32 protein-coding genes (1 of these 32 running past the window's edge) are annotated in these 40540 nt (G+C 68.2%); 28 read left to right on the forward strand and 4 right to left on the reverse strand.

All coding sequences use genetic code 11. The features are described from left to right. A protein-coding gene (phhA, locus tag AC07NS_RS21555) for a phenylalanine 4-monooxygenase (protein ID WP_494606578.1) crosses the window boundary here: on the reverse strand, positions 1–701 show its 5' portion. It extends 175 nt beyond the left edge of the window; 701 of the gene's 876 nt are visible here — the first part of the coding sequence; the start codon lies at positions 699–701; its stop codon lies beyond the left edge, outside the window. 81 nt (positions 702–782) lie between these two features. Beyond that, positions 783–1112, reverse strand: a complete 330-nt coding sequence (gene hspQ, locus AC07NS_RS21560; protein ID WP_494606580.1) for a heat shock protein HspQ — start codon at positions 1110–1112, stop codon at positions 783–785. Between the two features lie 160 nt (positions 1113–1272). On the opposite strand from hspQ, the gene AC07NS_RS21565 reads away from it, so the two are divergent. From AC07NS_RS21565 to AC07NS_RS21620, 12 genes are all read left to right on the forward strand, one after another. After that, positions 1273–2394, forward strand: coding sequence for a Ppx/GppA phosphatase family protein (locus AC07NS_RS21565; RefSeq protein ID WP_494606582.1), 1122 nt, complete (start codon positions 1273–1275; stop codon positions 2392–2394). Then, positions 2391–3098, forward strand: a complete 708-nt coding sequence (locus AC07NS_RS21570; protein WP_494606584.1) for an RlmE family RNA methyltransferase — start codon at positions 2391–2393, stop codon at positions 3096–3098. The genes AC07NS_RS21565 and AC07NS_RS21570 overlap by 4 nt, the downstream gene beginning before the upstream one ends. 293 nt (positions 3099–3391) lie before the next feature. Continuing rightward, entirely contained in the window at positions 3392–3595 is a 204-nt protein-coding gene (locus tag AC07NS_RS21575) for a hypothetical protein (protein WP_487289482.1), read from the forward strand. Positions 3596–3727: 132 nt separating this feature from the next. Further along, on the forward strand, positions 3728–5191 hold the full coding sequence (gene guaB, locus AC07NS_RS21580) for an IMP dehydrogenase (protein WP_494606586.1): 1464 nt from the start codon (positions 3728–3730) through the stop codon (positions 5189–5191). A gap of 3 nt (positions 5192–5194) precedes the next feature. Continuing rightward, positions 5195–5590, forward strand: coding sequence for an MAPEG family protein (locus tag AC07NS_RS21585; protein WP_494606588.1), 396 nt, complete (start codon positions 5195–5197; stop codon positions 5588–5590). Positions 5591–5594: 4 nt separating this feature from the next. Further along, entirely contained in the window at positions 5595–6872 is a 1278-nt protein-coding gene (locus AC07NS_RS21590; RefSeq protein WP_494606590.1) for an RsmB/NOP family class I SAM-dependent RNA methyltransferase, read from the forward strand. Positions 6873–6903: 31 nt separating this feature from the next. Then, complete coding sequence (gene guaA / locus AC07NS_RS21595; protein ID WP_494606592.1) at positions 6904–8463, forward strand: glutamine-hydrolyzing GMP synthase; 1560 nt, start codon at positions 6904–6906, stop codon at positions 8461–8463. A 393-nt stretch (positions 8464–8856) separates the two neighbouring features. Then, positions 8857–9426, forward strand: a complete 570-nt coding sequence (locus AC07NS_RS21600; protein ID WP_494606594.1) for an RNA polymerase sigma factor — start codon at positions 8857–8859, stop codon at positions 9424–9426. Then, entirely contained in the window at positions 9399–10361 is a 963-nt protein-coding gene (locus tag AC07NS_RS21605) for a FecR family protein (protein WP_494606596.1), read from the forward strand. The genes AC07NS_RS21600 and AC07NS_RS21605 overlap by 28 nt, the downstream gene beginning before the upstream one ends. A 272-nt stretch (positions 10362–10633) precedes the next feature. Then, the gene (locus AC07NS_RS21610; RefSeq protein ID WP_494606598.1) at positions 10634–13594 is read left to right on the forward strand and encodes a TonB-dependent receptor domain-containing protein; all 2961 of its coding nucleotides are present in this window, start codon (positions 10634–10636) and stop codon (positions 13592–13594) included. Positions 13595–13655: 61 nt separating this feature from the next. Beyond that, positions 13656–14993 (forward strand): neutral/alkaline non-lysosomal ceramidase N-terminal domain-containing protein, encoded by a 1338-nt coding sequence (locus AC07NS_RS21615; protein ID WP_494606600.1) that lies wholly within the window; start codon positions 13656–13658, stop codon positions 14991–14993. Next, entirely contained in the window at positions 14983–16176 is a 1194-nt protein-coding gene (locus tag AC07NS_RS21620) for a PepSY domain-containing protein (RefSeq protein WP_494606602.1), read from the forward strand. Before AC07NS_RS21615 ends, AC07NS_RS21620 begins: the two co-directional genes overlap by 11 nt. A gap of 73 nt (positions 16177–16249) precedes the next feature. On the opposite strand, the gene AC07NS_RS21625 is transcribed toward AC07NS_RS21620, so the two are convergent. Both AC07NS_RS21625 and AC07NS_RS21630 read right to left on the reverse strand, forming a co-directional pair. Next, positions 16250–17236 (reverse strand): FecR family protein, encoded by a 987-nt coding sequence (locus AC07NS_RS21625; RefSeq protein WP_494606604.1) that lies wholly within the window; start codon positions 17234–17236, stop codon positions 16250–16252. Continuing rightward, on the reverse strand, positions 17125–17805 hold the full coding sequence (locus tag AC07NS_RS21630) for an RNA polymerase sigma factor (RefSeq protein ID WP_494606606.1): 681 nt from the start codon (positions 17803–17805) through the stop codon (positions 17125–17127). Before AC07NS_RS21630 ends, AC07NS_RS21625 begins: the two co-directional genes overlap by 112 nt. 286 nt (positions 17806–18091) lie before the next feature. Between AC07NS_RS21630 and AC07NS_RS21635 the strand changes: the two genes are divergently transcribed. The 16 genes from AC07NS_RS21635 to AC07NS_RS21710 all read left to right on the forward strand — a co-directional run. Then, positions 18092–20623 carry a TonB-dependent receptor gene (locus AC07NS_RS21635; RefSeq protein WP_494606608.1) on the forward strand — a complete coding sequence of 844 codons (2532 nt, stop codon included), beginning with the start codon at positions 18092–18094 and terminating at the stop codon, positions 20621–20623. Positions 20624–20751: 128 nt separating this feature from the next. Continuing rightward, positions 20752–23046, forward strand: a complete 2295-nt coding sequence (locus AC07NS_RS21640) for a TonB-dependent receptor (protein ID WP_494606610.1) — start codon at positions 20752–20754, stop codon at positions 23044–23046. Positions 23047–23145: 99 nt separating this feature from the next. After that, positions 23146–24342, forward strand: a complete 1197-nt coding sequence (locus AC07NS_RS21645) for a PepSY domain-containing protein (RefSeq protein ID WP_494606612.1) — start codon at positions 23146–23148, stop codon at positions 24340–24342. Positions 24343–24346: 4 nt separating this feature from the next. Beyond that, positions 24347–24886, forward strand: a complete 540-nt coding sequence (locus AC07NS_RS21650) for a GlcG/HbpS family heme-binding protein (protein ID WP_494606614.1) — start codon at positions 24347–24349, stop codon at positions 24884–24886. Between the two features lies 1 nt (position 24887). Further along, a complete protein-coding gene (locus AC07NS_RS21655; RefSeq protein WP_494606616.1) occupies positions 24888–25856 on the forward strand; it encodes an SMP-30/gluconolactonase/LRE family protein in 969 nt (322 codons plus the stop codon). An 85-nt stretch (positions 25857–25941) separates the two neighbouring features. After that, complete coding sequence (locus tag AC07NS_RS21660; RefSeq protein WP_494606618.1) at positions 25942–27159, forward strand: NAD(P)/FAD-dependent oxidoreductase; 1218 nt, start codon at positions 25942–25944, stop codon at positions 27157–27159. Positions 27160–27176: 17 nt separating this feature from the next. Next, positions 27177–27497 (forward strand): 2Fe-2S iron-sulfur cluster-binding protein, encoded by a 321-nt coding sequence (locus AC07NS_RS21665; protein ID WP_494606620.1) that lies wholly within the window; start codon positions 27177–27179, stop codon positions 27495–27497. 10 nt (positions 27498–27507) lie between these two features. Further along, entirely contained in the window at positions 27508–29067 is a 1560-nt protein-coding gene (locus tag AC07NS_RS21670) for a tannase/feruloyl esterase family alpha/beta hydrolase (protein ID WP_494606622.1), read from the forward strand. Between the two features lie 35 nt (positions 29068–29102). Beyond that, positions 29103–30239, forward strand: a complete 1137-nt coding sequence (locus AC07NS_RS21675) for a lactonase family protein (protein WP_494606624.1) — start codon at positions 29103–29105, stop codon at positions 30237–30239. A gap of 10 nt (positions 30240–30249) precedes the next feature. Continuing rightward, positions 30250–30984, forward strand: a complete 735-nt coding sequence (locus AC07NS_RS21680) for a class I SAM-dependent methyltransferase (RefSeq protein ID WP_494606626.1) — start codon at positions 30250–30252, stop codon at positions 30982–30984. 9 nt (positions 30985–30993) lie between these two features. Beyond that, positions 30994–32133, forward strand: coding sequence for an aldose epimerase family protein (locus AC07NS_RS21685; RefSeq protein ID WP_494606628.1), 1140 nt, complete (start codon positions 30994–30996; stop codon positions 32131–32133). Between the two features lie 117 nt (positions 32134–32250). Beyond that, positions 32251–33597 carry an alpha/beta hydrolase family protein gene (locus AC07NS_RS21690; RefSeq protein ID WP_494606630.1) on the forward strand — a complete coding sequence of 449 codons (1347 nt, stop codon included), beginning with the start codon at positions 32251–32253 and terminating at the stop codon, positions 33595–33597. Continuing rightward, positions 33594–34901, forward strand: a complete 1308-nt coding sequence (locus tag AC07NS_RS21695) for a neutral/alkaline non-lysosomal ceramidase N-terminal domain-containing protein (protein WP_494606632.1) — start codon at positions 33594–33596, stop codon at positions 34899–34901. Before AC07NS_RS21690 ends, AC07NS_RS21695 begins: the two co-directional genes overlap by 4 nt. Positions 34902–34963: 62 nt before the next feature. Then, on the forward strand, positions 34964–36112 hold the full coding sequence (locus AC07NS_RS21700; RefSeq protein WP_494606634.1) for an MFS transporter: 1149 nt from the start codon (positions 34964–34966) through the stop codon (positions 36110–36112). Positions 36113–36115: 3 nt separating this feature from the next. Beyond that, positions 36116–37570, forward strand: coding sequence for an aldehyde dehydrogenase family protein (locus AC07NS_RS21705; protein ID WP_494606636.1), 1455 nt, complete (start codon positions 36116–36118; stop codon positions 37568–37570). A gap of 442 nt (positions 37571–38012) precedes the next feature. Beyond that, positions 38013–40540 (forward strand): beta strand repeat-containing protein (locus tag AC07NS_RS21710; RefSeq protein WP_494606638.1); only part of this gene is annotated, 2528 nt, incomplete at its 3' end.

Raw genomic sequence — 40540 nt, forward strand, 5'->3', positions numbered from 1 at the left:
ACGAAATAGACCTGCTGGAAGTCGTCGATGCGGTAGGGGGTGCGCATCACCCGCTCCAGGTCGAAACCGATGCGGTTGGGGGAGGGGTCTTCCAGGGCGAAGATTGACTCCGTCCGCGACGAGACGATGCCCGCGCCATAGATCCGCAGACCCGCCGGCGTCGCCATCAGTCCGAACTCGACCGTGTACCAGTACAGCCGCGCCAGATTGGCCAGCCGCCCCAGGCCCAGCGCCCGCTGGCCGCCCTTGCCATAGGCCTGCATGTAGTCGGCGAAGACCGGATCGGTCAGCATCGGCACGTGGCCGAACACGTCGTGGAAGACGTCCGGCTCCTGCAGGTAGTCCAGCTCGTGCGGCTTGCGGATGAACTGGCCGGCCGGGAAGCGGCGATTGGCCAGATGGTCGAAGAACACGTCGTCGGGCACCAGGCCCGGCACGGCCACAACGCTCCAGCCGGTCAGGCGCTGGAGCTCCTCGTTGATGCGATTGAAGTCGGGAATCCCGGTGCGGTGCAGGTCCAGGGCGTCGAGGCCGCGCAGGAACTCGTCGCAGGCGCGGCCCTGCAGCACCTCGGCCTGGCGTTCGTAGAGGGTGATCCAGACGTCGTGTTCGGCCTGGCTATAGGCTTCCCAGCCCTGATCGATCGTCCAATCGGGCCGCCCCCCTGGGGGCAGCCCGCCGCTGAAACCGTCTGCGCTCATGAAACGACGTTACGCCCGCTCAGCGGCAAGTTCCGTTCGATTTTTGCGCGCAACCGCCATGTGGGCGGATAGGCATGCCTGTCAGTGCGAGATCCGGGGGCGAAGCTTGTAGGCGCCGTGATCGAAGGACTCGAAGATCAGCGCGGCTTGCGGATGGTGCACGGGCTCGCCGGTCTCGTCTGCCAGCAGGTTCTGCTCGGAGACATAGGCGACGTAGGTGTTGTCGTCGTTCTCGGCCAGCAGGTGGTAGAACGGCTGGTCCTTGGACGGCCGGATGTCCTCGGGGATCGACTCCCACCACTCGTCCGTATTGGCGAACACGGGGTCGACGTCGAACACCACACCCCGGAAAGGGAAGATGCGGTGCTTGACGATCTGGCCGATCGCGAATTTGGCGAGTCTCTCGTTCATGATGAAGAGATTACGACGAGTCTCCTGACTGAATCCTGAACGTAAACGACGCCCATTGTCGCGCAACGCCATGCTTCCGAGAGGCGAACTCGATTGCTATGGTCGGCGACGAAGTGAGGCGGTTCGTCACGAATCGCCTGCGAGACAAGGTGGAAAGACCATGTCGGAGGCGCCGAGAGCGCCCGGCGCATCCCAGGCCCAGGACGGCCGGGAACGACGCCGGCCTCCGGGCGAGCAGCCGTGTTACGCGGCGCTCGATCTCGGAACCAACAACTGCCGCCTGCTGGTGGCGACGCCTTCTCCGCGCGGTTTCCGCGTCGTCGAAGCCTATTCCCGCATCGTCCGGCTGGGCGAGGGGCTTTCCCAGACAGGCCAGCTGTCCGACGCGGCGATGGAGCGGTCGATGGCCGCCCTCAAGGTCTGCGCCGAGAAGATCCGCCGCCGCAAGGCGATCCGGGTCAAGGCCGTGGCCACCCAGGCCTGCCGCGGCGCCTCCAATGGAACCGAATTCGTCCGCCGCGTGGCCGAGGAGACCGGTCTGCGGCTCCAGATCATCACCCCGCGCGAAGAGGCGCAGCTGTCGGTCGCCGGCTGCATGAGCCTGTTCGACCGCCAGGCCGACGCGGCGCTGGTCGTCGATGTGGGCGGCGGCTCGACCGAGCTGTCCTGGGTCGATCTCAAGGCCGGCGGGCTCGACGCCAAGCCGCGTCAGTTCGAGGCCTGGAAGCTGCCGATCCGCGCCTGGCTTTCGATCCCGATCGGCGTCGTCACCCTGGCCGAGCGCTTCCCCGAGGGCGAGCGGGCCGACGACGGCTGGTTCCGGGCCATGGTCGAGGAAGTGAAGTCCAAGATCGCGGCCTTTCCGCACGCCGCCCCGATGCGCAAGACCTTCGACGCCGGCCGGGCCCACCTGGTCGGCACCTCCGGCGCGATCACCAGCCTGGCCGGGCTGCACCTCGGCTTGCCGCGCTACGACCGCAACGTCGTCGATGGGCTGTGGATGCAGCGAACCGACTGCGAGGCCGCCGCCGACCGCTTGCTGCAACTGACCGCCAAGGAGCGGGCGCTGGAACCCTGCATCGGGGCCGATCGCGCCGACCTGGTTCTGGCCGGCGCGGCCATTCTTCAAGCCGTTCAAGAGCTTTGGCCATGTTCGCGCGTGCGAGTCGCCGACCGAGGGCTTAGAGAGGGGCTCCTGATGTCTCTGATGTCGGATCGGCAGAAGCGCCCCCGCCGTCGGCGGCGCGGCGGAGCCGGTTCGGCCCGAACGGTGAACGCATGAACGACGAGCCCCCCAGACGCCGGATGGTCAAGCCGCCCACGGGCGGCAACGCCGACGGCCGCGCCAAGCCCGCGCGCCTGAAGACCGCCGACGGCCGCACGCCCAGCCAGCAGGCCTGGCTGGAGCGCCAGATCAACGATCCGTTCTCGGCCAAGGCCCGGGCGCTCGGCTATCGCAGCCGCGCCGCCTTCAAGATCAGCGAGATCGACGAGAAGTTCCGCTTCTTCAAGAAAGGCGCGCGGGTCATCGACCTCGGCTGCGCGCCCGGCGGCTGGCTGCAGATCGCGGTCGAGCGCGGCGTGACCCAGCTGGTCGGCGTCGACCTGCTGCACGTTGATCCGGTCGAGCCGGCTCACATCATCGAGATGGACTTCACCGACCCGGCCTGTCCGCCCAAGCTGATCGAGCTGCTGGGCGGCGCGCCGGACCTCGTCATGTCGGACATGGCTCCGAACACCGTCGGCCATCGCGAGACCGATCACCTGCGCATCGTCGGCCTGATCGAGATCGGCGCGGAATTCGCCATCGAGACCCTGCGTCCCGGCGGCGCCTTCGTCGCAAAGGCCTTCCAGGGCGGCGAGACCTCCGAGGTCATCGCCCGCCTGAAGAAGCACTTCGAGAAGGTCCAGCATTTCAAGCCCAAGGCCAGCCGCCAGGACAGCTCCGAGGTCTTCCTCGTGGCGACAGGCTTCAAGGGACGCTGATCAGCTGAGTCGTCGCGCCGCCTGACCGAGTGTCTGCTTCAATCGGCTCTCGTGCTGGGTTTGCGTCGATCGGTGAGAATGTTCCGGCGAGTGGACTCGAGTATTGCGCCGCCGCGATGTTTCCGACGCGTCTTTCGGGAATGTTTATAGAGACTTTCTTTTAGGTTGTGTTTTCGGGATTTGCTTCGAAAATACTGGAGCTTGCAGCCCTGGGTGATCTTGCTCTGGCTTTCGCGTGGGTGTGATCTCGGCGTGAGCGTATCCCCCGCGCTCGCCAGACTGGATATCTCCCCATGACCCGTTCGCTCGTCACCGCGCTCGCTGTCGCCTTCGCCGTTTCCGCTGCCGGCGGCGCCATGGCCGCTCCCTGCAAGGATGCGAAGGGCAAGTTCATCAAATGCCCGGCCGCCGCCGCGCCGGCCAAGCCGGTCAAGTGCAAGGACGCCAAGGGCAAGTTCGCCAAGTGCGGCACGCCGGGCGCCAAGCCGGTGAAGTGATCCGGCGGCCGGGGAGGGGCGAGCCGTTCCTTCCCGGCTTCTGTTCCAGAAAATCATCTCCATTTCCGGCTCCGGGCGGGTCGACAAACGCCCGCCTCGCGACTATACCCGCGCCGCAAAATGGAGAATCCGATGGAGATTCGCGAAGGGCTCACCTTCGACGACGTTTTGCTCGAACCTGGTCCGTCCGACGTCATGCCGACGCAAGTGACGACCGAGACCAAGTTCACGCGTGAAATCAGTCTGAACATCCCGCTCGTGTCCGCCGCCATGGACACGGTCACCGAAAGCCGCCTCGCCATCGCCATGGCGCAGGCCGGCGGTCTGGGCATCCTGCACCGCAACCTCTCCAACGAGGAGCAGGCCGACCACGTCCGCGAGGTGAAGCGGTACGAAAGCGGCATGGTCATCAACCCGCTGACCATCCACCCCGACACCACCCTGGCCGAGGTCCGCGAGATCACGGCCCGCCGCAAGATCTCGGGCTTCCCGGTGGTCGAGCGCGAGACGGGCAAGCTGGTCGGCATCCTGACCAACCGCGACATGCGCTTCGAGGGCGACGCCAGCGTCCCGGCCTCGGCGCTGATGACCCGCGAGAACCTGATCACGGTGGGCGAGGGCGTCGATAGCCGCGAAGCCCGTGAGCTGCTGCGCAAGCACAAGATCGAACGCCTGATCGTCGTCGATGACGCCTACCGCGCCGTCGGCCTGATCACGGTGAAGGACATCGAGAAGGCCCAGGCTCACCCCCTGGCCGCTAAGGACGACAAGGGCCGCCTGCTGGTCGGCGCGGCCTCGACAGTCGGCGACGCCGGCTTCGAACGTTCGATGGGCCTGGTGGACGCCGGCGTCGACGTCGTCGTCATCGACACCGCCCACGGCCACTCCAGCCAGGTCGCCGCGGCCGTCTCGCGCCTGAAGCGCGAAGCCAACCGCGTCCAGATCGTGGCCGGCAACATCGCCACCTACGACGCCGCCCGCGCTCTTATTGACGCCGGCGCCGACGCGGTGAAGGTGGGCATCGGCCCGGGCTCGATCTGCACCACCCGCATCGTCGCGGGCGTGGGCGTGCCGCAGCTGACCGCGATCATGGAAGCCGTCCGCGCCGGTCGCGAGAGCGGCGTGCCGGTGATCGCCGACGGCGGCATCAAGTTCTCGGGCGACCTGGCCAAGGCCATCGCCGCGGGCGCTTCGACCGCCATGATGGGCTCGATGTTCGCCGGCACCGAAGAGGCGCCGGGCGAGGTGTTCCTGTACCAGGGCCGCTCGTACAAGAGCTATCGCGGCATGGGCTCGGTGGGCGCCATGGCCCGCGGCTCGGCCGACCGCTACTTCCAGAAGGAAGTGACCGACAGCTTCAAGCTGGTGCCGGAAGGCATCGAGGGCCAGACCCCGTTCAAGGGTCCGATCGCCCCGGTGCTGCACCAGCTGGTCGGCGGCCTGCGGGCGGCCATGGGCTATGTCGGCGCTCCCACGATCGCGGAACTGCAGGAGCGCGCGCGCTTCGTGCGGATCACGGGCGCGGGCCTGCGTGAAAGCCACGTCCACGACGTGATGATCACGCGCGAAGCTCCGAACTATCCGAGCGCGGTCTAGGCCATGCAGATGGCCTTCGAGCTGAAGATGCTGGCGGCGGCGGTCGTCATCGGGCTGGTCCACCTTCTGTGGGCCAGCGCGGCGGCCCAGCCCCAGCGCGGCTTGAAGTGGAATGTCGGCTCGCGGGAGACGCCGGTCGTGCTGACCGGCATGGCCGGACGGCTCGAAAGGGCCTTCGCCAACTTCCGCGAGACCTTCGCGTTCTTCGTCGCCGCCGTGCTGGTCGCCTATCTGGGTGGCCGGCTCGGCGCGCTGACCGTCGCCGGAACCGCGCTCTATGTCGGCGCCCGGGCGGTCTACATCTTTCTCTATGCGTTCGGCGTGCCGGTCGTTCGCAGCCTGGTCTGGGTCGCCTCTATGGCGGGCTTGGGCTTGGTCCTTCTGGCGTTGGTGATTTAGCTCCATGCGTGACGGAGGACGGGTTTCCGCGGCGATCGAGGTTCTGACCGAGATCGAGACGCGGCATTTTCCGGTGAAGATGGCGCTCAAGCGCTGGGGCGAGGCCGCGCGCTACGCCGGCTCCAAGGACCGGGCCTTCGTTTCGGGCCTCGTGCTCGACGCCCTGCGTCGCAAGCGCTCGCTGGGTTGGGCGATGGGCGATCCCGCCGCGCGCGGCGTCGTGCTCGGCGTCCTGGCCTTCGTCTGGAAGTGGCCGGCCGAGCGCATCGCAGAAGCCGCTTCGGAAGAACACGGCTTCGGCGCGCTTTCCGAGACCGAGCAGGCCCGCCTGAAGGATCCCGTCTCGCTGGACGGCGCGCCCGCGCCGGTGGCCGGTGACTATCCCGACTGGCTCGAACCGCATCTGGCCCGCGCCCTGGGCGCCGACCAAGTCGCCGAGATGGCCGCTCTGTCTGAGCGCGCTCCGGTCGACCTGCGCATCAACACCCTGAAGACCGACGCCGAGCGCGGCGCCAAGGCCCTGGCGCCGATCAACGCCGCTCCGGCCGGCATCCTGCCCAACGCCTTCCGCATTCCCACGCCCGCCGCGGCCGATCGCACGCCTTCGGTCGAGGCCGTGCCGGCCTTCTCCAAGGGCTGGTTCGAGGTCCAGGACCTGGGCTCGCAGATCGCCGCCGCCGTGGCCGGCGAGGTCAAGGGCAAGCAGGTGCTCGACTTCTGCGCCGGCGGTGGGGGCAAGACGCTCGCCCTGGCAGCCGCCATGGGCAATAGCGGCCAGATCTTCGCCCATGACAGCGACGCCCGCCGCCTGGCCGACACCATCCGTCGCGGCCAGAGGGCAGGGGTCCGCAACCTGCAGATCCGTTCGCCGATCGAGGCTCAGCCGCTGAAGGGCCTGGAAGGCAAGATCGACGTCGTCTTCGTCGACGCCCCTTGCACCGGCGCCGGCACCTGGCGGCGTCACCCTGATGCGAAATGGCGTCTGTCGCCCGACCAATTGGCCAAGCGCCAGATCGAGCAGGACAGCGTCATGGAGGACGCCTCGACCTTCGTGAAGGCCGGCGGCCGCATGGTCTACGTCACCTGTTCGCTGCTGACCGAGGAGAACGAGGACCGCGTCGCGGCCTTCCTCGAGCGCCACCCCGAATTCACCGTCAAGCCGATCGCCCTCGACGGCGTCACCCATGTGACCCCGGAAGGCTATCTGCGCCTCACCCCGCACCGCGCCGGTACGGACGGCTTTTTCGCCGCCGTGCTGCAGCGCTCCACCTACGCCCCCTGATCGACGCATACGACCGCTGGAGACCCGCCCGATGACCACCGAACCCCACCACCAGCGCGTCCTGATCGTCGACTTCGGCAGCCAGGTGACCCAGCTGATCGCGCGCCGGGTGCGCGAGGCCGGCGTCTATTGCGAGATCCATCCGTTCGACAAGGCCGAAGAACTCGTCGACGACTACCAGCCTTCGGCCATCATCCTGTCGGGCGGCCCGGCCAGCGTGCTGGAGGCCGACAGCCCCCGCATCGGCCGCAAGCTGTTCGACCTGGGCCTGCCGCTTCTGGCCATCTGCTACGGCCAGCAACTGCTGTGCGACGTGCTGGGCGGCAAGGTCGAGGGCGGCCACGCCGGCGAGTTCGGCCGCGCCGAGCTGACCATCGGCAAAACCAGCCCGCTGTTCCAGGGCCTGGCTGGCGTCGGCGAGCTGGAAACCGTCTGGATGAGCCACGGCGACCGCGTCACCGCCATCCCCGAGGGCTTCGAGGTGGTGGGCACCTCGAACGGCGCGCCCTTCGCCGCCATCGCCAACGACGCCAAGAAGATCTACGCGCTGCAGTTCCACCCCGAGGTCTACCACACGGTCAACGGCCCCCAGATCTACAAGAACTTCCTGGCCCTGGCCGGCCTGAAGGGCGACTGGACCATGGCCGCCTTCCGCCAGGAGATGGTCCAGAAGATCCGTGACCAGGTCGGCGACGGCAAGGTGATCTGCGGCCTGTCGGGCGGCGTCGACAGCTCGGTGGCCGCCGTGCTGATCCACGAAGCCATCGGCGCCCAGCTGACCTGCGTCTTCGTCGACACCGGCCTTCTTCGCAAGAACGAGGCCGACCAGGTCGTCACCCTGTTCCGTGACCACTACAACATCCCGCTGGTCCATGTGGACGCCGGCGACCTGTTCCTGGGTGAACTGGCCGGCGTTTCCGACCCGGAGACCAAGCGCAAGACCATCGGCAAGCTGTTCATCGACGTCTTCGACAAGGAAGCCGCCAAGATCGACGGCGCGCAGTTCCTGGCCCAGGGCACGCTCTATCCCGACGTCGTTGAGAGCGTCTCGGCCCGCGGCGGCCCCTCGGCCGTCATCAAGAGCCACCACAACGTCGGCGGCCTGCCCGACTACATGAAGCTCAAGCTGGTCGAGCCCCTGCGCGAGCTCTTCAAGGACGAGGTCCGCGCCCTGGGCGTCGAGCTGGGCTTGGCCCCCGCCTTCGTCGGCCGCCACCCGTTCCCCGGCCCGGGTCTGGCCATCCGCATCCCGGGCGAGATCACGCCCGAGAAGGTCAAGGTCCTGCAGGACGCCGACGCCATCTACCTCGAAGAGATCCGCAACGCCGGCCTCTACGACAAGATCTGGCAGGCCTTCGCCGTGCTGCTGCCCGTCAAGACGGTCGGCGTTATGGGCGACGCCCGCACCTATGAGAACGTCCTGGCTTTGCGCGCGGTGACCTCGACCGACGGCATGACCGCCGACTTCTTCGAATTCCCCTGGGAAATCCTCGGCAAAACCGCCACCCGGATCATCAATGAAGTCCGAGGCGTCAACCGCGTCGTCTACGACGTGACCAGCAAGCCGCCCGGCACGATCGAGTGGGAATAGCGGTAAGAAAATACCGCATCCGCCGGATCTGAATCCGTCGTCCAGGGGGGCGCTTTGGTCATCCCTGCGAATGCCATTCTCGCGTCCAGGGGGCCTCGTGATCCGTAGGGAAGCTCGCTTGTAGCCCTTGCAAGCGGCTTCCCGGCGGTGTCGTGCTGTGGCGTGCAAAGGCAGGCAACCGGTCGAGATCCCCGGCTTTTCGAAGCTGATGGTCTGGCGCGAGCGGACGCACCTTGATCCGGGGCGTCGATGGGCGAGGGCGCCGTTGACCGAGATCATCGCCCCGTCCCCGAATTGATACCCGCGAACTGATTAGTGATCGCGCGCCCGGCTCGGGCGGGACGCAGCATGGCTCTTCATCCGACAAGGGCGTCGGCAAGGAAGACCAGAACGATGGGGGAGCGCCAGGATAAGGCGGCTTGGTTCAAGTCGACCATCTTGCCGCATGAGGCCGCGCTGAGGCGCCACCTGCGCCGGCTCATGTCGCCGTTCGACGTCGACGATACGATCTCCGAGGTCTTCACGCGGGCCTACACGGCCGCGGACTGGAACCGGATCACCTCCGGCAAGGCCTATCTCTTCGCCATCGCGCGCAACCTGATCCTCGATAACGCTCGCCGGCAGAAGGTCGTGGCCTTCGAGTCCTACGCCGATATCGATACGCTGCAGACGCCCGACGGCTATGCCTCGCCCGAGGCTCAGGTCTCCGCCAGGGACGAGCTGCGGGCGCTGCAGGCGGCCATCGACGACCTGCCGCCCAAGTGCCGAGAGGTCTTCCTTCTGCGGCGGGTCGAAGAACTTTCCGTCGCCCAAGTGGGGGACAGGCTGGGTTTGGCCGTTAAGACAGTAGAGCGGCATATGACCAGGGCCTTGGCTCAGCTAACGCGAACGCTCGCGCAGAGCGACACCTTGAGCCCAGCGGATTCTGGAACGAGATGGCGGACAGGAACGCGGAAACCCTGAACGAAGAGGCGGCGGCCTGGTTCGTCCGCCGGCAGCGTCCGCAGGTCTCGCCCGCCGACCAGAAGGCCTTCGACGCCTGGATGGAAACGCCGGCCCATGCGGTCGCCTACCACCGGGTGGAGGCGACCTGGGAGCGGACCGAGCGGTTGCGGGCGATCCCCGCCGTCGAAGCGGCCAAGTCCGCGCGGCGTCATGTTCCCGGCGTGATGACCCGGCGGGCGGCGGCGGCCGTTCTCCTGGCGGGCGCGGGCGTGGCGACGTCGCTGGCGCTCCGGCGGCGCACGCCCTACGCCACGGCGCTGGGCGAGCGTAGGACGGTGCAGCTCGCCGACGGCTCGCATGTGAACCTCAATACGGCCAGCCGCATCGAGGTCGATTTCCGAGGCGGCTCTCGCCGGATCCGTTTGTTGGCGGGCGAGGCCCTGTTCGACGTCGCCAAGGATCCCAAGCGCCCTTTCGTCGTCCAGGCCGAAGACGCGCGTGTCCAGGCGCTGGGCACGGTGTTCAATGTCCGCCTGCGGGACGCCAGTGTCGAGGTGACCGTGGCGGAGGGCGCGGTGGCTGTCGAGGCCACGGAGAAGAACGCCGCCCGGACGGGGCCGCCCAGCGCCAGCCGCCTCGTCGCGGGCTCGGCCGCCATGATCGGTTCCGGCGCGGTTGCTGAGCTCTCGCTGGACGCCAGTACGCTGCAGCGGCGCGTGGTCTGGACCGAAGGCGTCATCGACCTGCACGGCGAAACGCTGGAGCAGGCGGTGGCGGAGTTCAACCGCTACAGCGACGCCAAGCTGGTGGTCGGCGATCCGACCCTGGCCGCCGTGCGGGTGGGCGGCACGTTCGAAACCGACGGCGCCGACAGGTTCGTCGAGGCGCTGGAGGCCGGTTTCGGGGTGCGGACCGTGCGCGGGGAGGGCGTCACCTACCTGATGCCCAAATAATTTCAGGCCGGCGATGGGGGACTGAGCCAAGCCGTTCGTTTCTATTTCCAGATAACAAAAATATCTGGAGGAAGCGAATGTACACGAGGGGGCGTGCAAGTAGATCCGCGCGTATCGTTCTGTTGAGCGGCGTGGCTCTGACATTCATGACGGCTGGTGCTCAAGCTCAATCATCGAGTCACAATTACAATATTGCTTCCGGCAGCGTGGCTGATGCGCTCAACGATTTTGGGCATCAGGCGAACGTTCGGATTCTATTTCCCTATACGCCCGTGGCTGGCAAGCAGACGCCGGCGATCACGGGGCTGTTGAGCGACGCCGAGGTCCTGCAGAGGCTGGCCTCCGCGGGTGGCCTCAAGGTGGCGGTCAACGACGGCAAGACTATCGTCCTCACCCAACCCAAGCCCGATCAGGCAGCGCCTCCCGCACCTCAGCCCGAGCCCGCCGCGGAAACGAGCCAGGCCGTGACGGAAGTGGTGGTCACCGGCTCGCGCGTGATCAAGAACGGCGACAACAGCCCGACCCCGGTCACGGTTGTCAGCGCCGAGGACATCCTCAAGGCTAATCCCAGCACGATCGCCGACGCCCTGAGTTCGATCCCGGCCCTGATGGGCTCGCTGGGCCAGTCGACGAACCAGGGCACGAGCGCCGGCAACCTGGTCGGCAATACGCTGAACCTGCGCGGCGTCGGCCCGACGCGGGCCCTGATCCTGTTCGACGGCCATCGGGTCGCTCCGACGACTCAGGCCTCGGCCGTCAATGTCGATGTCATTCCTCAGATGCTGCTCAAGCGCGTCGACATCGTCACCGGCGGTGTCTCGGCGGTGTACGGCTCGGACGCCGTCAGCGGCGTGGTCAACTTCATCACCGACACCAAGTTCAACGGCCTAAAGGTTGAGGCGCGCACCGGCGTTTCCCAATACGGCGACGGCCAGCGCAGCCAGGTCGGTTTCGCGGCCGGCACGCGCCTGTTCGACGGGCGCGGCCACATCGAGTTCTCGTACGACTATTCCGACGACCCCGGCATCACCGACAAGCTGAGCCGGTCCTGGTTTCAGAAGGTCTGGAGCGAGCAGGGCGCGGTCGCGGGCGGCGGTACGGTGGGCAAGGCGGCAAACCCCTACAAGCTGACCCAGAACACCCGCCTGTCGACGACGAGCTTCGGCGGCCTGATCACCAGCTGCGCCCTGAACGGCCTGCGGTTCGAGCAGGGCGGGACGCTCACGCCCTTCGTCCACGGCGTCGCCACCGGCACGACCGGCGTCGAGAGCGGTGGCGACGGGGCCTACTACACGGCGACTTCGCTGGAGATGATGCGGGTCTCGCATCAGCTCTTCACGCGGTTCGACTACGATCTGAGCGATAACGTCCATGTCTACGCGCAGCTTGCGGGCTCGCAGATCCACAACCTCAACAACGACCGCAACGCCGAGGTGCGAGGCATCCAGGTCGGCTATAACAACGCCTTCCTGTCGTCGGTTCAGTCCGCCTACCAGCCGGCGATCGCCGCGGCCAAGGCCGCCAATCCGTTGGGCTCGTTCACGTTCAGCAAGATGTTCACCGACATCCCGGCCTACCAGGCCGACACCCACGAGCAGCAGTTCATGCTGCTGACGGGGCTGGAGGGGAAGTTCGACAAGTTCGACTGGTCGGTGGGTTACGGCCATTCGAACTCGATCCAGGACACCCGCAACAACCACAACATCAATCGGGGCCGCCTGCTGGCGGCGATCAACGCTGTGGTCGATCCGGCCAGCGGCGAGATCGTCTGCAACGCCTCGCTGACCAACGCGGCCTATAAGGACTGCGTGCCGCTGAACCTGTTCGGGACGAACTCGGCCAGCTCGGAAGCGATCAAGTACATCGAGCAGGTCACCAAGTACCGGGCCGAGTACACGATGGACGACCTGCACGGCAGCCTGTCAGGCGCGCCGTTCTCGACCTGGGCCGGTCCGGTCAACATGGCGGTGGCGGGCGAATGGCGCCGTCTGGCTTACAACCTGCAGAGCAACGCCCAGCCGTCCGACGTCGTCGACTGCAAGGGCATTCAGTTCAACTGCTCGGCCACGGTCACGCCTTACCTGTCCAACATCATCGCCGACCGTACGCCGGTCAGCCAGACGGTGAAGGAGCTCTCGTACGAAGCCGACGTTCCGCTGATCCGCGACGTGATCCTGGTCAAGTCGTTCAACCTGAACCTGGCCGCCCGTTACACCGACTACAACACCAGCGGCAGCGTCTGGACCTGGAAGGTTGGCGGCGACTGGAAGGTCAATGACGACCTGACCTTCCGGGGCACGCAGTCGCGCGATATCCGGGCGCCGACGATCAACGACCTCTATGCGCCGGCCTTGCTGACGCCGCGCAGCTATGTCGACGTCCACACCGGCGTGTCGGGGCAGGTCAATCAGTATACCCTGGGCAATCCGAACCTGACGCCCGAGATCGCGGCCACGACGACGCTGGGTCTGGTCTGGCGTCCGACGGCGATCCCGCGCCTCAGCGTCGCGATCGACGGCTATCGGATCAAGATCAAGAACGCCATCGTCACGGTCGACGCCTACAATTCGGCGATCGCCTCGCTGTGCGAGAGCAGCAACGGGACCTCGGCGGTCTGCGCCCTCTATGCGCGTCCGCTGCCGTTCAGTGATCGCTCCGCCGCCAACTATCCGACGGCCCTGTACGCCCAGGCCCTGAACGTGGCGTCGGTCGAGACCTACGGCATCGACGTGGAGGCCAACTACGCCACCAAACTGTTCGACCGGGATTTGACCCTCCGGGCCCTGACGACCTACCAACCGCACCTGATCTACGACCAGGGTCCCAGCGGTAAGGTCGACGCGGCCGGCGCGGCCGACACCCTGCCGGGCTTGCCGCCGATTCCGGCGGTGAAGGCGCAGTTCGTCGTCAACTATGACCTGACGCCGAACCTCTCGATCCTGGTGCAGGAACGCTGGCGCGCGGCCTTGCAGCAGAACGGCACGCCGGGCCTGGTCTTCGCCGATCCGAAGGTGCCCTCGGCGGCCTATACCGACGCGACCCTGACCTATGACCTAAAGGCCTGGGCCGGAAACACGTCGCTCTACGTGAACGTCAAGAACCTGTTCGACAAGGCGCCTGACCCGTTCGCCAGCACCGGCGCCTCGGCCATCCCCGGCGTCTTCGGAGGCTTCGCCCAGGGCGACGACATCATCGGTCGCTACTACACCGTGGGCTTCCGCTACCGACACTAGACCCCAAGCGCCCCGGGAGCGTGGGTCTCCCGGGGCGTCCCGGTCCCTTCGAGGAGAAGACATGTACAAGCGATCCGCGCTGGCCGCGGCCTTGCTTTGCGGCGCGATCTGCGGCGCGCCCGCGGCCGCCGGCGAACTACGCGTCGGGGCGGGGAGGGTGTCCGTGACGCCCGCGCCATCGGACTTCCCGTTCGCGCCGTCTACCGCGCCCAGCCTCAACACCGGCCCGGGCGAGCGCAGCTTTGTGGGCGTGCACGACGAGGTCTATGCCCGCGCTCTGGTCATCGACGACGGCGAGCGACGGGCGGTGCTGGTCGTGCTGGAGGTGACCGCCGTTCCGGCCGCCGCCGATATCGCGCGGGCGGTGGCCGAGGCCATCGGCGTTCCGCTCGACGCCGTCATGGTGGCCGCCACCCATACCCACAGTGTGCCGCTGTTCAGCTATGCCGGCGCGCAGCCCAGCGTGCGCGAACAGCGCGAGATCGATCGCCTCAAGCAGGGCGGGGTCCGGGCCGCCAAGACGGCGGTCGACCATCTGCGGTCGGCGCGCGTCGCCTTCGGGCGTGGGCAGGGCTTCGTCAACGTCAACAACGGTGAGCAGGCCGGGTTGAAGACCGGCCATGACCCGCTCGGCCCATCGGACAAGTCGCTGGACGTGGTGCGCTTCGACACGTTGGACGGACAGCCTGTAGCCGTGTTGGTGAACTACGCCTCCCACGCCGAGGTCATGTTCCGAAGCGTGACCAGGGACGGAGGCTACGAGGTCAGCGGCGACCTGCCGGGCGCGGTGTCGCATCTCCTCGAAACCCAGCTTCCGGCCCAGCCCGTGGTGCTGTTCACCGCCGGGGCCGAGGCCGATCAGCTGACCCTGTTCAAATCGTTGCAGAACAACGGTCCCTTGCCGCCGATCGATGCTGGCGCGGGCGGCTGGGCTCTGCTGGACGCCCAGGCCCGCCGGCTGGCCGGTTCAGTGCTGGACGTGATGGTCAGTACGCCGCTGGGAGTATCGACGGCGCGCCTGGGCTTCGCCACCGGCGCGGCGACCTGTCCGGGGCAACAGCTGAAGATCGATCGCGCGACGGGCGCGGTCAGCGTCGAGGCGCGGCCGCCTGTCTCCATTCCGCTTTCGGCGATCACCCTGGGCGACATCGCCCTGGCCGGCGTGGGCGGCGATGTCGCCACCGCGATCGGCCAGGGCTTCAAGGCCGCTTCGCCAGCGCGCAATAGCACCATGATCACCCTGGCCGGCGCCTCGGTCGGCTATGTCTTCGCGGACGCCAGCTATGCGCATCCGGGGCACGGCCTGACCAAGTCGCTGCTGGCCCCGCATTGCTCGGAGCCTGCGGTCGTCGAGGGGCTGGTCGGGCTGATCGGCGAGGCCTCGCGCCGTGGCCGCTAAGTCTCCGCTGCAGATGAAGACCGTCCACCGCATCGGCGCGGCTGTGGCCGCTCTGCTGATGCTGTATCTCGGCGTGACCGGGACGCTGATCCAGGTCCAGGACCTGCGCGCGCTGCTGAGCCGCGCGCCGGAGTCGGATCCGACCATGCTGTCGATCCACGAGGGCGAGAACGGCCGGGCCGACTATGCCGTGTTGGGCAAGCCGGATCTCGACGCGCCGCCGCTGCCGAAGGACCTGGACCTGAACCGGGCGATGGCGATGACCCTCGCGGCGGCGCACCGGGCCGCGCCCGCCGCCGCGCCGCGCTTCGCCGAGATTCGCATGGCCGAGGGCCGGCCGGTGGGGCAGGTCGAGCTGGGCAAGGACCTGAGAGCCTTCGACCTGACGGACCGCGCGATGGTGAAACCGGTGGTCGTCAAGACCGAGCGCCCGCCGCCCTCGCTACGCCAGTCGCTGAAGGAGTGGCACCGCTTCTGGAAGCGCCAGCACGTTCCCGGCGTCTGGTTCGAGCTGATCAGCGGGCTCATCCTGTGGGCCCTGATCATCACCGGCCTGACGCTCTATTTCCGCATGCTGGCCGCGCGCCTGAAGCTCGGGCGGAACAATCCGTTGTGGATGGCCGGCGGCTGGTTGCGCAGCCTGCACCGGATGATCTCGGTCGTGGCCGCCGTCTTCCTGATCGCCGTCGCCGCCAGCGGCACATGGCTGGGCTTCGAGAGCGTCTGGCACACTTTCGTCGCGGGCGGCCGGGTGGACGAGTTTCCGCCCCTGAGCGACGTGGAGGCGACCAGGATGGCGGCCTCGACCCTGACGGCCTTCCGCGCCCGCGAGCCGGAAACGCCGATCAAGGTGCTGCGCGTGCGGATCTACGGTCCGATGAAGCAGGGGATCGTGGTCACCGGCGGCGCGCAGACCCGTCAGCTGGTGTTCGACACCGAGACGGGCAAGACCGCCAGCCTGACCGAAGCCGGCTATCCGGTCAGCGGCTTTCCGCTGGGCATCCAGGTGCATGAAGACGTCAAGCACTTCCACTCGGGCCACATGTTCGGCCTGCCGGCGCGCGGCATGAACCTCCTGGCCGGCCTGTCGCTGATCTTCCTCTCGATCTCGGGCTTGTGGATGTACGTCGACCTGTGGCGCAAACGCGCCAGGCTGGGCCGCAAGGCTCTGTTCTGGATCTAGAACCTCCCTACTGATCGGCGCCGCCAAGCGCGGCGCCGATCACTTTTTCCTGGGAGAAGGATGCGTCGCGGCCTCAGGCCGAACGCGACAGCAGAACCGTTCCGTCGCCGCGACGACCGGCCTTGATCGGGAAGGTGCGGGTCACGGCGGTGACGAAGCCCTCGATGTCCGAGGCGTCGAAATAGCCGCCGACGCGCAGCGCGCCGGTCGGGCGGTCGGTCACCACGATCTTGCGCACGTTGTAGCGGTTGAACTCCTGCACGGCCTCGGACAGGGTCTCGCCGTCCAGGATGATCGCGCCGTGACGCCAGGCCAGGGCGCGCTCCAGATCCTCGGGCGACAGCAGCTTCACCGCCGACACCTTGGCGTCGATCAGCACTTCCGAGCCGGCGCCCAGGGTCGCCTGCGCGTTCGGCGCCTCGTCAGTCTCGGCCACGACGACACCCTCCTTGACTGTAACCTGAGTGGCGTGCTCGCGCAGGCGAACGACGACGTCGCCGCTCTGGGCGCGCAGGTGCGCGGTCCGCGCCCGTATGTCGACGGGCTTGCCGTTCTTGGCCACGTGCAGCATCGCTTCGCCACGGACCAGTTCGACCACGCGGCCGGCGCGCGCGCGGCGCAGCACGACCTTGGAGTCGGTGTTGAGCTCGACGGTCGAACCGTCAGGCAGGCGCACCAGGCGCCGCTCGCCGACGCCGGTCGCATAGGCCGGAGACGCTGAAACCGAGATGACGACGGCCGAGCCGCCGGCCACGGCCAGCACGAGACTGGCGGCCAGGGCCGCCCAACCGGATGTCCGCAGGCGACGACGACCGGCCGGCCGCAAGGTCGCGGTCGGCGCGTCGGTCAGCAGTTCGGGATCGGGAATGATGCGGGGCGCGCGAAGAGCCTTCAGGCGGTCGAGTTCTTCCCAGGCGGCGGCTTCGCGCTCGAAGGCGATCTCGTGGTCTAGGCTTTGCGCGCGCCAAGCTTCGAATTCCGCGCGCTCGCGGTCGCTGGGACCGTCGGCGAGACGCAGGACCCATCGCGCGGCTTCGTGGCGTGTCTGCTCTCGTCGCATTCGAACGTCTTGATCATCCCTGGCGCGGCGGCCGTCGCCCCGCGTCCCGATAGCCTTGCCAAACCCTCCGAGCAAATGCGCAGGGCCTTGATCGAGTGCTTCTCGACAGTAGAGATGCTCAGGCCTAGACGATCCGCTATCTCGATGTTCGACATTCCGTAGATTTTTCGCAGGGTGAAGACCCGCCGGCACTGCGGCGGCAGATCCTTCACGAGACCCATCAGGGCCCGCAGTTGGTCGCGCGCCTCCACGGTACGCTCGGCGTCGGCGCCCTCGTCGGCGATGTTCATGGCTTCCAAGTCGGCGATTTCCTGGAACGGCACGATCTTGGCGCGGCGCGCGGCCTGCAGGACCTGGTTGCGCATGACGCGCATGGCGAAGGCGCCGACGTGCTCGACGTCTCGCCAGTCCAGATAGGTGATCAGCTTGGCGAAGGTCTCGTGGACGAGGTCCTCGGCGTCCAGCCCGCCGGGGTGGCGGTAGCGCTGGGCATGGAGGCGCAACTGCGGCTCCAGGGGCAGCACCTCGCGCCGAAACCACAGGCGTCGCTGTTCGTCTTCCGAGGACATGTTCCTCCCCCAGGGAGCCCGACTCGCCTCGGGCTTTTCCCAGTCTTCAGGCTTCGCTTCGGGCGGCGCGGGCGCAAGAAAGAAAATGCGCGCGAGTGATAAGCTTGCGGTTTGCCGCCTGATGCGAATGTTTTTCCAGCCGCCATGAAGTCCGCGCGCGCGAGGTGGCGGACTTGCGAAGATTTTTCGCGGGCCGAGTAGAGGACCCTTCGCGCTCAGGGATCTAACCAAGCAGAAGGGCTCCGACGACGAGGGTCCTCGACACAAACAAGGGGAGGGGCGCTGCTTGCCTCGGTTCTGCGTCATGTACGCGGCGCGTATTTCGGCGATGCTGCTCGCGGGCGTCAGCCCGCTGGCGCTGGCCGGGAAGGCGGAAGCGCAAGGACGCCATCGGTTCGACATTCCGTCGCAGCCGGTCGGCGCGAGCTTGCGCGCCTTCGCCCGCCAGAGCGGACGGCAGGTCCTGTTCCCCTATGACGCTGTGGTTGGCAAGCAGGCGCCCCGCATCAACGGCGTTTTCGAGGACGAAGAGGTGATCCAGCGTCTGGCGCGCGCGGCCGGGCTGGTCATCAGTTCCAGCGACGGCCGCACCATCACTCTGGCCCTGCGCCCTCGGTCCGAGGCCGCTCCGCTGTTCCATGGGCTGGAGCCGGCTGCACCACCGGAACCGGCGCTCGTCGCCGAGGTGCTGGTCACCGCGCTGAAGCGCACCGAGCCGCTCTCCAGGGCGCCGGCCTCGATCAGTGTCCTGGACGGCGAGACGATGGCTGAACGGGGCGTGGTCAATCTCGCGGGCCTCGAGAACGTCGCGCCCGGCGTCAGCGTCAACCGCGTGGCCCACGGCCTCAGCCTCAGTATCCGCGGCGTGTCGACCACCGACAACACCAGCAAGGGCGAGCAGGGCGTCGCGCTGAATATCGACGGCGTCTTCATCGGTCGACCGATCGAGCAGGGCCTGTCTCTGTTCGACATCGAGCGCGTCGAGGTCGTCCGGGGGCCGCAGGGCACGCTGTACGGCAAGAGCAGCACCGGCGGAGCCATCAACGTCATCACCCGTAAGCCGGTCGACTGGTTCGAGGCCTACGCCCGGCTTGAGGCCGGCGACTTCAACGCTCGACGGGCGGAGGGGGCGATCAATGTCCCGCTGTCCGATCGGCTGGCGATCCGCCTGGCCGGCGACGTCAATCGCCGTGAAGGCGTCTACTGGCCGGACGACGGCGGCCAGCGCAAGGGCGACCAGAGCGACGAGGCCCTGCGGTTGACGGCGCTGGGACGGCCCGCGCCCGACGTCACCGTGCGCGCGACCCTGACGGCCGCGCATGTCGGCGGCGCGGGACCGGGCTACGCCAATCTCGACACCTTCATCGCGGCGGACGGCGCGGCGCGGCGTCGCGTGCTGGGCACGCCCTTCACGGCCGGCCTGGATCACCGGGTGTTCAATCTGGACGGCGAGATCGAGGCGCGGGCGGGCGATGTCCTGATGACCTATGTCGGCGCCCGCCATCGGTTCGACGCCGATGAGGCCACCGCGTCAAACAATGACCCCGTCGGCAACCATCACGGGCCGCCGCCGGTCGTGCCTGTCTACGACCATGCCCGCTACCGGGCCCATATCGGCGCCGAGCTGCATGAGCTGCGGATCGCCAACGCCTTTCCGGGCGCGATCGACTATGTCGCCGGGCTCAACGTCTACCGCGAGCGGGTGCGTGAGCGCGATCACGAGTGGGGCGCGCCGGTCGACGATCCGGTCCTGGCGGCCAGCCTCAACCAGCTCGACATCATCGGCGTCACTCGCCACGCTTCGTACGGCGCCTTCGGCCAGGCCACGGCCCACCTGAGCGACCGGTGGGGCGTCGTGGCGGGCCTGCGATACTCCAACGACCGGGTCGAGCGGCGAGGCACGATCGCCATCGGCCCCGCCGCGCCGGACGGAACGCCGTGGCGCGACGCCAACGGCGCGCCGTGCGTCGCCCCCGCCGACTGCATCGGCGTTCCCAACAACGGCCGGCAGAGCGCCGGCAAGCTGACCTACCGCCTGGGCCTCAACTATCAGGCCGGCGACACCGGATTCTTCTATGGTTCGGTGGCGACGGGCTACAAGGCGGGTGGGTTCAACGACGTCGATCTGGCCACCCGCGCCCCCGCGCCCTATGCACCCGAGGAGCTGACGGCCTACGAGTTGGGCTACAAGGGCCAGCCGCTGGCGGATCTGCGGCTGCAGGCTTCGCTGTTCTACTACGACTACGCCGGCGCCCAGATCTCCAGCGCCGTCCAGGTGCCCAACGCCAATCCCGTCATCTACACCCGCCTGGAGCCGGCCCGGATCGTCGGCTTCGAGGGCGAGGCGAACTGGCGCGTCTCGCCGGATCTGTCGCTGGAGCTGACCCTGGCGCTGGAGCGGTCGCGCTACGACAGGCTGCGAGCGGGCTTCCTTCAGGACGTCGATTGGTCTGGCCAGCCCATGGATCGCACCCCGCGCGCCGTGGCGACCACCGCGATCAACCGGCGCTGGGCGCTGGGCCAGGGCTGGACCGCCAAGCTGCGCGCCTCCAGCAAGTTCAGCGCCGCCTACTATGTCAGCGACTTTATCGGCCCATATCGCTTCCGCCAGAAGGCCTTCACGCGCAGCGACCTGACGCTGACGCTGCTGGCGCCGGAAAGCCGCTGGTACGCCCAAGTCTTCGCCCAGAACCTGGAGAACGATCTTCAGGCCGTCGGGGCCCCAGGAACCTACAACGCCGCCGTTCCGGCTGGCGTGACCATGAGTACCTCCGATCCAAGATTTGTAGGGATGAGGATCGGCATGAGTTTGAACTGACAAAAACCCAAACACCGTCGACCTGAACCAAAGGTGGTTCAGAGATCGGCCTGATAATCCTTGGGGAGGATATCTTGAAAACTCCAGTTCATTGGCTGGCAAGCGCCAGCGTGATGGCGCTCGCCTGTATGTCAGCTGGCGTGACCTCGGCGGCCGCTCAGGACAACGCTTCCGGCACGCAGTTGGAAGAGGTGGTCGTGACCGCCCAGAAGACCTCGGAAATAGCCAGCAAGGCGCCGATCGCGCTCAGCGTCTTCTCGGGCGAGACCCTGCAGAAGCAGGGCGTGGTCGATGTCACCGGCCTGCAGAACGCCGCGCCGTCGCTGAACGTCGGTAGCGCCTCGCACGGGGTCAACATCTCGATCCGCGGCGTGGCCTCGACCGACGTGACCAGCAAGGGCGAGCAGGGCGTCGTCTTCAACATCGACAACATTCCGATCGGCCGTCCGCAAATGATGGGCCTGGCCTTCTTCGACCTCGAGCGCGTGGAAGTGCTGCGCGGTCCGCAGGGCACCCTCTACGGCAAAAGCAGCACCGGCGGCGCGATCAACGTCATCACCGCCAAGCCGAAGAACGAGTTCGGCGCCTCGGCCGCCGTCGAGTTCGGCAACTTCAACACCCGCCGCGGCGAGGTGATGGTCAACATCCCGCTCACGGACAATTTCGCCATCCGCGCGGCCGGGACCTTCAACAAGCGCGACGGCTATCTCAATCCCGTCCTCGGCAACCCGCCGCCCAGCGGCGCCAAGCGCCCGGGCGACGAGGACAACATGACCGGCCGCCTCACCGCGCGCTGGGCCTATAGCGACGACGGCAGCCTGATCTTCACCGGCACGTTCGGCCACGTCGGCGGCGTCACCGGCACGACCAACGCGCTCTATTATCGTGTGTTGAACAAGGACGGCTCGGCCGCGCGCGACGTCTACTACAACCCGATGGCGGGCGAGGTGGACGACAACTTCAGCAACTTCAACGCCGAGCTGAACCAGACCTTCGGCGGCGTGCACCTCACCTACGACGGCGCGCGCGTGTCGTTCAAGGGACACGACAACTTCGATCCCTCGACCGGCGATCCGGCCGGCGCGCCGGGCGACGCCAACTACACCTGGCAGGACTATCGCGGGGACATCAAGACGACCTCGCACGAAGTGCGCCTGTCGAACGCCGAGCCCCAGCGCCTGGAGTGGGTGATCGGCGCCAACTACTGGAAGGAAACCATCGACGAAAAGGACATGAACTGGCTGACGCTGGCCTCGTGCGCCCCGTCGCTGGCCGCGTCCTGCAACAGCCCCAACCCGCACATCGTCGGCAAGACCCAGCACAAGAGCAAGGGCGCGTTCGGCCAGGCCAACTTCCATGTCAACGACGCCCTGAAGTTGACGGCCGGTCTGCGCTATTCCGACGACGCGATGTTCCGCAAGGGCTACATCGCCGGCGGCCCGGCCCCGGCGGGCGGCTGGCTGGACGCCTCGGGCAGGCCCTGCGCGCCCGGCGCGGCCTGCGTCGGCTTCCAGGACGACACCGGGACCCAGGCGGCCAGCAAGGTCACCTGGCGCCTGGGCGCGGACTATCAGATCAACGACGATCAGATGGTCTATGGCTCGGTGGCCACCGGCTACAAGGCCGGCAGCTTCAACGACGTGGATCCGACCAGCACCACGCACGGCGCCGGCTCCTACGGTCCCGAAAGCCTGACCGCCTACGAGGTGGGCTACAAGGGCCGCCTGCTGCCGAACCTGCAGTTCAACGCCGCCGCCTATTATTACGACTACGCCAAGTACCAGCTGACCGGGGCCACCTTCATGACGCCCAGCGTCACGGGCGGCTCGCCGGGTGTCGTCATCTACACGACCCTGGCGCCGGCCAAGCTGTACGGCCTGGAAAGCGACCTCGACTGGAAGATCACGCCGGACGACCGCCTGAACCTGGGCCTGACCCTGTCGGAAGGCAGCTTCAAGGGCGGCGCCGACCACGCCAGGGTGGGCTTCCTGTTCGTCAACCAGATCGACTGGTCGGGCAAGCGCCTGGACAACCTGCCCAAGGTCACGCTCAACGGCGCCTACGAGCACCGCTGGACGCTGGCGAACGGCGGGACCATCACCGGCCGCGTCTCCAGCAAGTACAACAGCGGCTACTTCGTCAGCGACCTGGCCGGCGACGGCAACCCGTTCTCGGGCGTCTATACGGTGATGCCGCAGCAGTACAAGCAGAAGGCCTTCACCAAGACCGACCTGAACCTGACCTACGCGTCGGAGGACGGGAAGTTCTCGCTGGGCGGCTTCGTGCGCAATCTCGAGGACGACCTGCAGCTGCGCGGCCCGCCGCAAGGGATCAACCCGGCCGGTGTCGGCACGCTGGACCGGACCGTGGTCCGTGTCTCCGAGCCCCGGACCTTCGGCGTCCGCCTGGGGGTCAAGTACTGACCGGATAAGCTGAAAAGCCTCGATCCAGGGCCGCTCCCGAGGGAGCGGCCCATCCTTCCCAAGATTTCGGGCGACCACGCCCAAGCACAGCGAACCCACATGTCTTCCAAGTCCCCGTTCCAGATGAAGACCGTCCACCGTGTCCTCGCGGTGCTTGCCGCGCTGCTCATGCTCTATCTCGGCGTCACCGGGACGGTGATGCAGTTGCTGGACCTGCGCGCGATCCTGAGCCACGCGCCGGAGACCGACGCGACGGTCATCTCGATCCACGAGGGCGAGAACGGCAATCCCGGCTTCGTGGTGCTGGGGCCGCACGACCTGTCGGCCGCGTCCCTGCCGGGTGACCTGGACTACGGACGGGCCGTGGCGACCGCCCTGGCCTCGACCCACCAGGCCGCGCCCGGCGTCGCGCCGCGCTTCGTCGAGCTGCGGATGATCGACGGCAAGCTGGTCGGCCAGGCGGATCTGGGGAACAAGCAGGCCAAGGCCTTCGACCTGGCCACCGGCGCCGCGATCACGCCGCTGGAATTCAAGTTCAACATGCCGCCGCCCTCCCTGCGCCAGACCTTGAAGGAGTGGCACCGGTTCTGGACGCGCAAGGACGTGCCAGGCGTCTGGTTCGAGCTGCTCAGCGGCATCGTGCTGTGGGTGCTGATCATCACCGGCCTGACCCTCTATTTCCGCATGCTGATCGCGCGGGCCAAGCTGGGGCGGACCAACCCGTTCTGGATGGCCGGCGACACATGGCGCAGCCTGCATCGGATCGTCTCCGTGGCCGCCGCCATCTTCCTGATCGCCATCGCCGGCAGCGGCACCTGGCTGGGCTTCGAGAGCGTCTGGCACACCTTTCAGCCGCGCATCCAACGCGACCTGTCCGCGCCGGTCAGCGACGCAGAGGCGGCGAAGATCGCGACCGCGACCCTGGCGGCTTTCCACGCCGTCGAACCGAACACCCCGATCAAGGTGCTGCGTGTGCGGAACTACGCCGCGATGAAGCAGGGCGTCGTGATCACCGGCGGCGCCCAGACCCGTCAGCTCGTCTTCAACACCGAGACCGGCAGGGAAATGTCCCTGACCGAGGCCGGCCATCCCGCCAGCGGCTTTCCGCTGGGCATCCAGGTGCACGAGGACGTCAAGCACTTCCACTCGGGCCACATGTTCGGCTTGCCGACCCGCGTGATGAACCTGCTGGCGGGTCTGTCGTTGGTCTTCCTGTCGATCTCGGGCCTGTGGATGTACGTCGACCTCTGGCGCAAGCGCGCCAAGCTGGGTCGCAAGGCCCTGTTCTGGGTCTAGGCCGATGCTGGGACCCGTCTTCGCCATGGCGCTTCAGGCCGCCGCCGATCCGACGCGGCTGCCGGGCGACGCGCCGCCGCCGTCGCTGGAGGTGATGTTGCGCCCGCCCAGCGGCCGCCCGCCGCCGCCAGCCGACGCCACGCCCGCGCCGCCGATGGCCCTGGCGCTGGAAGCGGCCCAGGCCGCGCTCGACGCCTGCAAGGCTCAGGACCTGCGGGTCGGGGTCGCCGTGACCGACGCGGCCGGCCAGCTGCGCGTGGCCCTGACGACCGACGGCGCCGGGCAGGGCGCCGTCTACGCGGCGGTTCGCAAGGATCTCGCGGCGATCGCCTTTCGCGCGCCGACCTCGGCGGTCCAGGCCCAGCTGCGGGTAGACCCGACGGACGCCCGGTTTCAGCCGGGCATGGCCGTCCGTCCCGGCGCCGCGCCGCTGACGGCCGGCGACCGCGTGATCGGCGCCATCGGCGTCAGCGGCGGGACCGCCCAGCAAGACGAGGCCTGCGCCGCCGCCGGCGCGGCGCGCATCAAGGACAGGTTGAACTGACGTGCCCAAGACCTTCATCCGCTTGGCCCTGGCGGGCTTCAGCCTGGCGGCCTTGGCCGTCGGCGCGGCCGCCGAGCCGCTTCCCCAGGGCCGCCTTGCCAAGATCGACCTGCCGGCGGCCGTCGCCTACCCCGAAGGCGTCGCCTATGACCGCGCTTCCGGAGCGCTCTATGCCGGCAGCGCCGTCGATGGCGCGCTCTACCGCATCGATGCGGCCTCGGGCGCGGAGCGCCTGGTCACGCCCGCTGGGCGGATCGCCCAGCCCGGCGCGCGCTTTCCGGCGATGTTGGGCATGAAGCTGGATCCGTCCGGCTACCTCTGGATCGCCGGCGGCTTCACCGGCCAGGTCACGGTGATCGACCCCAGCGACGGCCATCTCGTCCGGCAGCTCAAGGTTCCGACCACGCCCGTCAGCCTGCTCAACGACCTCGTGATCGTCGATGGCGCGGCCTATGTCACCGACACCTTCACGCCGATGCTGTGGCGCGTGACTGGCCAGGGCGATCTGGAGCCGTGGCTGGACCTGAAGGGGTCGCCGATCGCCTTCGCCGACGGGCCGAACCTCAACGGCATCGCGGTCGACGCCGCCGGCCAGACGCTGATCGTCGTCCAGATGAACAAGGGCGCGCTGTTCCGCATCGACCTGAAGACCAAGGCGGTGACGCCGATCGAGGTGGGCGGCGCGGACCTGACGGGTTCGGACGGCCTGGTTCTGATCGGCCGCACTCTGCTGGTCGTGCGCCAGTGGGCCGGCGAGGTGGTCACCGTGGCCCTAGACGAGGGACTGGCGCGGGGATCCGTCGTCTCGCGCTTCTCCAGCCCGGACCTGGCCTATCCGGCGACCGCCACCGTGGTCGGCGACGATCTGGTCCTGGTCAACGCCCAGTTCGACAAGCACGACGCCGACAGCGCCGCGCGGCCCTTCAGCCTGGCGCGCATTCCGCTCGCCCTTCTGGCGGTCAAGCCGTGATCGCCGGTCTCGCACAAGCTCCCTCCTGGGATCGGCGCCGCGCTCCGGCGGCGCCGATCTCCTTTTTTCGGGGGCGCGCGGTTCGATGACCCATGTGCTGATCCTGGGCGCGGGACATGCCGGCGGCTCGGTCGCGGCGTTTCTGCGCCAGTACGGCCATCAGGGGCCGATCACCCTGGCCGGAGAAGAGCCGCTGGCGCCGTACCAGCGCCCGCCGCTGTCCAAGGCCTGGCTGAAGGGCGAGGTCGACGCCGACAGCTTGGCCCTCAAGCCTCTCGAATTCTATGCCGAGCACGGCGTCGATTTCAGGCCTGATCTCCGGGCGACCCGTATCGATCGCACGGCGCGCGTCGTGGGTTTCGACGACGGCTCGGTCCTGGCCTACGACATCCTGGTCATCGCCACCGGCGCGCGGGCCATTCCGCTGCCGGTTCCCAACGCCGATCTCGAAGGCGTCCTGGCGCTGCGGAACGCCGCCGACGCGGACCGGCTGAAGGCCGCGCTCCGACCCGGCCGCCGGCTGGCCGTGATCGGCGGCGGCTATATCGGCCTGGAGGTCGCCGCGTCGGCGCGGTCGCTGGGCGTCCACGTCATGGTGCTGGAGCGCGAGCCCCGGCTGCTGGCGCGGGTGGCGTGCCCGGCGCTGTCGGACTTCTTCCAGGCCTATCACGAGCGCCATGGCGTCCGGTTCGAGCTGGGATGCGGGGTGGTGGGGCTGCGTGCAACCTCCGACCGTCTCTCCGGACTTGTCCTGGCCGATGGCCGCCGGCTCGAATGCGACTTGGTGGTGGTCGGGATCGGCGCGCGCCCCAATGACGAACTGGCGGCCGAGGCGGGGCTGGCCTGCCGTCGCGGGATCGTCGTCGACCTCGACGCGCGGACCTCCGATCCCGCCATCTTCGCCATCGGCGACGTGACCGTCCGGCCCATGCCGATCTATGGCGTCGACTTCCGGATGGAGAGCGTGCCCAACGCGCTGGAGCAGGCCAAGCAGGCGGCCTGCGCCATCACCGGCCGGCCACGTCCGCCGGGCGAGACGCCCTGGCAGTGGTCGGACCAGTACGACCTGAAGCTCCAGATCGCCGGTTATCCGTTCGAGGCCGACCGGACGATCGTGCGCGGCGACCCGGCCAGCGGCCGCTTCGCCGTCTTCCATCTCAAGGGCGACCAGGTCCAGGCGGTGGAGGCGATCAACTCGCCGCCGGACTTCATGGTCGGTCGCCAGCTCATCGGAAATCGCAAGGCGGTGGATGGCGACAAGCTCGCCGATCCGGCCGTCTCCCTGAAGGAGGTCGCCGCCTAGCGGCGCGAGGAAAGCCAGTGCCCAGGATTACGTTTATCGCCGCCGACGGACGCGAACGCACGGTCGAGGCCAAGGCGGGAGCTTCGGTGATGGAGGCCGCCGTTCGCAATGGCGTGCCGGGGATCGAGGCCGAGTGCGGTGGCGGCGCTTCGTGCGGCACCTGCCACGTCCATGTCGACGAGGCCTGGCGCGCGGCGACGGGCCGTCCCGAGGCGATGGAGCAGGCCATGCTCGACTTCGCTTCCGAGCCTGGTCCGGGCAGCCGGCTGTCCTGCCAGATCAAGGTCACCGACGCGCTGGACGGCCTGGTCGTGCGTATCCCCGAAACCCAGCCCTGAGGAGAAGGCGATGCGCGCGAGACATCTTCTTACGCTGGCGGGAGCGCTGGCCGGGCTGGTCTTCGGGGCGTCATCCGCTCGCGCGGCCACGCCCTGCGAGCAACTGGCCAAGCTTGTCCTGCCCAAGGCGACCATCACGCTGGCCCAGTCCGTCGGGGCCGAGCAGTACCAGCCGCCGATGAACCCGCATGCGCCCAACGGCCGCGACATCACCGGCCGCACCCAGCACAAGGCCAAGCCTGCCTTCTGCCGGATCGCCGCGACCCTGAAGCCGGCGGCGGGTTCGTCGACCCGGATGGAGGTCTGGATGCCGGTCGACTGGAACGGAAAGTTCCTGGGTATCGGCAACTTCGGCTGGGGCGGCGACCTGATGGAGTCGGCCATGATGGCCGGCGTGCAGGACGGCTACGCGACCGCCAGCAACGACACCGGCCACGACAGCAAGGTCGACGGAGAGGGCGGCCGTTTCAGCCTGGGTGCGCCCGACAAGCTGGTCGACTACGCCTATCGCGCCAATCACGAGATGACGGTCAAGGCCAAGGCGATTGTCGAGGCCTTCTATGGCGCAAAGGCCAAGCATTCCTACTGGATCGGCTGCTCGCTGGGCGGCCTGCAGGGGCTGATCGAGGTCAAGCGCTACCCGGCCGACTACGACGGCGTCGTGGTCGGGGCGCCGCCCAATCCGCTGGTGCGCTTCAACGCCGCGCAACTCTATCCTGGCTGGTTGGTCGCCCAGAACCCGGCGCGGCTGATCCCGCAGGACAAGTATCCGATGATCCACGCGGCGGTGCTCAAGGCTTGCGCCTCGCCGCTTGGCCAGCAGGACGGCGTGGTCGACGAGCCCGATCGATGCGGCTTCCAGCCCAGCCAACTGCTGTGCGCCGGCGCCGACGCTCCCGACTGCCTCACCGCGCCGCAGGTCGAGCTGCTTGAACTGATGTACGCGGGCGTGAAGAACCCGCGCACGGGCCAGCTGATCTTCCCAGGTCCGGCAAAGGGTTCGGAGCTGGAGATGTTCACCTTCGCCAGCGGCAAGCCGTTCGTGAACGCGCTGGACCTCTATCGCTACACGGCCTTCCAGGACCCGGACTTCGACCCGAAGGCGATGGACTGGGACAAGGACGTGGCGAAGGCGGAAGCGCGCCTGGGTCCGCTGCTGCATGTCGACAGCAAGCTGAAGCCCTTCTTCGATCGGGGCGGCCGGCTGCTGCTCTATGTCGGCTGGAACGACTACCACAATCCCGAGGAGCTGATCGGTTACTACAAGGCCGTGCTCCGGGACTCGACGACGGCCAAGACCCGCGACGCCGTGCGCCTGTTCACGATCCCGGGCATGAACCACTGCCGGGGCGGCGAGGGTTGCGACACCTTCAACAAGCTGGGGACGATCGACGCCTGGGTCGACCAGGGCCTGGCGCCCGACCGGATCGAAGCCAAGAAGGTCGAGGGCTTCAAGGTCGTCCGATCCCGCCCGCTCTGCGCCTGGCCGCAAGTCGCTCGATACAGCGGCGCGGGCGACACCAACGACGCGGCGAACTTCACCTGCGCGGCCCCAGAGGCCGCCCGATGAGCCGCCTCCCACACTCCATGAAAAGGCAGGGCGCCATGCTGCGACGGCATTTCTTGTTCTCGATCGGGCTGGCCATGCTGTCCGGTCCGGTGTTGGCCGCGCCGAAGCCGGCGGGAGATCTCGTCTATATCGGCACGCACGGGGACGCCGGCGTCCATGCCGCGCGCTTCGATCCCAGGACGGGCAAGCTGACCGGCTTGGGCCAGATCGCCGTGATCGACCGGGCCACCTGGCTGGTCGCCGATCCCAGGCGTCCGATCCTCTATTCGGTCAGCGAGCTGGGCAATGACGGCGACCAGGACGGGAAGGTCGTCAGCCTGGCGATCGATCCGAAGTCCGGGCGTCTGACCCCGACCAGTACGGTCACCGCGGGCGGCGGCGGCACCACCCATCTGGCGCTGGACGCCAAGCTGGGGGCGGTGTTCGCCGCCAACTACGGCGGGGGCGGCGTGGCGGCGATCCCGCTGGCGCCCGACGGAACCCTGCTGCCGGTCAGCTCGGTCCAGACCCACAGCGGCAGCGGGCCCTCGCCACGCCAGAAGAAGCCGCACGCCCATGGCGTCACGGTGGATCCCGCCCGCCGGTTCGTGCTGGCGCCCGACCTCGGGGCGGACAAGGTCTATGTCTATCGCTACGACCCGGCGACCAAGGCTCTGACGCCGGCCGAGCGGCCGTTCGAGGCCACGCCGGCGGGCTCGGGGCCGCGCCATCTGGTGTTCCTGCCGAACGGGAGCATGGCGATCCTGGCCACCGAACTGACGGCCGAGATCCGCACCTTCGAATGGGACGCCAAGGCCGGACGGCTCAGCCCCCTGCAGGCTTTCTCGGCCGACATCCCGGGACGCACGGGTCCGCGCAGCGTCGCCGAACTCCAGCCCTCGGCCGACAGCCGCTTCGTCTATGTGTCCAACCGCGGCGACGACAGCCTGATCGTCTACAGGGTCGATGCCGCCGCCGGGGCCTTGGTCGAGATCCAGCGGATTTCCTGCGGCGGCAAGACGCCGTGGAGCTTCGGCATCCACCCCAGCGGACGCTGGATGATCGTGGCCAACGAGGCGTCCAGCGCGCTGGCGGTGTTCCGCATCGACCGGGCCAGCGGGAAGCTCACGCCGACCAGCCAGACGCTGACCGTGCCCAAGCCCGTCGCCATCGCTTTCCACGACGCGCGCTAGGAGTCCGACCATGAGCCCGATGGCTTCCTTCGCCCTGGCCGCCGTCCTGGGACAGGCGACGCCGCCGCCGGCGGCGCCGGTCCAGCTGGTTCCGTATGAGGCGGTGAACCCCGCCGAGCCCGGCGGCGATCGGCTGAGCTCGGCACGCCGCCTGGCCGCCGCCATCGTCGCCCAGGAACAGCCCGCACCGCGCAAGATCGTCGATGTCGGCTCGTTCACCGGTGAGTTCCTGGAAGCCTTCCTGGAGCAGTTCCCTGCCGCGCACGGCCAGTGGACCGAGCCGGTCGAGAACAACCACGCCAACGCCGCCCGCCGCTTCGCGCGTTTCGGCGACCGGGTCGACTACGTGATCGGCTGTCCGGGCCGCGACATCAGCCAGGGCTGCGTACCCAAGGATGTCGACGTGCTGATAACCTCGTGGATCTCGATCCACCAGGACCTGGCGGGGATCCGGACGTTCTACAGGCTGGCGGGCGAGAAGCTCCCGGTCGGCGGCTGGGTGGTCAATCTGGATCACGTGGCGTCCGGCGATCCGGCCTGGGATCGCCGGCTGAGGGGCGCGCGCGCGGTCGCGGTGGGCGAGGGGCTGGCCGCGACCACCGAGGGACCGCCGGTCCATCATCCCGACTTCAAGACCCCGACCCTGGACGACCAGTTGGCGGCCCTGCGCGCGGCGGGCTTCACCGACGTCGCCGTCGTCTGGCGTCGCCTCGACACCGTCCTGATCATCGGCCGCAAGTCCTAGGAACCGATCATGAAAGCTCTCCACGCGGCGGCGCTCGCCGCGCTGCTGACGTCCGCCGCCGGGACGGCGCTGGCGGCCGAGGCCCGCCAGGAAACCTTCGGCCAAATCAATGGCAAGCCCGTTCCGGCCGTCGTCCTGACCAATGCGGCGGGGATCAAGGCCCGGGTGATCGCCTGGGGCGCGACGCTGCAGGCGCTGGACGCGCCCGACCGGCAAGGACGGCTGGCCGACGTCGTTCTCGGCTTCGACGACATGGCCGGCTACGCCAACAACGGCCCTTACTTCGGCGCGACGGTCGGGCGCTACGCCAACCGGATCGCCAAGGGCGCCTTCACGCTGGACGGAAAGGCCTACCAGCTGGCGCTGAATGACGGCGGCAACACCCTGCACGGCGGCAAGCGCGGCTTCGACAAGGTGCTGTGGACCTTGGCCGAGGTTAAGAGCGGTCCCGAGGCCAGCGCCACCTTCACCTATGTCAGTCCCGACGGCGAGGAGGGTTATCCGGGAACGCTGACGGTTAGCGTCACCTATGCGCTGAACGAGAAGAACGAGCTGACGGTCCGGTTCGGGGCCACGACCGACAGGTCCACGATCGTCAATCTCAGCAACCATGCCTATTTCAACCTGGCGGGGGCCAGTTCCGGCCGCGACATCCTGGGTCATCGCCTGACCATCGCCGCCGCGCGCTACACGCCCGTCGACGCGGGCCTGATCCCGACGGGCGAGCTGCGATCGGTGGCGGGAAGCCCCTTCGACTTCCGGACGCCGCATGCGATCGGCGAGCGCCTTCACGACGGACGCGAGCCGCAGCTGATGCTGGGCAAGGGCTACGACCACAACTTCGTTCTGGACGGCGGCGCCACTGCCGAGCCGAAGCCGTCGATCCGCGTCGAGGATCCGGAGAGCGGCCGGGCGCTGGAAATCCTGACCACCGAGCCGGGCGTGCAGTTCTATTCGGGCAACTTCTTGGACGGAAAGGTCATCGGCAAGGGCGGCTACGTCTATCGCCAGTCCGCCGGCCTGGCGCTGGAGCCGCAGCACTATCCGGACACGCCCAACCAGCCGTCGTTCCCGAGCGTGCGGCTCGATCCCGGCCAGACCTACCGGCACGTGTCCGTCTACCGGTTCTCGGCCTTGGCCGCGCGCTGACGCTTTTTCGACCGGCGAATGGAGGGCCGCCTCCCGCCGAGCATCCTATCAGCCAAGGGCGCCGTGAGACGCCGTCGACAACAGGGGAGGGCGGGAGAGTTTCCCGCGACCAAGACCATGAAGCTCAAGCCCGCTCTCGTGACCATCGCGGCGATCCTGGCGACCAGCCTGACGCCGGCGGCGGCCCAGCAGATCAAGACCAGCTACATCAAGCTCGGCAACGGCGTGCCCGGCGTGCTGTACGAACCGGCCGCGCCCGGTCCGAAGAGCGCGATCGGCGTGTTCGTCATGCATGCCAGCGGGGACTACACGACCTTCTCGGCCTGCACGGAGCTGTCCAAGCGCGGCTATCGCGTGCTGTGCGCGAACAACAGCACCGACAAGTCCGAGACCTTCGACGACGGCATCATCGACAAGGTGCTGCTGGAGGCCAAGCTGGGCGTCTCGTACCTGAAGGCCTATCCGGGCGTGAAGAAGGTTGTGCTGTTCGGCCACAGCGGCGGCGCGACGATCATGACCGCCTACCAGGCCATCGCCGAGGGCGGGGTGAAGGTCTGCCAGGGCCCCGAGAAGATCCACAAGTGTCCGGACAACCTGGCGGGGCTGCCGGCCGCTGACGGCGTGGTCATGGCCGACGCCAACTGGGGTCAGGCCGAGATGACCCTGTTCAGCATGGACCCGGCGGTCATCGAGCAGGACAACGGCATGAAGCTGGATCCGGCGCTCGACATGTTCAACCCGGCCAACGGCTTCAAGCCCGAAGGCTCGACCTACGACCAGGCCTTCATCGCCAAGTTCCAGAAGGCCGAGGGCGCGCGCGGCAACGCGCTGATCAAGCTGGCCCAGGATCGCCTGGCGGCGATCGAGGCGGGCAAGGGCCGCTTCAGCGACGACGAGCCCTTCTACGTGGCCGGCGCCAGCTTCATGGGCGGCAACAACAAGCTCTATTCGCAGGACATCCGGTTGCTGTCGCACTCGCGCAAGCCCTGGACCCTGGTCCATCCGGACGGCTCGACGACCACCGAGATCATCCGCTCGGTGCGCGTGCCGCAGAACACCCGGAACCTGTCGCCGTCGATGATGGCCGGGGCGCTGAAGACGACGGTGCGCAATTTCCTGGGCAGCTACGCGATCCGAACGACCGAGGACTTCGGCTACGACGAAAGCACCATCCGGGGCGTGGAGTGGACCTCGACCTACGCCAGCCCGCCCGGGAACGTCGAGAGCGTCAGCGTCCCGCTGTTGGCCCTGGGCATGACCGGCAACTGGGAAGGCCTGGCCGCCGAGACGATCTACGACCACGCCAAGAGCGCCGACAAGTCGATCGCCTTCATCGAAGGCGCCAACCACATCTACCTGCCCTGCAAGAAATGCGAGAAGACCCCCGGTCAGTTCGGCGACACGCTGAAGACGACCTATGACTACATCGACGGCTGGCTCGGCAAGCCGGGGCGTTTCCAATGAAGGCCAAGGTCCTTCTGACCAGCGCCGTTTTGGCCTGCGCCGCCCTGACCTGCGCCGACGGCGCCCTGGCCGGCGAGCTGCGGGCCGGGGCCGGCAAGGTCTCGATCACTCCGACGCCCGACGTCTTTCCCTACCAGGCGCCGCGCGAGAAGCCGATCGTCGGCGTGCACGACGAGGTCTTCGCCCGCGCCCTGGCGCTGGACGACGGCGGCCAGCGGGTGGTGATCGTCAGCGTCGAGGCCACGGTCGTGCCCACGCCCGAGGCCCTGACCAAGGCGGTGGCCCAGGCGGCCGGCGTGGCCCCTGACCACGTGCTGCTGACGGCGACCCATACCCACTCGGTGCCGCTGACCTTCTTCCACAGCCCCCAGGCCTCGCCGGCCGAACAGCGCGAGTTGGACCGGGTCCGCGACGGCGCGATCCAGGCGACGAAGGACGCCGTCTCGCGTCTGGCGCCGGCCAGGATCGCGTTCGGGCGCGGCGAGGCCTTCGTCAATACCAACAACGGCGAAGAGGTCGAGGCCAAGGGCTGGTACGATCCCAAGGGATCGTCGGACAAGGCGCTGGACCTGCTGCGGGTCACCGACGCCTCCGGCGCGCCGCTGGCCCTGATGGTCAACTATGCCAACCACGCCGAGGTGATGTTCCGCAGCGTGACCAGGGACGGCGGCTACGAGGTGACCGGCGACCTGCCGGGCGCGGTGTCTCGTATCTTGGAGAACCAGGCCAAGGCCGCGCCGGTGGTGCTGTTCACCGCCGCCGCCGAGGGCGACCAGCTGCCGCTGTTCAAGTCGCTGCAACCCGACGCCGAACTGCCCGGAACCGACATCGGCGCGGCGGGCTGGGGGCTTCTGGACCTGCAGGCGCGCCGGCTTTCGGTCGCGGCGCTGGCGACGATCGAGGCCATGGGGCCGGGCGTCGCTCAGGCGCGGATCGGCGTGGCCAGCGGCGCGATCAGCTGTCCGGGCCAGCGGTATCAGCGCGATCCGCAGGGCGGGACCCCGACCAGGGCCGACACCGGACCGGTGGCAATCCCGCTGACGGTGGTGCGGATCAACGACCTGGCCTTGGCCGGGGTCGGGGCCGACATCGCCAGCGATATCGGCAAGACGATCAAGGCCGCCGCGCCGACACCGCGCACCACGGTGGTGACCATGACGGCCGGCTCGGTCGGCTACGTCCTCAACGATGCGGCCTACGCCAAGGCCAGCCACGGCGTCATGGGCTCGCCGGTCAAGCCGGGCTGCGCGGCCCCCGCCCTGGCCGAAGGCGTCGCCAGACTGTCGGCTGCCGCGTCGCGCTAGCCGACGTTGACGAGGTTCGAACACGAAATGGCGCGCCTCCTGGAGAGGCGCGAGGAGGGGCCATGCGCAAGCTCATCGCCGTCGGGGCGATCGTCATCTTCATCTACGGCATGCTGGCCTCGATGCTCGGGACCGTCGTGGCGGGTCTCGCCGCGACGCTGAGCCTCGACAGCCTGCAGCAGTCGTATCTCGCCTTGGCCCAAGGCGTGGGCCTGGCCGCGACCTCGGTCTGGGCCGGGGCCTTCATGGATCGCCGTGGCGCCAAGCCCGGTATCCTGGTGGGGCTTCTAGTCAGCGTCGTCGGCCTGGCGCTGCTGTCGCATCCAGTGAACCTGCCCCTGGCCATCGCCGCCATGGCGCTGCTCGGCGTGGGCGGCAGCCTGGTCATCGTCGGGGCCAATGCGCTGGTCAACGCGGTCGCCGGCGAGAACAAGGCGCCGGCGCTGAACATCCTGAACCTGTTCGTGGGGTTGGGCGGCATGGCCACCCCGCTGGTGGCTGGCAACCTGCTTTCGTCGAACGCCAGCCTGGTGGCCTATGCCGGCATGGGCATCGCCCTGGTCGCCCTGGCGGTGACCACGCTGGCGCCGATCCCGAAACCCTCGGTGTCCGAGATCGCCGCAGGCGACGGCGGCCGCGTGTTCGGCGAGCCTCTGCTCTACGCGCTGTCGGCGATCACCTTCCTGTACACCGCCTGCGAGTTCTCGATGTGGAACTGGCTGCCCAAGTTCCTGGTCGCCTCGGGCATGGACCAGGTGAAGGCGCTCAACATCCTGTCGCTGGGCTTCGCGCTCGGCATGCTGCTGGGCCGCCTGGGCGCGGCGACGGTGCTGGCGCGGCTTTCGCCGCTCACGGTCACGGCGGCCTGCGCGGTGGCGATGGCCCTGACCACCTACGCCACGCTGCGGACCGCCGGCGGTCCGCTCGCAGGCGGGCTGGTCTTCCTGGCGGGCCTGGCCATGGCCCCGGTGTTTCCCAACACGGTCGCGATCATCGGCCAGCTTTTCCCGCAGCGGGCCGGCGCGGCGATCGGCTTCGCCATCACCTGCGGCTTCACCGGCCTGGTCGCCAGCTCGCCCCTGATCGGTCTCTTGACCGGCGACCGCGCCGACGGCGTCGGCCGCGCCCTGCTGATCATGCCCGTCTTCTCGGCGGCGATCGCCGTGATCCTCGTCGCCCTGCGGCGGCGCCTCGAACCCGCGAAAGGTTGAACCATGGACATGCTGATCGGCGGCCAATGGGTCGCGGCCGCCGGCGGGGATCGCATCGAGATCCGCGATCCGGCCAGCGGCGACCTGATCGACACGGTTCCGCGCGCGGGCGCGGCCGATGTCGCGCGCGCGCTCGAGAGCGCCGTTCGGGGACGGGCGGTCATGCGCGCCCTGCCGGCCCATCAGCGCAGCGCCATCCTGGGCCGGGCCTCGGCGGCGATCGAGGCCCGGCATGAAGAGCTGAGCCGGCTGCTGGCGCGCGAGAACGGCAAGACGATCCGCCAGTGCCGGGGCGAGATGACCGCCACGGCCCGCCTGTTCCTCGGCTTCTCCGAGGAGGCCAAGCGCCAGGGCGGGCGGCAGATCCCGATGGACGCCGTCGCCGGGCTCGAACACATGATCGCCTATACCATCCGCCAGCCGCTGGGCGTGGTGACGGGCATCGTGCCGTTCAACTATCCGGCCGAACTCTTCGCCCACAAGATCCCCGGCGCCTTGGCCGCGGGCAATGCGTTGGTGGTCAAGCTGCCCGAGCAATGTCCCCTGACCGTGTTCACCCTGGGTGAGATTCTGCTGGAGGCGGGGTTGCCGGGCGAGGCCATGCAAATGCTGACCGGCTATCCCGGCGAGCTGGGCGACGCCCTGATCACCCATCCCGAGGTGGCCATGGTCAGCTTCACCGGCGGCCTGACCGCGGCGCGGACCATCGCGCAACAGGCGGCCGCGTCGCTGAAGCGGACCGCCTTCGAGCTGGGCGGCGTCGACGCGATGATCGTGCTGGAAAGCGCCGATCTGGACGCGGCCGCCCAGGCCGTCGTCGCCGGACGGCTGACCAACGGGGCGGGGCAGATCTGCTGCGCCGTCAAGCAAGTGCTGGTCGCGCGTTCCGTCCACGACGCCTTCCTCGAACGCCTGCTGGCAAGGACCGCCGAGATCCGGATCGGCGCGGACCTCGCCCAGGCTCAATTGGCGGAGGACTGCGACCTTGGCCCGCTGATCACCGAGGCGGCGGCCGAGCGCGTCCACTGGGAAGTCCAGCAATGCGTCGAGATGGGCGCGCGGGTCCTGGCCGGTGGCCGCCGCATCGGCGCGCGCTACTATGCGCCGACCGTCCTGGTCGATGTGAAGGCGGGCATGCCCTGCCTGACGGGCGAGATCTTCGGCCCGGTCGCGCCGGTCATGCCGTTCGACGACCTCGGCGAGGCGATCCAGGCCGTCAACGGCTCGCCTTTCGGCCTGCAGGCCAGCGTCTTCGCCGACGACATTCACCAGGCGCTGGGCGTGGCCCATCGGCTGGAAGTCGGCGGCGTGGTCGTCAACGGCGCCGGCGCCTTCCGTCCTGGCAACGTCCCGTTCGGCGGGGTCAAGCAAAGCGGCATCGGCTGCGAGAGCATCGTCGACACCGTGCGGGAGATGTCCCACGAGACGGCCATCGTTCTCAATCAGCGCACAATGTGATGGACGTCGTCGCCGTCCAAGATCCCATGCTCCGGGACGACACTGCGTCTCCACCCTGGCGAAATCCTAATACATTTCGATGATTGATTTCTGACTGCGAAATTGCGGCGAGATCTGAGGCGTTCGCCTTAATGCATTCTACATGACGCCTTTTCATTGCTACGGTCGAGCTATTGACGCCGAGCTGAACTAGGCGGATCGCTAGCCGCTGTTTCGCTTCGCGTAGGCGTCCCGCGTTTCGTGAATGTCTCAATCGGCGGCCAGGGAGGCGGAAGAGCGCGTCCCGGAAAGCCGTCGTGAACTTCAGGTATCCGCGCGAACGCTTCCTGCGCCGACCCTGGACCCGCAAGCCGTCTCCCCCGTCGACGTTGTGATCGAGGCCTTCCTTTGGATCGCGCGGACGAGCCTGTCCCGCCCCGCGCGAAGCGTTCGGGAGCCAGTCATGGCAGACATAGACATCACCACACCAGGCAGTACGACCACGGTCAACGGCGTGATCGTCAACTATGGGAGCCCGATCGGATCGGGCACCGGCCTCTACGCCCCGTTCCTCGCCATCGGCGACAACGACGGCAACGAGAACGGCTTCAACACCGACGCCAACGGCGTGCTGAACACCAACGCCGCCAAGACCAGCAGCCTGACCTTCAACCAGATCCCCATCCGGGTGATCGACGGCGTGCAGTACCTGGAATTCCGGCTCGACCTCAACGAGACCAACGCCAATCCGCTGACCGCGCTCAACGCGATGAAGATTTACTATTCGTCCGCCCCCGCAACGGGCGCGGACTATGTCGCCGGCACGCAGGAACTCGACGCCGACTTCACCAAGATCTTCGATCTCGACGCCGGCGGCGACAAGACGCTGCTGATGAACGCCCACTCCTCGGGCAGCGGCAACGACGACTACGTGTTCTACGTACCGGTCTCGTTGTTCGGCGGCGCTGACATGAGCGCGGCCTACATCACGGTCTATGCCGAGTTCGGCCGGCCAGGCACGGCCTACGGCGCCGACGACGGCTTCGAGGAGTTCAACACCGAGCAAGCCGCCATCATCAGCGGCGTCAAGTTCCTCGACGCCGATGGCGACGGGGTCAAGGACGCCGGCGAGGCCGGCCTGGCCGGCTGGACGATCTTCATCGACGACAACAAGAACGGCGTGCTCGACGCGGGCGAACGCTCGACGGTCACCGGCGCCGACGGCTCGTTCCAAATCGGCGGCCTGCCGATATCGCTGGGCACGGTCCAGGTCGACGAGGTGCTGAAGGAAGGCTGGACACAGACCACCGGCGCCTTCGAGACCGTCACCCTGAGCGCGGCCACCACCTACAATGTCGAGATCGGCAACCAGCCGATCCCGCCGCACGTCGATGTGGTCAAGACGGCCGGAACCCGCACCGACGGCGACGCCAACGGCGATGATGCCGGCGACACTCAGGTCTTCAATTTCACGGTCACAAACACCGGCACGATCAACCTGCTGAACGTCACCCTGACGGATGACAATGGCACGCCCGGAAACACGGCCGACGACATCCCCGTGACCCTCGCGGGCCTGACCGACCAGGACGGCGACGGCTTCCTCGACGACCTGGCGCCTGGAGCCTCGGCCACCGGCAGCCTGCTGCACGTGTTCAGCCAAGCCGAGATCGAGGCCGGCGGCTACACCAACACTGGCACGGCCACGGGCGTCTCGGCTAGCGGCCTGACGGCGTCGGACACCGATCCCGAGACCGTCACCCTGACCCGCAATCCCGCGCTCAACATCACCAAGGACGCCAGCGTTCCCGGCGGCACGGCCGACGCGGCCGGCGAGCAGATCAGCTACACGATCACGGTCGCCAACACCGGCAACGTGATGCTCGACGGCGTGACCGTCACCGACCCCTATGCCGACGCCGGTTCGATCGTGCGCGGCGCGGATATCGTGGGTGACAACGACGGCCTGCTGGAGGTCGGTGAAACCTGGGGCTACACGGCCAAGCACACCGTCACCCAGGCCGAGATCGACTCCAACGGCGGCGGCGACGGCGCTCTGGAGAACACGGCCACGGCCGACTCCAACCAGACGGGACCCGACACCGACGACGCCAGCGTGCCTGTCGATCGCCGTCCCAGCCTGAACATCACCAAGGACGCCAGCGTCCCCGGAGGCACGGCCGACGCGGCTGGCGAGCAGATCAGCTACGTCATCACCGTCGCCAACACCGGCAACACCACGCTGGACGGCGTGACGGTGACCGACCCCTATGCCGACGCCGGCTCGATCGTGCGCGGCGCCGACGTGGTGGGCGACAATGACGGCCTGCTGGAGGTGGGCGAAACCTGGGGCTACACGGCCAAGCACACCGTGATCCAGGCCGAGATTGACTCCAACGGCGGCGGCGACGGCGCCCTGGAGAACACGGCCACGGCCGACTCCAACCAGACCGGTCCCGACACCGATGACGCCAGCGTGCCCGTCGATCGCCGGCCCAGCCTGAACATTGCCAAGGATGCGACGGTGCCCGGAGGCACGGCCGATGCCGCCGGTGAGCAGATCAGCTACGTCATCACGGTGGCCAACACCGGCAACACGACGCTGGACGGCGTGACGGTCACCGACCCTTACGCCGACGCTGGATCCCTGGTTCGCGGCGCGGACGTGGTAGGCGACAATGACGGCCTGCTGGAGGTGGGCGAAACCTGGGGCTACACGGCCAAGCACACGGTCACCCAGGCCGAGATCGACTCCAACGGCGGCGGCGACGGCCAGCTGGAGAACACGGCCACGGCCGACTCCAACCAGACCGGTCCCGACACTGATGACGCCAGCGTGCCGGTCGATCGCCGGCCCAGTCTCAACATCGTCAAGGATGCGACTGTGCCTGGAGGCACGGCCGACGCGGCTGGCGAGCAGATCAGCTACGTCATCACGGTGGCCAACACCGGCAACACGACGCTGGACGGCGTGACGGTCACCGACCCTTA

Source organism: Caulobacter sp. GW821-FHT10A10 (genome assembly GCF_059415745.1).

Excerpts from the sequence above, each read along its gene's own strand:
- hspQ (WP_494606580.1), bottom strand. The coding sequence starts at position 1,112 with ATGAACGAGAGACTCGCCAAATTCGCGATCGGCCAGATCGTCAAGCAC.
- AC07NS_RS21565 (WP_494606582.1), top strand. The coding sequence starts at position 1,273 with ATGTCGGAGGCGCCGAGAGCGCCCGGCGCATCCCAGGCCCAGGACGGC.
- AC07NS_RS21570 (WP_494606584.1), top strand. The coding sequence starts at position 2,391 with ATGAACGACGAGCCCCCCAGACGCCGGATGGTCAAGCCGCCCACGGGC.
- AC07NS_RS21575 (WP_487289482.1), top strand. The coding sequence starts at position 3,392 with ATGACCCGTTCGCTCGTCACCGCGCTCGCTGTCGCCTTCGCCGTTTCC.
- guaB (WP_494606586.1), top strand. The coding sequence starts at position 3,728 with ATGGAGATTCGCGAAGGGCTCACCTTCGACGACGTTTTGCTCGAACCT.
- AC07NS_RS21585 (WP_494606588.1), top strand. The coding sequence starts at position 5,195 with ATGCAGATGGCCTTCGAGCTGAAGATGCTGGCGGCGGCGGTCGTCATC.
- AC07NS_RS21590 (WP_494606590.1), top strand. The coding sequence starts at position 5,595 with ATGCGTGACGGAGGACGGGTTTCCGCGGCGATCGAGGTTCTGACCGAG.
- guaA (WP_494606592.1), top strand. The coding sequence starts at position 6,904 with ATGACCACCGAACCCCACCACCAGCGCGTCCTGATCGTCGACTTCGGC.
- AC07NS_RS21600 (WP_494606594.1), top strand. The coding sequence starts at position 8,857 with ATGGGGGAGCGCCAGGATAAGGCGGCTTGGTTCAAGTCGACCATCTTG.
- AC07NS_RS21605 (WP_494606596.1), top strand. The coding sequence starts at position 9,399 with ATGGCGGACAGGAACGCGGAAACCCTGAACGAAGAGGCGGCGGCCTGG.
- AC07NS_RS21615 (WP_494606600.1), top strand. The coding sequence starts at position 13,656 with ATGTACAAGCGATCCGCGCTGGCCGCGGCCTTGCTTTGCGGCGCGATC.
- AC07NS_RS21625 (WP_494606604.1), bottom strand. The coding sequence starts at position 17,236 with ATGCGACGAGAGCAGACACGCCACGAAGCCGCGCGATGGGTCCTGCGT.
- AC07NS_RS21630 (WP_494606606.1), bottom strand. The coding sequence starts at position 17,805 with ATGTCCTCGGAAGACGAACAGCGACGCCTGTGGTTTCGGCGCGAGGTG.
- AC07NS_RS21640 (WP_494606610.1), top strand. The coding sequence starts at position 20,752 with ATGTCAGCTGGCGTGACCTCGGCGGCCGCTCAGGACAACGCTTCCGGC.
- AC07NS_RS21645 (WP_494606612.1), top strand. The coding sequence starts at position 23,146 with ATGTCTTCCAAGTCCCCGTTCCAGATGAAGACCGTCCACCGTGTCCTC.
- AC07NS_RS21650 (WP_494606614.1), top strand. The coding sequence starts at position 24,347 with ATGCTGGGACCCGTCTTCGCCATGGCGCTTCAGGCCGCCGCCGATCCG.
- AC07NS_RS21660 (WP_494606618.1), top strand. The coding sequence starts at position 25,942 with ATGACCCATGTGCTGATCCTGGGCGCGGGACATGCCGGCGGCTCGGTC.
- AC07NS_RS21670 (WP_494606622.1), top strand. The coding sequence starts at position 27,508 with ATGCGCGCGAGACATCTTCTTACGCTGGCGGGAGCGCTGGCCGGGCTG.
- AC07NS_RS21675 (WP_494606624.1), top strand. The coding sequence starts at position 29,103 with ATGCTGCGACGGCATTTCTTGTTCTCGATCGGGCTGGCCATGCTGTCC.
- AC07NS_RS21680 (WP_494606626.1), top strand. The coding sequence starts at position 30,250 with ATGAGCCCGATGGCTTCCTTCGCCCTGGCCGCCGTCCTGGGACAGGCG.
- AC07NS_RS21685 (WP_494606628.1), top strand. The coding sequence starts at position 30,994 with ATGAAAGCTCTCCACGCGGCGGCGCTCGCCGCGCTGCTGACGTCCGCC.
- AC07NS_RS21690 (WP_494606630.1), top strand. The coding sequence starts at position 32,251 with ATGAAGCTCAAGCCCGCTCTCGTGACCATCGCGGCGATCCTGGCGACC.
- AC07NS_RS21695 (WP_494606632.1), top strand. The coding sequence starts at position 33,594 with ATGAAGGCCAAGGTCCTTCTGACCAGCGCCGTTTTGGCCTGCGCCGCC.
- AC07NS_RS21700 (WP_494606634.1), top strand. The coding sequence starts at position 34,964 with ATGCGCAAGCTCATCGCCGTCGGGGCGATCGTCATCTTCATCTACGGC.
- AC07NS_RS21705 (WP_494606636.1), top strand. The coding sequence starts at position 36,116 with ATGGACATGCTGATCGGCGGCCAATGGGTCGCGGCCGCCGGCGGGGAT.